The organism is Enemella evansiae (genome assembly GCF_004362375.1).
Lineage (GTDB): Bacteria > Actinomycetota > Actinomycetes > Propionibacteriales > Propionibacteriaceae > Enemella > Enemella evansiae.
In genome coordinates, this window is record NZ_SNXA01000008.1 from 1,539,775 (window position 1) to 1,595,038 (window position 55,264).

Genomic DNA, 55,264 nt, shown 5'->3' on the forward strand with positions numbered 1-55,264 from the left:
GCTTCCGCGCCGAGCGCACCGACACCAGCGCCGCCCATGCCATCAAGGGATCGCTGGCGATGCTGCCGCTGCTGCGCCGGCTGGTCAACGAGCCGCTGCTCGAGCAGACCGCCGAGATGGCCCGGCTGCGGGTCTCGGTCAAGGGCGAGGTGCTCACCCTCGAGCAGCCGACGCTGGCCCGGATCCGCAACGAGGTGCTCCGTCACCACCGCGTGAACTCCGGTCGCGACGCCGCCGAGAAGGGGCTGCTGGAGGCGCTCTGGCAGCGGTTCCCGGCCGAGGAGTTCGACCTGGAGCAGGACTCCTTCACCGAACTGGTCACCGACCAGGCGGCGTACAAGATGTTCCTGCAGGCCTGGTGGCCGCCGCTGAGCGCCACCCAGGTGCTGCGCCGCCTCGGCGACCAGCGGTTGACCGCGCGGCTGGCCGGCGATTCGCTGACCGACGCCCAGATCGACACCCTCGCCGCCAGCTATGCCGAGAACGCCGACTGGTCGGTCGCCGACATGGCGCTGCTCGACGAACTCGTCGCGATCCTCGGGCCGGTCCCGGCCGATGAGGAGGAGACCGATCCGACGCTGTTCCTGGCCGACGGCAGCCAGGTGTCGGAGGTGGTCACCACGATGGACCGCGCCGCCCAGCGCACCGAGATCGATCCGGACGCCGACGCGCACGACACCTTCGCGCACGTGCTGGTCGACGAGGCCCAGGACATCACCCCGATGCAGTGGCGGATGCTGCGCCGCCGCGGGGCGCAGGCGTCGTGGACCGTGGTCGGCGACCCGGCGCAGAGTTCTTGGCCGGACCAGGCCGAGACCGATCGGGCGCTGGCGGACCTGATCGGCACCGCCCCGTCGCGCCGGTTCCGGATGAGCACCAACTACCGCTCGCCGGCCGAGGTATTCGAGCTGGCCGCCAAGGTGGTCGTCGCCGCCTACCCGGAGGCCGATCTGCCGACCGCGATCCGGCGCACCGAGATCGAACCGGAACTGCTCAGCACCACCCCCGCGGAGTTGGCCGAGGTGCTCACCGAGCGGGTACGCCGGCTCGCCGACCAGGTGGAGGGCACCGTCGGTGTGATCTGCCCGCCGTCGCGGATCGGTTCGGTGCAACGGATTCTCGCCGATGCCGGTGTCGATGAGGAGCGGGTCGTGCTGGTCACCCCGTTGGACAGCAAGGGGTTGGAATACGACGCGGTGCTGGTCGTCGGCGCCGACGACATCGTCGCCGAATCCCCCGGCGGGGTACGGGTTCTCTACGTCACCCTGACCCGGCCAACCCAGCGGCTGGTCACCCTGGACGTCACCGCCGACGGTCAGCCCGGCGCCTGGCGTTCGGTGCTGGCGGACTGAGCGCGGGCCCCGCTCAGGCGGGGACCCGCTGCAGCCGGGAATGGATCTCCCGGGAGGCGCGGGAGCGGTTCTGGGTGAAGAAGTGCAGCCCGGGTACGCCGCCGGCGAGCAGTTCGTCGGCCAGCTCGGTCCCGATCCGTACCCCCTCGGCGCGAACCGCATCGGGTCCGTCGGCGGCCAGCAGCCGGTCGGTGACCCCGGTCGGCAGCGCCGCCCCGGAGAGCTCGGCGAAGCGCTCGATCTGACGCAGATTGGTGACCGGCATGATGCCCGGGATGATCGGGATGTCACAGCCCAGCGACCGCACCCGGTCCACCAGTTCGAAATAGCTGCGGGCGGTGAAGAAGAGCTGGGTGATGGCGAAGTCGGCGCCCGCATTCGCCTTGTCCACAAGGATTCTGGCGTCCAGCTCGGGATCGTGGTGCTCCGGGTGCACGTCGGGGAAGGCGGCGACTCCGACGCAGAAGTCACCGAGCGAGGCGATCAGTTCGACGAGTTCGGTGGCGTTCCGCAGGCCGTCGGGATGCGCCTGCCAGGGCGCGGTCGGCCCACCCGGCGGGTCGCCACGCACCGCCAGGATGTGCCGGATGCCCGCGTCGGCGTACGCCCCCACCACCCGGCGGATGTCGTCGCGGCTCTGGCTGACGCAGGTCAGGTGCCCCATCGTGCGCAGCGTGGTCTCGCGGGCGATCTGCCGGGTCACGTTGATCGTCCGGTCCCGGGTGGAGCCGTTGGCACCGTAGGTGACCGAGACGAAGTCCGGCGCCAGCGGTTCGAGCTGGCGGACCGTCTGCCACAGCGTGCGAGCGGCCTCCTCGCTGGCCGGCGGGAAGAACTCGAACGAGAACAACGGCCGGTCGCTGGCGGCCAGCAGCTCGGCGATGCTGGGATCACGGCGGGACATGGCGTCAACCCTAGGCGAGGACCGGTGACCGACCCGCATAGGCTCAGCGTGTGGGCAGCCCTCTCCTCGACAGCAATCGTCTCGACCCGGGCGATCCGGTATCAGCCTCCCTCCGCGAGGGGGTGCAATCGGCGATCACCGACTTCCTGGCCGGCCAGCGGGAGCCACTCGCGGCGATCGGCCCGGAACTGTCCGAGCTGAGCGAGCTCGCCGCCGTCTTCACCGGTGGCGGCAAGCGGTTGCGGCCCGCGTTCTGCCTGTGGGGGTACGCCGCAGCGGCCGGCCTGCCGTCCGCCGAGCAGCTGCCGCCGCTGCTGCGGGCCGCGGCCAGCCTGGACCTGCTGCACGTCTCGGCCCTGGTGCACGACGACGTGATGGACGCCTCCGACACCCGCCGCGGGCTGCCTGCGGTGCACCGGCAGCTGGAGGCCCGGCACCGCGATGCCGGCTGGCAGGGCCCGTCCGACCGGTTCGGGCAGGCCGGGGCGATCCTGCTCGGCGATCTGCTGGTGATGTGGTCGGTGCAGCTGCTGGAGTCGGCCGGCCTGGAGCCCGCCGCGCTGACCCGGGCACTGCCGCTGGCCCAGGCGATGCGGACCGAGGTGACCTGCGGGCAGTATCTGGACGTGCTGATGCAGCACCAGCCGAGCGATGATCCGCAGCGGATGCTGGACCAGGCGCAGCGGGTGGTGGAATACAAGACCGCGCGCTACACGGTGCAGCGGCCGGTCCAACTCGGCGCGGCGCTCGGCGCCGGGGACCCGGCCCTGCTCGACGCACTGGCGGCGTACGGGTCGCCGCTGGGCCGGGCGTTCCAGTTCCGCGACGACCTGCTGGGCGTCTTCGGAGACGCGGAGACGACCGGCAAACCCGCCGGGGACGACCTCCGCGAGGGCAAGCGCACCGTGCTGGTCGCCCAGGCGTACGCCGCCAGCTCCCCCGCCGCGCGTGCCGAACTGGACCGTCTGCTCGGCGACCCCGACCTGGACGAGAGCGGCGTGACCCGGGCCCGGGAGCTGATCGCCGATTCCGGCGCCGCCGAGGTGGTCGAGCAGATGATCGATGCCGAACTGGAGCGAGCGCTGGCCGCGCTGACCGCCCCGATGACCGCCGAGGGCCGGCAGGCGCTGACCCGGCTCGCGGAGCTGGCCGTGCACCGGGTGGCATGACTCAGCGGCCTGCCCGCAGAGCCCGGCGCTCGGCGAGCGCCCGGTGCAGCGCGGGCTCGGCGTCCGGGCCGGGTTGGATGCCCGTCGGTACCCGCAGCAGGAAGACCAGGCCCAGCACCCACCAGGCGACGAACAACGCGTACGAGGCCGGCGCGATCGAGGCGGGCATTCCGGGGATGTAGAGGCTGAGCAGCCCGGCGCACAGCACGACGCCGGCGATGCCGAGCACGATGCCACCACGACCGGGACCACCCGCGACGAAAGGGCGCCCCATCCGCGGCTCGCGGCGGCGCAGCATCACGAACACCAGGCACACCAGCAGATAGGCGATGACGATGCTCGGGGAGCCGGAGTCGACGAGCCAGCCCAGCATGTCGGGGCCGAAGAACGGGGCGATCGCCGAAAGCGCGCCGACGAACAGCAGCGCGTTCACCGGTGTCTGGAACCGCGGGTGCAACCGGCCGAACCAGCGCGGCAGCATGCCCGACTCGCCGAGCGCGTAGAGCAGCCGCGAGGCGCCGATGAGCAGCGCGATCCAGGAGGTGAGGATGCCGGCGATGCCGCCGGCGAGCAGCACCTTCGCCATCACCGGGTTGCCGAACAGTGCCGCCATCGCGTCCGCGGTGGCCAGGTCGGAGGCGGCGAGCCGGTCGGCCGGCATCGACGACGAGGTGGTGAGGATCGTCAGCACATACCACGCGGTGGCGATCAGCACCGAGATCACGATCAGCCGGCCGATCCGGTTCGGCGCCAGCTTGAGCTCCTCGGAGGCCTGCGGGATGACGTCGAAACCGACGTAGAGGAACGGGACGACGATGAGCACGGTGAACAGCCCACCGGCACCGGTGAAGAACGGGGCCATGTTCGCGGCCGAGCCACCGGTACCCGCGCCGACGGCGAGCAGCACGCCGACGATGAGCAGGAACAGCACCACGAACGTCTGCGTCACCCCCGCCGCCTTGATGCCGACGATGTTGATCGCGGTGATCACGACGGCCGCGAGCGAGCCGATCAGCGCCCAGACCAGGAACACCGGGGAGCCGAACATCGTCCAGGACGGGCCCGAGTTGACCTGCGGGAGGATATACGCGATCGTCCGCGGCAGCGCGACGGCCTCGAAGGCGACGATGGTGATGTAGCCGCCGGTGATGCCCCAGGATCCGAGAAAGGCCCAGCGCGGTCCGAGGCCGCGCATCAGGAAGTTGTGCTCACCGCCCGCCTTCGGGATGGCCGCGGTGAGCTCGGCGTACACCAGACCCACGACCGCCATGATCAGGCCGCCGATCACCATCGCGACCACCGCACCGAACGTGCCGGCGTCGCTGATCCAGCCCCCGGTGAGGACGACCCAGCCGAAGCCGATCATCGCGCCGAAGCCGAGGGCGTACGAGTCGACGGTCCCCAGGGCCTTCTTGAAGCGGGGCTGCGTGTCGGCGGGGTCGACCATGGGCCCTCCTCGGCCTCGTTGCCGTGTGCGTGGGCGTCACGTTACGCGACGCGCACGCACCCGGCGCCAAGCAGGGCCGATGAGCCTCAGAGGTCTTCGACGACCCGGCCCTCGTTGACCACCAGCGCCCGGTCGGCCCCGAGGGCGACCTGGAGATCGTCGGTGGCCAGCACCACGGTCACCCCCTGCTCGTCGGCGGCCCGGCGCAGCGAGCCGAGCACGGTGTCGGAGACCGCGCCGCCGACGGTGTCCAGGAACAGCAGCCGCGGTGCGGTGGCCAGTGCGCGGGCGACGGCATCGGCGAGCGCCACCGGGGTGCGCTGCGGGCCGACATATTCGCTGCGGGCCAGTTCCCGGGCCTGGCGACGCTCCCGCTCGTTCAGGCTGCTCAGCTCGCGGCCGGCCAGGAAGACCCGGCCACCGTCGATCCGCTCCACCCCGGCCAGGCAGCGAACCAGTTCCGAGGCGCCCGAGCCGCGCCGTCCGGCGACCGCGGTCCAGCGACCGTGCTCCAGATTGACACTGGTCTGGTCGACCAGCACCCGGCGGTGCAGCCCGGCGCGCGGGCCCAGCCGGGTCAGATTGAACGCCGAGCAGGCGATCGCGGTGTGTGTGCGGTTCTGCAGGGACTGGCTCGTTCGGCTCATGGGGACAACGCTATGCACCGCGCCAGCCCTGCGAATCCGTCTGCGGACCCGAGCTCGGAGACCCGGGTCGGACCGCGGGGGTAGGGGTTCTCCCGAAGTTCCCCTCAGACCAGAAAAACCGTGAAATCCGGGTGCTCGCGGGCCCGCTCGTCGAAGATCTCCAGCAGCGCCGACCAGGCCCGCGGATCGGTGCGTACCAGCTGCTGCCAGCCGGACCAGACGAGCGCCGTCGGCCGGTCCAGATCCCGCAGGCACTCATCCAGCGCGTCCAGATTCCTGCCGTAGTAATCGGGGAAGTGCAGGGTCTCGCCGATCTCGGCGAGCAACTCCCGGCGACCGGTGGCCGGACCGAGGCGGCCGATCAGCCAGCCGTCGCGGCGCAGGGTGCTGATCAGCTCGGTGGGTTCACCGAGCACCCGGTGCACGCCGGGTCGCGGCCGGTCGCGCGGCGACCGGCTCCCCTGGTCCGGGCTGCCCGCGCTCATCGCCGGATCCTGGCGAAGCTGGCGTAGTGGTCGGGGGTCCAGAAGAATTCCTTGTCGTTGTTGCCGGTGACGATCCGGCGCGCGCCGCGGTCACCCTCCCCCGGGGTCTTCACCGTGTACTCCTTGTAGTAGCCGCGCGGCTGCTGGGGCAGGATGCCTTCGAAGTTGCCGAAGGTCGCACCGTCCTTGTCATAGGGATAGGGCCCGCCCCGGTCGATCAGCTGCAGGGTGGTACGCGCCTCGGCGGGCAGCTCGGCGGCGTCGATCCAGCGCAGTCCCGATGCCGGGTCGGTCGCCCCGCCGCCTCGGGCAGCGGTGGTCTTCGCCCCGCCGGTCTTCGTCCCCGTCGCCTTCGCACCCGGCGACTTCGCGGGCTGGGCGGTGCCGGATTTCGTCGCACCGGCGACCGGGGTGGCGCCCGACCCGGTACCGGGCTGCTGCTTGCAGGCGTACAACCCGATCGCCATCGCGATCACCAGCACGAGCAGGACGATGCTGGCGATCCGCCGATTCGGCGTACCGCCGCGCGCGGCTGCGCTCACTCGTCGGTGTCCTCGCCCCAGTGCCGCTCGCCCGGCTCACCGGCCATCTCCTCGCCGATGGTCTCCGGCTGGTCGGCGGTGCCCGATTTGTCCTGCACCGGCACGAAATTTCCGCCCTGGCCGAGCTGGAAGACGCTGCCCAGATAGTCCTGCATCGCCGGATCGTCGTTCCAGGCCTGCCGCAGCCGGCCGCTCAGTTCGGCGGCGGCCGCCTCGGCGTCGGCGGCCCTGGTGATCGCCCGGGCGACGACGACCCGCCGGGCACCGGCGGCGAGCACCTCATCGAGGTTGTCGGCGTTGATGCCGCCGATCGCGAACCACGGCTTGCTGTCCGGGTCACCGGGCGGTGCGATGGTGGCGGCGGCGCGGACCAGCTCGGTACCGACCGGTTCGTAGTCCGGCTTGGTGGAGGTGGCGTACACCGGGCCGACGCAGAAGTAGTTGACCTCGGGGTTCTCCAGCGCGGCACGGGCCTGCTTCTCCGAGTGGGTGGACTGGCCGATCAGCGCCCACTGGTGCAGGAAGGTACGCGCCAGCCGCGGCTGCTCGTCCGCCTGGCCCAGATGCAGCACATCGGCGGAGAACTTGCGCGCCAGGGTCGGCGAATCGTTGACCACGACCAGTCCCTGGTAGTGGTAGGCGATCGTGCGGGCCAGCTCGAGGGCCTCCAGCTCCTGCTCCTCATCGAGACCCTTCTGCCGGACCTGGAGCACGTCGACCCCGCCGGCGAACGCCGCCTCGACGAAGTTGCCGAAATCCTTTGTGTCGCTGCGGATATCGGTCACCAGGTAGAGCCGCGCCGTCTTCAGGCGTACGTCGAGTCCCATCAGTGCAGTCACGAGGGCCAGCGTAATCGCACCCACTGGGAGATTGGTGATCATCGGCGCGCCACCGGGAAATGTTCCCCTCGCCCCCTAGACTCCGATCCGACGGCTTACACACGAGTCAACCTTCCCCAACCCGTGTACGGAGCGCAGATCGTGACGACGACCAATATGAGCGATCCCCTGGTGGGATGTGTGCTCGACGGTCGCTACCAGGTGCTGCAACGTCTCGCCCGCGGCGGGATGGCGACCGTCTATCGCGCCCTCGACACCCGGCTGGATCGGATCGTGGCGGTCAAGGTGATGCACGAGGGCCTCGGTGACGACCGGGATTTCGCCCGCAAGTTCGACCGCGAGGCCCGCGCCGCCGCCCGACTCTGCCACCCGAACGTGGTGTCGGTCTTCGACCAGGGCCACGACCACGACCGGCCCTACATCGTGATGGAGTTCGTGGCCGGCTGCACGATGCGGCGGGTGATCAGCCGCGACGCCCCGCTGCCGCCGCAGCGCTGCCTGGAGCTGATCGATCACGTGTTGTCAGCACTGTCCGCGGCGCACGAGAACAATCTGGTGCACCGCGACATCAAGCCGGAGAACATCCTGCTGTCCGACCGCGGCCAGCTGAAGGTCGCCGACTTCGGGCTGGCCCGCGCCATCACCGCACAGACCGCGACCGCCACCCAGGGGATGCTGATCGGCACGGTCTCCTATCTGCCGCCGGAGCTGGTGCTGCACGGGAAGGCCGACACCCGCTCCGACGTCTACTCCACCGGCGTGGTGCTGTTCGAGATGCTCACCGGCAGCAAGCCGCACACCGGCGAGACGCCGATCCAGGTGGCGTACGCCCACGTGCACAACGAGATCCCGTCCCCCTCGACGCGGGTGCACACCTCCTGGCGCACCTCCCGCGACGGCATCCCGCCCTATGTCGATGCGCTGGTCCGCGCGGCCACCCAGCGGGAGCCGGACCGCCGCCCGCGCGATGCCCGGCAGCTGCAGCAGATGGTGCGCCGGGCGCTGAAGGCGTTGTCGGCCGGGGTGATGAACGATCAGCTGCTGACCGCCGAGTTCTCCCGCAGCTATGCGGATCTGGAGAACACCGAACCGCTCGACTGGGGTACGCCGGTCTCCCCCACCGTGATCGAGCCGGCCGAGCCGCCGGCGCCGAAGGATGCGCTGCACGCCAGCGAGCGGGTACCGGTGGGTCCGGCGACCAGTGGCCGTTCGGGGGTCACCGCGAGTTCGATCAGTGCCGGTGGGGTGAACGTCGACAGCCCCTCGATGCTGGACGCCTACGAGACCTTCGACGTGCCCGACCGGGAGCCGGTGGCCGCGCTGCCGCTGCCCACCGACGAGGACGGCGAGGACGACGGGAGCGGCGAGGACGGCGGGTACGCCGGGAGCGAGCGGGTCGCACAGCGGCCGGTACGCCGCCGTGGTGCGCTCGTCGCGCTGGTGCTGCTGGTGCTGGCCGGCGTCGTCGGCGGGGGTGGCTGGTGGTTGCTCGACGGCCGTTACGTGGCGGCGCCGACGATCGCCGGGCAGCCGCAGGCCGTGGCGGCCCAGGCGGTGTCGGCGGCCGGTCTGCAGCTGACCACCGAGGAGGCGTACAGCGAGACCGTGCCCGCGGGTCAGGTGATGTCCACCGATCCGGTGGCCGGGGCCGACGTGGTCCGCGGTGGTGAGCTCCATGCGGTGATCTCGCGCGGGCCGGAGCGCTTCGACATGCCGAAGGTGACCGGCATGGGCCGGCAGGAGGCGACGAGCGCGCTGACCGCGGCCAATCTGTCGGTCGGCAAGGTCGGTGAGGAGTGGGACGAACAGGCACCCGCCGGTCAGGTCACCTCGGCCTCGGTCGAGCCCGGGACGAAGCTGAAGCGCGGCGACAAGGTCGACCTGGTCATCTCCAAGGGGCCGAAGCCGATCCCGATCACCAACTACTCGCGGCGCTCGGCCAGCGACGCCCAGGACAAGCTGGAGTCGGCCGGGTTCACCGTCGAGGTGCGCACCGAGAACTCGAAGACCGTGCCCGCCGGACAGGTGATCTCCCAGAGCCCCGGCTCCGGTACCGGCCGCAAGGGCGACAAGATCACCCTGGTCCGCTCGCTCGGCCCGGTGATGGTGGCCGTGCCGGAGGTGAAGGCGATGAGCGTCACCGACGCCACCGCCGCCATGCAGAAGGCCGGTTTCACCGTGCAGAGCAAGCCCTCGGACACCTATCTGGGGCTGGGATTCGTGGCCTCCACCGATCCCGGCGCCGGCGCGAAGGCGCCCGAGGGCTCGACGATCACGCTGCTGCTCGTCTGAGCGTCAATGGGAGGCGAGCGTCCGGCAGCGCGCCCCCGCGATACAGGCCCACCAAGGAGAAATCCTCGCGTCGCCGGCGCCCCATCCGCGGACTCCCCGCGCGGATTTCGACGACTGGGCCGAAGAGCGGGGTCATTGCGCGCTGCGCGCGAGCCGACATCAATCAGAGCGTCAGCGGCGTACCGTCGCGCAGGTCGGTCAGCTCGGTCGGGGTCATCTCGCCGAGCCGGTTGGACATCAGTCCCCAACCGCGGTCGCTGATCAGCGCCTCATGGATCAGGAAGCCGCGCGGCGCGGCGACCTGGCGGGCGAAGTCGATGTGCTCCTTGAGCGCCGCCCAGGGGCCCATCGCCGGCAGCGCCAGCACGTCGACCCCGCTCGGTACGGCGGCGAGCGAGTCACCCGGGTGGAACAGGGTCGGTTCGCCCTCGGCGCGGATCAGTACGCCGACGTTGCCGATCATCGGGATGTCACGGTGGATCACCGCGTGCTCACCGCCGACGGTCGCGATCTGCGCGGCACCCACGGTGACCGAGCTGTCGGCCGGGAGCCGTTCGGCGTTCGGCAGGTCGTATTTGTCGGGCACCGAGGGCTCGACGATCAGCCGGGCGTCCGGGTTGGCGGCCAGCAGCTTCGGCAGCTGCTCGGGATCGATGTGGTCGGGGTGCAGGTGGGTGACCACCACCGCATCCAGGTCGGTCAGGTCGTGCCAGGCGTCGGAGAAGTTGCCCGGGTCGATCAGGATGCGCTGGTCGGCCACCTCGACCAGCACCGCGGAATGTCCGAGGTGAGTCAGTTGCATGGGCATCACGCTACTCCGGGTCTCGGTCGGCGAGCAGGGTGCCCAACTGCTCCCCCGCGCTACGGGCCTGGTCGACCGAGATCCCGTTCCAGGTGACCGCGCGGACCATCCGCGGACCGAGCGCGGAGACCCGGATGTCGGCCTCGGCGGCCTTGGCGGCGATCTCGGTGGCCGGTGTTGCGCCGGTGCCGAGGACGACGATGTTGGTCTGCACGGTCGTCAGGTCGACGGCCTGTGGGGCGCGTTCGGCGACGGCTTCGGCGAGTGCCCGGGCGGCGGTGTGGTCGTCGGCCATCCGGGCCAGGTTGTTGCTCAGCGCATGGTCCGCGGCGGCGGCCAGGAGACCGGCCTGCCGCCAGCCGCCGCCCAACCGTTTCCGCATCACCCGGGCGCGGGCGATCGTGTCGGTGTCGGCGAGCAGCATCGAACCGACCGGCGCACCGAGACCCTTGGAGAAGCAGACGCTGACCGTGTCGAACAACCGCCCGTAGTCCGCCAGCGGCGTTCCGGTGGCGATATGGGCGTTCCACAACCGGGCGCCGTCGAGATGCAGGCGTACGCCGGCGTCGCGGCAGAGTTGGTGGACGGCCTGCAGGTGGTCCAGCGGCTGGATGCTGCCGCCGCCGAAGTTGTGGGTGTTCTCCAGTGCGACCGCGGCGGTGGAGACCAGGTAGGGGCCGGCGTCGGGGGCCAGCATCGACTCGATCGTGGGCAGGTCGGTGATGCCGCGCACCGACGGCCAGGTCCGCATCGTCACCCCGGTGTAGGCGCCGTGCGCACCGAGCTCGGCGCGGGCGATGTGCGCGTCCCGGTCACAGAGCACCTCCTGCCCAGGCCGTACCAGCATGGCGACGCCGAGCACATTGGACAACGATCCGGTGGCGCAGAACAGACCGGCCTGGTGGCCGAGCAGCTCGGCGGTCCGCCGCTCCAGCGCCTCGATCGTCGGGTCCTCGGCGTACACGTCGTCCCCGACCGGCGCCGCGGCCATCGCCTGCCGCATCGCCTCGTCCGGAACGGTCAGGGTGTCTGAGCGCAGATCGATCACGCGGTCTGTTCTACCGCACCGCGTCGGTGTCCGGCGCGTCGGCTCAAGTGGCGTGCGTTGGGACATGCAGTAGTGGGAATCGACCGATCGGTAATACCAGTCCCACTGGGTTTGATCATGAACGGTTGCGACCACTGCATGTCCCAGCGTTCGCAGATTTCCTGTGGATAACAGCCCGGTGGCCCTCCCCCGGTGGCAACGGGCGCACCAAGCTGGCCGTATGGATGTCACGGGTTGTCTGGAGTTGTGGGGCGGAGTCGGTCGCTGGTCGGCGCTGGTGCGGGCAACCTCGCGGAGGGAACTCGCGGAGGCGGTCAGTGCCGGTGCCGTGGTCCGTGATTCCCGGGGCCGATACGCCCTCCCGACCGCCGGCGAAGCCCTGCGCCGGGCGCACGCCATGTCGGCGGTGCTCTCGCACCAGAGTGCAGCTGCCCACTGGGGCTGGGAGCAGAAGGACACACCGGCAACGATCACGGTCACCGTCCCGCGGAGCCGCCGACTGCGGACGATCCCGAAGGACGTCTCCGTGCACTGGGCCGATCTCGCTCCCGACGACGTCGACCGTGCCGGCGTGACCAGCCGCAGCCGTACCCTGGTCGACTGCCTGCGCACCCTGCCCTTCGACGCGGGTCTCGCCATCGCCGATTCGGCCCTGCGCAACGGGGACTGCGCCGAGTTCAGCCTTCAGCGGTTGGCCAGGGCGGTCCGCGGCCGGGGTGCCGGGTGGCCTCCTGTGCCACCGCGCTCGCGGCGAATCCGTTCGAGTCCGTGCTCCGCGCTCTCTGCCTGGACGCCGGTCTCGACGTGGAACCCCAGGTGGCGATCTACCGCGAGGACGGCCCCCAGCGGGAGTTCCTCGGCCGACCGGATCTGGTCGATCGCGGCCGGCGGTTGATCTTCGAAGCCGACTCGTACGAGTACCACGGCGGCCAGCATGAGTTCCGCAGGGACTGCCGGCGCTACAACGGTTTCCAGCTGGTGCCGTTCCGCTGTTTCCGGATGCCGTGGCTGGACACCATCCGCGAGCAGCACCGGGTCACCGACGTGCTTGTGCAACTGGTGAATCCGGCCCCGGTCCCGCTCACCTTCCTGGTCGCCGCCTGAAGGCCGTGCGCACGGACCGACCAGGCCAATCCGGACCCAGGATCAGAACTCGACCGGGGTGAACTCCTGTACCGGGTTGATCCGGTTGATCCGGCCGTCGGTGAGCCGCTCGGCGACGGTGAACGCCAGCTCCAGCGACTGGTTGCGGTTCAGCCGCGGGTCGCAGGCGGTCTCGTACCGGTTCTCCAGGTCGGCCTCGGTGAGCTCGTTGACCCCACCCACACACTCGGTGACGTCGTCGCCGGTGAGCTCGATGTGCACCCCACCGGGCCAACTGCCCAGCCGGTCGTGCACGTCGAAGAAGCCGTTGATCTCATCGACGATCTGGCTGAACGCCCGGGTCTTGTAGCCGTTGGCGGCCTCGAAGGTGTTGCCGTGCATCGGGTCGCAGACCCAGACCGGCTTGCGGCCGCTGGCCTCGACCTCCTCGATCACCCGCGGCAGGTTCTCGCGCACCCTGCCCGCACCCATCCGGGTGATGAAGGTGATCCGGCCCGGCTCCCGGTCCGGATCCAGCCGGTCGGCGATCGCCAGCGCGTCCTCGCCGGTCGCGGTCGGGCCGAGCTTGACCCCGATCGGGTTGCGCACGCTGCGCAGCAGCTCGACGTGCGCACCGGTCAACTGCCGGGTCCGCTCACCGATCCAGATGAAGTGCCCGGAGGTGTTGTAGGGCAACTGGGACCGGGAATCGATCCGGGTCATCGCCTGCTCGTAATCGAGCAGCAGCGCCTCGTGGGAGGAGTAGAAGTCGACCGTGCGCATCGACTCGTCCTCGATCCCGCAGGCGACCATGAACGCCATCGCGCGCTCGATCTCCTCGGCCAGCCGCTCGTAGCGCTCCACCACCCCGGCACTGCGCACGAAGGTCGCGTTCCAGGAGTGGATCGAGCGCAGGTCGGCGAAACCGCCGGTGACGAACGCGCGGGTCAGGTTGAGCGTCGCGGCGGAGGCGTTGTAGACGTCCAGCAACCGGGCCGGGTCCGGGACGCGCGCGGCCTCGGTGAAGTCGAAACCGTTCACCGCGTCGCCGCGGAAGCTGGGCAGGGTGACACCGTCGCGGGTCTCGGTGTCCTTGGACCGCGGCTTGGCGTACTGCCCGGCGATCCGGCCGACCTTCACCACCGGCACCTGGCCGGCGTAGGTGAGCACCACCGACATCGCGAGCAGCACCTGCAGCTTGTTCTTCACGTTCTGCGCGGTCACCCCGGCGAAGGTCTCGGCACAGTCGCCGCCCTGCAGCAGGAAGGAGCGCCCCTCGGCGACGTTGGCCAGCTTCCCGCGCAGCTCGTCGCACTCGCCGGCGAACACCAGCGGCGGCCGGGACCGGAGCTGGTCGACGACCCCGTCCACGGCGGCGGCGTCGGGATAGGTCGGCTGCTGCTGAGGGTTGAGGGTGCGCAACTGCTCAAGACTCGGGAATGACACCCCGCAAGAATAGGCGTACGCCACCAGCGGTCGCGACGGCGTTTGCCGGGTGGACGCCGGCAGGGTCAGCGCCACAGATGCGTCACATACCAGCGGAGCGCCTTCAGCGCCTCGGCAGACAGTCCCGGGTAGCGGCGCGCCATCGAATCCCTGACCTGATCGCCGGCCTGGGCGAGTGTGGTGGTCCCGTCGGCCCAGTCGATCGGGGTGGCGGCGGCCTCGCTCACGATCCGCTCGACCTCGCCGAGCACCTGATCGCCGTACTGCTCGCGGACCCCGTCCGGCGACTGCCTGGGTGAGGCGTGGTCGGCCATCCCCAGGTAACTGACGATGGCCGCGCTCACCGCGCCTGCCGACTCAGGCCTCGTGATAGCCCTGCTCCACCGCGTACAGGGCCAGCTCGACGCGGTTGTGCAGCTGCAGTTTGCGGAGCACGTTCTGCACATGGTTCTGCACGGTGCGGTGGGAGACGAACAGTTCGTCGGCGATCTCGCGGTAGGCCATGCCCTTGGCCACGTAGCGCAGCACCTCGACCTCGCGGGCGGTCAGCGAGGGGCCGGTCTCATGGTGCTCCTCGGCGTTGGAGACCATCCGCCGGAACTCGCCCAGCACCATGCCGGCCAGGCTGGGGGTGAACACGGCCTCCCCGAGCGCGGTCTGGCGCACCCCGTCGCGCATCTCGTCGGGGGTGGCGGACTTGAGCAGATAACCGCGGGCACCGGCCTTCACCGCGCGCAGCACGTCGGCGCGTTCACCGGAGGCGGAGACCACCAGCACCTTCACCTGCGGGAACTCCCCCATCAGGATCTCGGTGCAGGTGGCGCCATCGGGCTCGGGGATCTGCAGATCCATCACCACGACCTCGGGCCGGGTGGCGCGGGCCCGGGACAGACATTCCTCGCCGTTGCGGGCGGTGGCGACGATCTCGAAGCCGTCCTCGGTGAGGTCGGCACCCATCGCCTCCAGCCACATCGGGTGGTCGTCGACCAGCATCACTCGGGTGCCGGCGATCTGGCTCTCGCTGCGGTTGTTCAACGCCGAATCCTCGCTTCTCGTGCTGCTCACGGCTCGATCGGGATCCGGAACTCCCACTCCACCCCGCGCCCCGGCGCGGTCCGAAGCGTGGCCTGACCGCCGAGCTCATGGATCCTGCCGTAGATGGAGTCTTTCATGCCCATCCGGCCACTTCGCATGGCTGCGGCGAACTGATTCGGGTCCCCGCCGACGCCGTTATCGCGGACCGAAACCATCGCCGTGTTGCCCTCGACCTCGAGGAAGAGCCAGGCGCGGGCGTTCGGCCCGGCGTGCTTGGCGACGTTGTTCAGCACTTCGCTGATCACCGCGTCCAGCTCCAGCGCCCGCGCCGATTCCAGCAGCAGCGGTTCGGCCGGGGTGGAGACGGTGACGGTCGCCGAGGCGTGCCGGTCCAGGGCGACCGCGAAATTGCGGTGGGTGCGGTCCCGCGGGTTGCGGGAGTCGGGGTCGATATCGCGCTCCTGCAGCAGCGCGCGCAGCTGCACCTCCTGATCGCGGGCGTGCCGGGCCAGCATCATCCCGCGCTGGCCCAGGTGCGGCCCCTCGCGTTCCACCATGGCCAGCACCTGGAGTACGCCGTCGTGCACGATCCGCGCCAGCCGCTGCCGCTCCCCGATCACCGCGGCATTGCCGGAGAGCCGTTGCTGTTCGGCGGCCACCACCCGCATCCGGTCCACCATGTAGCCCAGCCCGCCGCAACCGACGACCAGCGAGGCCATCAACCCGAGCACCTCCGGGCGCAGATCGGGATGCTGCAACTGGATCAGCGCGAACAGCACCAGCGCCGAACAGGTACCGGTCAACCAGCCGTACCCGACGGCCAGCGTGATCGGTGCCGCGGCGGCCCAGAAACCGGTGACCGGCAACCAGTGGCCGCCCACGCCCAGGGCGGTACCCGACAGCGCGGTGAGGATCAGGGTGAGCAGGAAATCGCTGAAGAACAGCCAGGTCCGCCGGCGCTCCGGTTCGGCGTACAACAGCTGCATCACGACCGAACCGATGATCATCACCCCGCTGATCAGCAGCACCAGCACCGGGCTGCGGCTGTCCCCCAGCCGGGTCAGGTTCACCACCAGGGTCAGCGCGAGCAGGGCGTACCGGGTGATCGCCAGCAACCGGAACAGCGGCTGCAGGACCCGGTCCCCCGGACCGCCCGGATCCACGGTCCCCGGGCCCGCCGCACCCGGACCCGGGCTGCCCGGGCCCGCGGCGCTCACGCGGTACCCGCGGCCTCGGACCTGCCGCGTTCCTTCGCCACGGTCGCGTACAGGTCGACATACTCCTGCCCGGAGAGCTCCATGATCGCGTACATCACCTCGTAGGTGATCGAGCGCAGGATGAAGCGATCGTCCTGCATTCCCTGGTACCGCGAGAAATCCAGCGGTTCGCCGAACTTCACGATCGGGGTGACGACCTTGCCGAAATGCTTGTTCACCGGGGCGATGATGTCGGTGTTGATGACCGCGGTCGGGATCACCGGGACCTGCGCCTCCAGCGCGAGCCGCGCCACCCCGGTGCGTCCCTTGTAGAGCTTGCCGTCGTGCGAACGGGTGCCCTCGGGGAAGATCCCGAACAGCTCGCCGCGGCGCAGCACCCGCAGCCCGGCCTTCAGCGCACCCTCGGATGCCTTGCCACCGGAGCGGTCGATCGGCACCTGCCCGGTACCGGCGAAGAACCGGCGCTGCAGCATGCCGCGGAGGCCGGTCCCGGTGAAGTAGTCGGACTTGGCGACATAGGTGATCCGGCGACGGATGGCGAGCGGGGTGAACAGCCAGTCGGCGATCGAGAGGTGGTTGCTGGCGATGATCGCCGGGCCGTGGCTGGGCACGTTCTCCGCACCCTCGACGATCGGCCGGAAGACCCGCTTCAACCCGGGCCCGAGCAGCACGTTCTTGAACAGCCAGTAGAGGCTGCGGCCACCGCCGGCGCCCTCGATGTTCTCGGAGACCGGGTCGACCCGGATCAGTTCCCCGCCGAGATCCTGGTCAGCCATCGGTTGTCTCCTTCGGTACGCCCGGGCGCGGCTCCGGCGCGCTGCCGCCGGTTCCCGGGCGGGGGCGTACCTTCTCCTCGATGTTACGCCCGGCCAGCGCGCCGGACTTGATGCTGGTGGCGTACACATCCACATAGGTCTGTCCGGACAGCTGCTGCACCGCGGCCATGATCTCGTCGGTGACCCAGCGCAGTACGCCGCGGTCGGCGGCCTGGTCGTAGTAGGCGGAGAAGTCCAGCGGCGGGCCGATCCGGATGCCGGGGCGGCGCATGTAGGGGATGCCGAACCAGCCCTTGACGAACTCGGTGCCGACGGTGGCGACCGGCAGCACCCGGACCCGGTGCCCGAGCACCAGCCGGGCGACACCGGTCTTGCCCTTGTAGAGCCGGCCGTCCGGGGAGCGGGTGCCCTCGGGATAGATGCCGACGATCTCCCCGGCCTCCAGGATCGCACCGACCGCATCCACCGAATCGTTGCTGGCCCGCCCGCCGGAGCGGTCCATCGGCAGCATCCCGACCGACTTCAGGAACCAGGCGACGACCTTGCCGCCGAAGGAGCGGCCGGTGAACAGTTCGGCCTTGGCCGGGAAGGTCACCTTGCGCTCGATCATCGCCGGCAGCACCACGGTGTCACCGTAGGAGAGGTGGTTGCTGACCAGGATCGCCGGGCCGGTCGGTGGGACGTTCTCCCGGCCCTCCAGCCAGGGTCGACAGACCAGCTTGATCACGGGCGCGAAGAGGAACCATTTGAACAACCAGTACGGCACGGGCAGAAGGTTACCGGCTGCCGGTGCGTAATACAGTTGGTCCGTGGTGACCGACGAGCAGGCCGCAGACGCGCTGATTGCCGAGCATGCGGCGCCGATCCACGGCGGCTCGGGTGAGGTGGGCGTGCTGCTCTGCCACGGTTTCACCGGTACGCCCTGGTCGATGCGCGAGTGGGCCGAGTATCTGATCGAGGCCGGCTACCGGGTGTCGGTGCCGCTGTGGCCGGGTCACGGCACCACCTGGCAGCAGCTGAACGACACCACCTGGCAGGAGTGGTACGCCGCCGCGGAGACCGCGCTGCGGGAGCTGCGCCAGCAGTGCGACACCGTCTTCGTCGGTGGCCTGTCGATGGGTGGCGGGATGGCACTGCGGCTCGCCGAACGGCAGGGCTCCGACATCCGCGGGCTGGTCCTGGTGAACCCGGCGATCGCCCTGTCGGACAAGCGATTGCTGGTGCTTCCGGTGCTCAGCCGGTTCGTGCCCTCGCTGGCCGCGATCTCCGGTGACATCGCCAAACCCGGTGCCGACGAATACGGCTATCGGCGGACTCCGTTGAAGGCACTGCTGCAGCAGACCCGGATGTGGCTGGACATCCGCACCAACCTGGACCGGGTCGATCAGCCGATCCTGATGTTCCGCTCCGAGCAGGACCATGTGGTCGATCCGACCTCGGCGCGGCTGATCCAGGAGGGTGTGTCCTCGGCGGAGGTGACCGAGCGGGTGCTGACCCGCAGCTACCACGTCGCCACCATGGACTACGAGGCCGAGGACATCTTCGCCGAGTCGGCGGAGTTCTTCGGTCGCCACAGCGCCCGCGCGGCGGAGGCCGAGGATGCCTGAGCGCCGACCCGAGGACTACGACCGGGACTTCGCCGAGCTGGTCTCCGGGCTGGAGCTGGGCGGCGGCCCGGACAGCTCACCCTCCCCGAGCGAACCGCCGGACCTGTCGGGACGGCGTACGCCCCCGCGGGCACCCGAGCCGGACCCGGGCTGGTTCAACCTCGGCGATTCCCTGGAGCGCGCCGAACCCGACGAGCCGGATCCCTCGGAGTGGAAGCCGGAGGCGCAGCCGATGCCGCGCCCGAAGACACCGGCACTGGTCTCGCTGGGCCTGCTCGGCTACTGCGTGGTCATCCTGGTGCTGGTCATCGCCGGGATCCGGTTGCCGATGTGGGTCGCCTGGACCGCGGTGGCCGCCTTCGTCGGCGCCATGCTGATCGGCTGGCGGGCCCTCCCCCGCGACCGCGACCCCGGTGACGGTGACGGCGCGGTCGTCTGATCCCGCGTCGGCTGAGCGAGCGAGGAACGACCTTCCCCCGTCGGCTGAGCGAGCGAGGAACGAGCGAGTCGAAGCCACGCCCGCCGAGGTCGGCCCCCGGGACACGATCGGTCGCCGGCTTGCGGGGCGCTACCGCGCGCCCAGTCCGATGTCGGCGCGCCAGGCGTCGTGGAGTTCGGTCAGCCGCGCGACCTGATCGGGGTGTTCCTCGGCGAGGTTGGTGGTCTCGCCGATGTCGTCGGTCAGCCTGGTCAGCCACAACCCCGAACCCATCGGCGCGTGTTCGTAGGATGCGAGGTGCTGCACCTCCGGTGACTCGCCGTCGGTGAAGCTGAGCTTCCACTCGGCATCGCGGACCGCCCACTGGAAACCGCACTCCCAGTGCAGCGAGTCGTGGCCACCGCTCTCCCCGCGGAGCGCGTCGAGTTGGGGGCGGCCGTCCGCGTGCTGCCAGCTGGCGGGGTCGGCGCCGGCCGCGGCGAGGACGGTCGGATAGACGTCCAGGCTGCTGATCAGCGCACCGGTGGCAGCACCGGCCGGCAACCCGGCCGGCCAGCGGACCAGCATCGGAACCCGGATTCCGCCCTCCCACAGTGAATACTTGGTGCCCCGCAACGGCGTGTTGTCGCCGTAGTTGCAGGTGGAACCGCCGTTGTCGGTCAGATAGACCACGATCGTGTTGTCGGCCTGCCCGGTCTGGTCGAGCAACTCGAGCACCTTGCCGATCTCGGCATCCATCAGTTCGAGTTGGGCGAGATAGTAGTCCCGGCCGTGCTCCAGGTTGGGCTGGATCGAGTCGTCGTACCACTCGCCGTATGGGACCTCACCGGGCTTCCAGTCCTCAAGCGGCGGCAGGCCGCGCTTGGCGAGTTCGTCGGCGGGAAGTTGCCAGCAGAAGTTGTGCACGGCGTTGAACGCGAGCATGCAGAAAAACGGCTGGCCCGCAGCGCCGTCGGCGCGGATGAAGTCGCGGGCCTGCTCGCCGAGGAAGCTGGTCAGGAACCCTTCGTGTTCGACCGGTTCGTCGCCACTGAGCAGCGGTTGTACCGCCAGGTACCGGGTCGCCTCGGGGCCATATTCCTCGCTCGCCGCGCTGGAGTGGCGCAGGTAGTTGAGCCGACCGGTCGACTGCCCGGCCAGGCCGTAGAGGGTGGTCTGGAAGCCGTGGTGCGGTGGGCAGGCGCGATCGCCGACCTCCTCACGGCCGTAGTGCACCTTCCCGAAGTAGCCGGTCCGATATCCCTGTCCGGCAAGGGCTTCCGCGATCGTCGGCAGGTCGTCGGGGGCGAACCGGCTGGAGTCGAACCACAGCGCACCCCAGCGCTGCTGGTAGCGGCCGGAGATCAACGCGGCGCGGGACGGGCTGCAGATCGGGGCGGTCACGTACGCGTCGGTGCAGGTCACCCCTTCGGCCGCCAACCGGTCGAGCGCCGGGGTGTGCACATCGGGGTGGATGCCCGCCGCGGACCGGTCGGCGTACCCGTGATCGTCGGACACGATGAACAGGACGTTCGGCCTCACGTCGGCACCCTACCCAGCCGGAATCGAGGTCCGGGAACAGTCATGTTCAGCGCGGGCAGGTGCACCACTGATCGGCCGGTACCTGGCGCTTCACGTCCTCGACGTGGTCACCGCAGCCGGCCCAGGTCGTCTTGCCACACTTCTCACACGGCACCGGTCGGCACATGTTTTCCCCTTCTGGCTATCCATTTCTCACTGATCGAGCGGACATGGCCGATGTTAGCGCCCGGTTTGCCCGAGTCCCGCATCTCCAACAGACTGGTGAAAACCAGCACACCGCAGGAGGAAGCAATGCCGCAGACCGTCAAGGGTGTCATCGCCCGCACGAAGGGTGCCGAGGTCGAGGTCGTCGACATCAATGTCCCCGATCCCGGACCGGGTGAGGCACTGGTCCAGGTCCAGGCCTGCGGGGTCTGCCACACCGATCTGCACTACCGCGAGGGCGGTATCAACGACGAGTTCCCGTTCCTGCTCGGCCACGAGGCCGCCGGGGTGGTCGAGGCCGTCGGCGAGGGGGTCACCGAGGTCGCCCCCGGTGACTACGTGGTGCTCAACTGGCGCGCGGTCTGCGGCGAATGCCGCGCCTGCAAGAAGGGCAAGCCGTGGTACTGCTTCGCCACCCACAACGCGACCCAGAAGATGACCCTGGCCGAGGGTGACCCGGACGCGGGCGCCGAGCTCTCCCCCGCGCTCGGCATCGGCGCCTTCATCGAGAAGACGCTGGTCGCCGCCGGTCAGTGCACCAAGGTCGACCCCGAGGCGAAGCCGGAGGTCGCCGGGCTGCTCGGTTGCGGCGTGATGGCCGGTATCGGCTCGGCGATCAACACCGGCCAGGTGGGCCGCGGCGACTCGGTCGCGGTGATCGGCTGCGGCGGTGTCGGGATGGCGGCGGTCGTCGGCGCGGTACTGGCCGGGGCGACGACGGTGATCGCGGTCGACACCGATCAGCGCAAACTGGACAAGGCGACCGAACTGGGCGCCACCCACACCATCGACGCCAAGGCCGAATCGGATGTGGTGGAGAAGATCCGCGAGCTCACCGACACCTTCGGCGCCGATGTGGTGATCGACGCGGTGGGCCGGCCGGAGACCTTCGACCAGGCGTTCAAGGCCCGCGACCTGGCCGGCACCGCGGTGCTGGTCGGCGTACCCACCCCGGACATGACATGGGAGACCCCGCTGCTGGAGGTCTTCGGCCACGGTGGCGCGACGAAGTCGTCCTGGTACGGCGATTGCCTGCCCAGCAGGGATTTCCCGATGCTGATCGACCTCTATCTGCAGGGCCGGTTGCCGCTGGACGCCTTCGTCACCGAGAAGATCGGGATCACCGACATCGAGTCCGCCTTCGACAAGATGCATGGCGGCGACGTGCTGCGTTCGGTCGTGATGATCGGGGAGGGGCAGCGATGAGGATCGACCACACCGTCACCTCGGGCACCTTCACCCTCGACGGGGAGACCTTCGACGTCGACAACAACGTCTGGGTGATCGGCGACGACACCGAGTGCGTGATCATCGATGCCCCGCACTCGGTGGCCCAGATCCTGGAGGTGGTCGGCGACCGGCGGGTGCTCGCGGTGCTGTGCACCCACGCCCACGACGACCATGTGCGGGTGGTGCACGAACTGGCCGACAAGGTCGATGCGCCGATCCTGCTGCACCCCGATGACAAGCCGCTGTGGGACCTCACCCACCCCGGTACCGAGTGGGACCGCGATCTGCGCGACGGCGAGAAGCTGATGGTGGCCGGTGAGGAGGTCCGGGTGATCCACACCCCGGGCCACGCGCCGGGCGCGGTCTGCGTCTATCTGCCCGCCGACGGCGTGCTGTTCTCCGGTGACACCCTGTTCCAGGGCGGCCCGGGCGCGACCGGACGCAGCTTTTCCAATGAAGACACGATCAAGGCCTCGATCCGCGAGAAGCTGTTCGTGCTCCCCACCGAGACCGTCGTGCACACCGGCCACGGTGATTCCACCACGATCGGTGCGGAGAAGGAGGCGCTGGGCGCCTAGCCCAGGCTCTCCACCCGCTTCTTCAACCCCTGCAGGGCTCCGTCGATGATCGTCTTCTCGGCCTTGCGCTTCAGCGCGCCCAGCATCGGCAGTTTGATGTCGACCTTGAGCGCGTAGGTGACCCGGGTGCCGTTCGCGATCTCTTCGAGGGTGTAGGAACCGTCCATCGCCTTCAGCACCTTGGCCTCGACGAGCTTCCAGGACACCTGCATATCGCTCCAGGTGTAGGCCAGGGTGTAGTCGTCGGAGATCATCGGGTGCTTGAGCACCATCCGCACCCGGTCCGGGCGGCCATCGGCTTCGGAGAGCACGGTCGCGGAGACCAGGTTGTCCACCCACTGCGGGTAGGCCGGGATGTCCGCGATCACCGCCATCACATCATCCGGGGTTGCGTCGATCTCGATGCTGGCGGTGGTCTGGTCGGCCATCTCGTCCCTCCTGGTGGTCTGGGGCCGCTCACTCTAGCGGCAGGTCGAGTGCGGTTCGGAGGGTACGCCGGGCCGCGGCGGTGCCGAAGTGGTCGCGGACGTGGTCGCTGCCGGCGGCGCCCATCGCGGCGCGGCGGGCCGGATCGGCCAGCAGCGCCGCCAGCGCCGCCGACCAGGCGTACGGATCGTCGGGGAGCACCAGGCCCGATGATCGGGTGACGGTCTCGGGCGCGCCGCCGGAATCCCCGACCAGCACCGGCAGGCCGACGGCCGCCGCCTCCAGCATCGCCAGCCCGAGGCCCTCGGGGTTGAGCCCGCCGAGCCGGGTACGGACCGGGGCGGCGAAGAGCGCGGCCCGGGCCAGTTCGGCGGGCATCGCCGGGTGCGGTACGCCGCCGCCGAACTCGACATCGGCCAGACCCGCGGCCCGCCGGAGCAGCGCCGGGCGCTGCGGCCCGTCACCGAGCAGCCGCAACCGCCCGGGCAGGTCGGGATGGTCGCGGCGCAGCAGCCGCCAGGCCTCGATCAGGGTGTCCAGGCCCTTCTGCCGGATCATTCTCGCCGCGGCGAGCACCACCGGTGGCCCCGGGGCGCGCTCCCCCGCGGTGGCGGTGAAGGCCGGGTCGATCGGCGGCGGCAGCCGGACCAACCGGGCCCGGGCGGGCGCCGACAGGGCGGGCGCGATCCGCGCGGCGGCGTATCCGGAGATGGTGGAGATCGCATCGACCCGGTCCCCGATCCGGCGCAGCAGCCGGCGGCTGCCCGGCAGGCTCGCCCACCAGACCTCGTGGCCGTGGCTGAGCGCGAACTGGCGGGTCGCGGTCGGCCGCAGCCGGTCGCCGAGCAGACCGAGCGGGGCGGCGGCACCGTAGACGATTCGGCTGGCCCGGTACCGGTGCAGCAGGTCCAACCCCCGCTCGGCCAGTGCTCCGGTGGGCAGCAGCGGCCCGGGCAGCCGGTGCACCGGGAAGGACAGTTCGCGATCGTGGGCGGCGGCGTCGGGGTGGTCGCTGGTCAGCACCACCACGTCACCGTCGAGCAGGTCGCAGACGGTGGCGACGAAGTTCTCGATGCCGCCGATCCGGGGCGGGAAGTCATTGCTGATCACCAGCGTGGTGCGGCTCATCGGGCCGCCAGCCGGCTCAGCTCGGCCGCGACCGCGGCATCGAGGGCGCGTTCGTCCCAGCCGGCCGCGGCCAGTGCCTCCGGCCAGCTCCGGCCGGCCCGCAGCCCCTGCAGCACCCGGTCGGCGCTGCGGTCGCCGCGGTCGAGCACCCGGACGGCGGTCCAGGCGCGGGTGTACGCCTCGGCCAGCCGGGGCGCACCGGCGGCGAGTTCGGCATCGGTGGGCGGCCCCGCGGCGGGCCCGTACCGTCGCTGGTCGGCGGCGAGCTGGGCCGTCAGCTGCCCGGCGGCCTCGGGCTGGTCGCCGAGCGCGACCAGGTCGGCGTACCCCTCGTTGAACCAGAGCGGGGCCGGCAGCCGCACGCTGCCGGTGGCCAGGTGGGTGGCCTCGTGGGTGATCAGGATGCTCCGGGCGGCGCCGGTGGTGGCCGCTGCCGCGGCGGGGTTGATCACGATCCGCACGGCGGGCCCCTCGGTCCAGGCCGCGGCGGCGATGTCGCGGCGGCTGTTCGGGGGTACGCCGAGCAGCCGCTCGAAGGTGTCCGGGCCGTCGGGCAGTTCGGCGACCAGCAGCGGCGGGTTCAACCCACGGGCGGCGAGCGGTCCGCGGGCCCGGTCCAGTTCGGCGAGCCAGGGGTCCGGGTCGGTACCGGCGGCGGTGATCACCGCCGCCCCGGGCCGGTTGGCGACGCGGACCGGCTGCCGCCACCAGATCGGTTCCTGCCGGGTGCTGTCGGCGGGCGCATCGCCGAGTCCGGCGAGCCGCAGGGCACCGTCGCGGCGGGCCGCGGTGAGGAAGATCCGGTGCTCGGCGGCGACGGGTTCGCCGGCCACCCGCCAGGCCACGGCGAGTTCGCGGACCTCCAGACCGGTTCCGAGGCGGGCCACGGTGGCCGGGGCCGGGGTCGCGGTCCGGCTGGTGGCGGTGAGGGTGACCTCGAAGCGCCCCAGGTTGCTGCGCAGTTGTTCGGCGGCCTGGGCCAGGCCGGGATCAGCGGCAACCGCCTGGGGGTCGAGCAGGCCGGCGAAGGCCGCCGGATCGCCCAGGGCCCGCTGCAGTGCGGCGACGAAACCGGGCCAGTCGGTCGCCGACGTGGTGGCGGGCGGCGGTGACGGTGGTGGCGCGGGAGCGGGCGGCGCCGACGGCGTACCGCAACCCGCCAGGCTCAGCGCGAGCAGGACCGAGGCGGCGCCCCGGGCCCACCCTCGGCGATCAGCCGACGCGCACCGCCAGGGTGTAACGGCTGGTGAGGGAGGCGTACTGGACGGGGACCGAGGAGTTCGGCGCATGGATGACGGTGCCGTTGCCGATGTAGAGCGCGACATGGGTGAGGCTGCCGTAGAACACCAGGTCACCGGGCTGGATCTGGCTGATCGGGATCTTGTTGCCGCTGGCGTACTGCTGCTGGGAGGTCCGCTGCAGGGACACCCCGGCGGCCTTCCAGGCGGCGCCGGTCAGGCCGGAGCAGTCGTAGGCGTCGGGCCCGGTGCCGCCCCAGCGGTAGGGCTTGCCGACCTGGGCCTTGGCGAAGGCGATCGCAGCCCCGGCGCGCGAGGAACCGGCCGGCACCGGCGGGGTCTCGACGGCGGCCTTGGCATCGCTGGAACGCTCGGCCGCGGGGCTGGCCGAACGGCTCGGCTTCGGGCTGGCGGACGCGCTGGGGGTGCGCGAGGCGCTCGGGGTGGCGGTGCTGCGCCGGCCGGCGGTCTCGGCGGTGCTCTCCTCCTGCTGCGCCGCGGCCTGGGCACGCTGCTCGGCCTCGCGGGCCTCCCGGGCCTGTTCCTCGGCGAGCCGGGCGCGCTCCTCCGCGCTCAGCCGATCGAGGACCTGCTGTGCCTCGGCGAGCTTCTTGGCGGAATCCTCGCGGGACTTCTTGATCGCCTTGGTGGACTTGTCGATGGTGTCCACATCGGCGGCGGCGCCGCGCTTCATGTCGGCCAGGTTGGCCTGCTCGGTCTGGAACGACTGCAGCGTGCTGTTCTGGTTCGCGGTGACCTGCTGGACCGTCGAATATTCGCTGAGGAAGGAATCCTGGTCCGAGCGCAGGATGATCTGGGTGCTGGGGCTGAGCGTCCGGTTCTGGAACTGGGCGAGCGCGACCTGCCCGACCTGGGTGCGCATCCGGTCGACCTTGTTGGCCTGCTGGGCGACGTCACCCTCCCGGGTCGCCAGTCGCTTGGTCGCGGCGTCGAGGTTCTCCTGGGCGCCGAGCGCCTCCTGATCCAGGGCGGCGGCGTCCATCGACAGCTGCTCGACCTTCTCCTTGGCCCGTGCCACCGCGCCCGGATCGGCCTGTGCCCACTGCGGTGCGAGGGTGGCGCCGAGGGCACCGATCGTCACGGCCAGTACGCCGGCGCGCAGCGCCTTGTGCATGCGAGTCCCCTTCAATCACCAGACCGGGTGGGTGGGCAGAGCCACCCCGCCCGCAGTCACCCTAAGGTCACGAAAGGATCACCGCAACCTGAGAGTCCGGTCAGAGTTGGCGCGGGGTCTTTACAGGTTTCCCGCGAACCGCACGGGCAGGCTCTCAGGTTCCTCAGGCGGCACCGGGCGTACCAGCCGGAGCGGCGGAACCAGTCCCTGGTCCGCGAGCACCGCCAGCGCCTCCTGCTCCTCGGTCGCCAGCTCGACCCGGTCGTGGCGATCCTCGGGCACCCCCATCAGCACCGAGATGACGCAGTCGGAGCAGGCCTTCGGCCGCGCGATGCAGGTCCCGCAATCAATCTCAATCGTCTCCATGCCCAGAAGTGTGGAGAAGAGGTCTGACAGTCTGTTGTCGGCTCGCGCGCGGCGCGCCATCACGGGAGGCGAGCGTCCAGCGGCGCGCCCCCGCGATGCAGGCCCACCAAGGAGAAATCCCCGCGTCCCACGACGCGACCAGCAACAGACCGATCGCGAGGGATTTCGACGACTGGGCCGAAGAGCGGGGTGATGGCGCGCCGCGCGCGAGCCGACGAAAGATTGTCAGAGGTGTTGCTTAGCGTGCGGGGCATGTCGACGGCCCACCGCATCGCACCACCCCTGCAACCCAGCCTGACCGATCTGGGTACGCCGCTGCCGGAGACCACCTTCGTGGTCGTCGACCTGGAGACCACCGGCGGGTCCGAGAGCGATGCGATCACCGAGATCGGCGCGGTCAAGGTGCGCGGCGGTGAGGTGATCGGTGAGTTCCAGACGCTGGTCGACCCGAACACCCACATCCCGGCGCTGATCCAGGTGCTCACCGGCATCACCAACCAGCTGGTCGCCGGCGCGCCGAGGCTCGCCGAGGTGCTGCCTGCGTTCCTGGAGTTCGGCCGCGGCGCGGTCTGGGTCGCGCACAATGCCGGCTTCGACATCGGTTTCCTGAAACGGGCCTGCGCCACCCACGAACAGCCCTGGCCGGCCCCGCGCACCCTGGACACCGTCGCCCTCGCCCGGCAGGTGCTGCTCCGCGACGAGGTGCCGAACCACAAGCTCGCCACCCTGGCCAACCACTTCCACGCCGCCACCACCCCGAACCACCGGGCGCTCTCCGACGCGCGGGCCACCGTCGATGTGCTGCACGGCCTGATCGAGCGGATCGGCAACCTCGGCGTACACACCCTGGAGGATCTGCTCGAGTTCACCCGCCGCGTCTCCCCGCAGCGCCGCGCCAAGCGCACCTGGGCCGATGACCTGCCCGCCAAACCCGGGGTCTATCTCTTCCACGACGAGGTGCCGGGGCCCGACGGCCCGCAGCGCCGGGTGCTCTATGTCGGCAAGTCCACGAACATCCGCCGCCGGGTGCGCAGCTACTTCACCGCGGCCGAGACCCGGCGCCGGATGGATGAGATGGTCCGGGTCGCGCACGGCGTGCAGGCGGTGGTCTGCGTGACCCCGTTGCAGGCCGAGGTGACCGAGCTGCGGCTGATCGAGCAACACTCCCCGCGCTACAACCGGCGCTCCAGGTTCCCCCGGAAGCTGCACTGGCTGAAGGTCACCGACGAGCCCTATCCCCGGCTCTCCCTGGTCCGCCAGGTGCGCGCCGACGACGCCAGCTATCTGGGCCCGTTCCGCAACCGGCAGTCCGCCGAGCAGGTGCTGGCCGCCCTGCACGACGCCTTCCCGATCCGGCAGTGCACCGACCGGTTGACGCTGCGCGGCATGGGATCGCCATGCGCGCTGGCCGGGATGGGCCGCTGTCTGTCCCCCTGCGACCACTCCGTTGGCCTCGAGGAGTACGCCGCGGTGGTCGAGCAGTTGCGGGAGTGCCTGGCGGGCGATGTCCGTCCGGTGCTGGCCGCGGCCCGGTCCCGGATGCACCGGTTGATCGAACAGCAGCGGTTCGAGGAGGCCGAGGTGCTGCGGGACCGGCTGACCGCCTGGTCCAGCACCGCCCTGCGCCACCACCGGGTCGCGAGCCTGTCCCGCTGCCCGGAACTGGTCGCCGCCCGGCACACCGACCAGGGCTGGGAGATCCATGTGATCCGCCACGGCCGGTTGGCCGGTGCGGCGCTGGCCCGGCCCGGTGAGGTGCCGCAGGCGGTGGCCCGGGAGGCGGTGACCCTGGCCGAGACCGTGGTCGCTCCGCCGCCGCCACTGCCCGCCGGGACGGTCGAGGAGGCCGAGCGGATCGCCGCCTGGCTGGAATCTCCGGGCGTACGCCTGATCGAGGTGACCGGCGACTGGTCCTGGCCGCTGCACGTCGGGCTCGGCGAGGGCGGCTTGGCCGCGCACACCCTCGGCGAGCGTCGGTGAGCGCCGCGCGAGCCGAACAGAGATTGGATAGGGTGCGAACCATGGTCACTGCCATCGTCTTCGTCAAGGCCGATGTCGCCCGGATTCCCGAGGTGGCTGAACAGATCGCCGCTCTCGATGGGGTGACCGAGGTCTACTCGGTGACCGGCCGGGTGGACCTGATCACGATGGTCCGGGTCCGCGACCACGACGCCGTCGCCGCGGTGGTGGCCGACCGGCTGAACAAGATCCCCGGAGTGAGTGACACCGAGACCCATATCGCGTTCCGGGCCTACTCCAGCCATGACCTCGATGCGGCCTTCTCCCTCGGTGACTGACAAGGCCCCTGGGCCCACCGAGGATCCGCTGCTGGAGCATCGCTCGCGCTCGCGGCGGTTCTGGGTGACGCTGGCGATCCTGACCACCCTGCTGGCGGTGACCGTCGGCGTACTCGCCTGGGCACTGGCCCGGCAGGAGGCGTGGACCCCGATCCCGATCCCGACCGCCAGCCCGGGCTACTGACCGCGGCCGTCAGACGACCGCGCGGCCCAGGCAGACGCCGGCCAGCACGACACCGAGGGTGATCAACGCGATCGTGTCGAACCGGGTCCGGTTCGCGCTCGCCGTCCCGAGCAGCGCACCACTCGCGATCCCGGCGATCACCGCACCGAGCAGGCTCACCGCCCCGGCCATCGACCCGACGACCAGATTGAACACCAGCAGGATCGCGAACAGGATCAGATAGCTGCGGACGTCCTCACCGGCCCGGTAGCCGAGCGCGGCGCGAGCGGCGATCAGCCCGATGATCACGCTGTACGCCAGCCCCCACAGCGGAATCGTCGGATAGAGCAGCGAGAGGGCGGCCGCCGAGCCGAGCCCGGAGATGATCGCGATCCCGACCATCCGGCCGCGACCCAGCGCGGCCTCCACATCGCGGCCGATCAGCCACAGGAAGAGCAGGTTCAGCAGCAGGCTGAGAATCGTGCCGCTGGGCACCAGGATGCCGGTGACCAGCCGCCAGAGCTGACCCTGCGCCAGGCCGGTGCTGGAATAGCCGAGCACCTGGCTGGCGAGTCGGCCGGGGGTGACCAGGTCGATCAGCCCGACCGAGGCCATCAGCACCATCAGCGCCGCGGTGACGGTGACCGGGCCACCGCCGAGCCGGAACCCGGCCAGCGAGGGGCCGCTGAACGGCCGGCGGCCACCGGAACCGCCGCCGCGCCAGTTGCTGCCGCCACCCCGGCCGGAGCCACCCCGCCGGCCACGGCCGCGGCCACCGCGACCGCCGCCGGAGGGATGGTCGGCGAGCTGCTGCTCCGCGACGCAGACCGGGCACTGGAAACCCACCGAGGCGGGTCGCATGCATTCCCCGCAGATAGCGCGGTCGCACCGCTGGCAGGTGATTCCGGTGGAGCGGTCCGGGTGCCGGAAGCAGGGCTTGAAGCGCTCGTCGTCACTGGGCGGCGGCCCGCCACCGGGCCCTGGTGAGGCCGCGAACTCCTCCCAGGTGAAGTCCGGCCTGTCGTCGCGCCCCTCGGTCATGGAATCAGCTCTCGGAGACCTCGACCGACTCGATCACGACCGGCTCCACCGGGCGGTCCGACGAACCGGTACGCACCTTGGCGATGGCGTCCACGACATCGCGACTGGCCTGATCGGCGACCTCACCGAAGATGGTGTGCCGACGGTTCAGGTGCGGGGTCTGGGTGACGGTGATGAAGAACTGCGAACCGTTCGTACCGGGCCCGGCGTTCGCCATCGCGAGCAGGTAGGGACGATCGAACTGCAGCTCGGGGTGGAACTCGTCGCCGAACTTGTACCCGGGACCGCCGGTGCCGTTGCCGACCGGATCGCCGCCCTGGATCATGAAGCCGTCGATGATCCGGTGGAAGCCCAGGCCGTCGTAGAACTTGCCGGTCTTCTTCTCCCCCGTCTCCGGGTCGGCGTACTCCTTGGTGCCGGTGGCCAGGCCGACGAAGTTGTCGACGGTCTTCGGCGCGTGGTTCTCGAACAGGTTGATCACCACGTCGCCGTGGTTGGTGTGCAGGGTCGCGGTCTTCGCCACCGTGGGCACCTTTCTCTGCGGGGGTATGCCGTTGTCCCGCCACCTCGGCGGGTGGCTCCATCTTGGCACGCTCCTCCCAATGAGGGGGACCGGACAGCCCCCGCCCGCAACCGGGTTGCCCGGGACGGATACCGTGGCAGAACTCCCATCCGGGAGGCCCCATACGAACTCGGAGGAAAAGTGAAGGCAAAGAAGAACGCCGCCGCAGAGATCACTCACACGGCCGCGGAGACCGGTGCCGCCTATCTCGCCGACGCCCGCAAGCGGATCGCCCCGCTGGCTGCGAGCGCCAAGGAGAAGGGCAATGCGTACGCCCAGCAGGCCGCTGTGGCAGTGGCCCCGGCCGTCTCTGCCGCCAAGATCAAGGCCCGCGGCAGCTATGAGGACGTGGTGCCGAAGATCTCCGATGCACTGGAGAATCTGGCGAACAACCCGAACGCCCAGGAGGCGCAGTACCGCGGTCTGGCCGCCCTGCAGGCCCTCCGCGGCGACCTGACGCTGTCCCGCGGCGACCGCAAGAAGCTGCAGAAGGCCCAGGCCCAGCAGATCAAGGCGCTGCGCAAGAGCGCCAAGCCGGCCAAGACCAAGAAGAAGGGTGGCGGCTTCGTGGTGCTGCTGCTCCTCGGTGGGCTGGGTGCCGTTGGCTACTTCCTGTGGAAGAAGTTCATGGCGCCCTCCGACTCCGACTGGCAGGCGCACAGCGCCTCGGCGTACCAGCCGAGCAAGCCGACCTCGAGCACCCAGTCCTTCGGCGAGCCGGTGGACGCCCCGGGCCGCGCCGCTGCCGGGACCGCCACCGGGACCGGCCCGGCCAACGAGACCGCCGCTCCCGATGTGGACCGCTCCAAGTACGGCTCCGACGCCTACGTCGGCGCCGAGCCGCCGGCGGGCTTCACCATCAAGGGCAACGAGCGCTCGATGAAGTACCACACCGCCGGCAGCGGTGGCTACGAGCGCACCATCGCCGACGTCTGGTTCACCACCGAGGACGCCGCCGAGAAGGCCGGTTTCTCGAAGGCCCAGCGCTGAGCCACGGCGCCGAGCGTTGACACCGCCGCGGGGCGGGCATCCCACCGGGATGCCCGCCCCGTTCTCATTGCCCGGTGACACGGGTCTCCCACGGCCGACCTCGCGAACGCGAGCGAACCGGGAGAGGAGCGGTTGGTCCGAGTGACGTGTCGGCCCCCCCCCCCGACGACTGACTCCGCCGCGAGCAAGATTTCCTTCCCGCAGCACTGACATCGGCGCTCCCCCGCGGGCCTGTAAGGGGTGAGAGATCACCTCAAGGGGGGAAGACGATGCCGATGATCACCGATGCGCGGCACGACTGGGTCGATGCCCGGCCGTTCCGGATGCACTGCCGCCGGCTGCTGGCCGAGACCGGGTTGGGTGTGACCGAGCTGGCGGTGTACGCGGGGGTGCCGCCCAGGGTGCTGCACCGATTGGTCGGTGTCGGCGGCCGGCCGCTGCGCAAGCTGTTCCCGGTGTCCGCGCACCGGCTGATGCGGATCGAACTGCACCGCTTGCGGGAGGCGCTGGCCACCCCGGTCCGGGCCGAGCCCGCGGTGCTGCTGGTCCGTCGGCTCACCGCCGCCGCCGTGCCGCACGAGCAGTTGCTGGCTGCCCTGGGTGGTGACGAGCTCACCGTCCGCGCGCTCGGTGACGGTGCCGAGGGCACGGTGCTGCTGCGGCAGGAGTTGGCGCTCTCCGCGCTGGCCGTGGCACACGGCGCGGTGACCGTCTGGTGCGACGAACCCGAGGAGCTCGGGGCCGCCGGGGCCGAGCCGCTGGCGGCCTAGAGTGAGCGCCGTGATCGGCCGGCAGCTGGGGGACGCGCCGCTGCTGGCCGCCCTGGGTGGCTGCGTGCTGGCGCTGCTGGCGATCGGCACGGCGCTGACCGGTCGGGTGCTGCTGGCCCGACTCGGCGAACCCGACGACGGCGCCGAACAGGGCAAACTGCCCTATACCGCGCTGGCCACCCCGCGGTTCGCGGTCGCCGTCGGTGGCTGTTCGGCGGCCGCGCTGCTGGTGCTGACCAGCCGGGCGCCGCCGGCGCTCTGGCCGCTGTGGCTGCCGCTGGCGACGCTGGGGGTGTTGCTCGGCTGCATCGATGCGGCGACCACCTGGCTGCCGCTGCGGCTGACCAGGCCGTTGTGGGTGCTGACCGCGGTCGGGGCCGCAGGCACGGTGCTGGCGGCCGGGTGGCGGGTCGGGGTCCGCGCCCTGCTCGGGGCGCTGCTCTGCTTCGCGTTCTGGTGGCTGATCTGGCGGTTCGTCGGCGGTCTCGGCTTCGGCGACGTCCGCCTGGCACCGGTGCTCGGCGCCACCGCGGCGGCCGGTGGCTGGGGGGTGCTGGTCTGGGCGATGCTGCTCGGCACCTTCGCCGGTGCGGCCTTCGGCCTCTACCGGACACTCCGCGGCCGCCGCGGGGCGTTCGCCTACGGGCCGGCGCTGCTGATCGGCCAGTTCGCTGCCCTGATCTGGCCCGGCCTCGGCTGAGCCAGAGGGTCAGTCGTCCTGCGCGGCGGCCGCGTCCCGGGTGGTACGCACCCAGAGGTCCAGCTTGGCGCGGGCACTGCCGTCGTCGAGCACCGTCCGGGCCCGCTCCAGCTGCTCGGCGAACTGCTCGGCCACCGGGCGGTCCAGGTCCGGTCCGGCGAAGGCCAGCAGCGCGGCGGCGGCGTTAAGGGTGACGATGTCGCGGACCGGTCCCGGCTCACCGGCGAACACCGCGCGCGCCACCTCGGCGTTGCGCACCCGGTCGCCACCGACCAGGTCCTCGACGCGGGCGGCAGGGATGCCGAGTTCGCGCGGATCGAGGGTGGTCTCGACGACCCGCCCGTCGTTGATCAGCCAGATCCGCGAGCTCGTGGTGGTGGTCAGCTCATCGAGCCCGTCGTCACCGTGGAAGACCATCCCGCGCACCCCGCGGGCGGCCAGCACCCCGGCGATCAGGGCCGCGGCGCGGGCGTCGGCGATGCCGATCGCCTGGGCCCGGGGACGGGCCGGATTGGCCAGCGGGCCGAGCAGGTTGAAGGTGGTCTGGATGCCCAGGCCGGCGCGCACGCCGGCCGCGTGGCGCAGCGAGGAGTGGTAGTAGGAGGCGAACAGGAAGACGATGCCGGCGGCGTCCATCACCTGCTGCTGCTTGTCCGCGGGCAGCTCCAGCACCACCCCGAGCTCCTCGAGCACGTCGGCGGTGCCGCAGGCCGAGGAGGCCGCCCGGTTGCCGTGCTTGGCCACCCGGGCCCCGGCGGCCGCGGCGGTGATCGCGGCCATCGTGGAGATGTTCACGGTGTTGGCCCGGTCCCCGCCGGTCCCGACGACGTCGACCGCGTCGGGATCGAGATCGAGCGGCCGGGCCTTGTCGAGCATCGCCTCGGCCAGTCCGCGCAGCTCCTCGACCGTCTCCCCCTTGGCACGCAACGCCACCGCGAAGGCCGCCAGCTGGACGTCACTCGCCGACCCGCTGAGCACCTCCTGCATCGCCCAGGCGGTCTGCTCGGCACTCAGATCGCTGCCGGCGACCAGCGTGGTGAGCAGGTCCGGCCAGCGCTGTTGCGACACCATCGGGCCCGCTTCAGGCCTGCGCGGGGATGCCGGCGATCCGCTGGCGGAGCAGCCCGGCGACCTCGTGCGGCAACCGCACCGGGTCGATCGGATGCGCCACCACGGCGTCCGCCCGCGACCAGGTGGCGAGCCACGCGTCGTCCTGCCGGCCGACGACGACCAGCACCGGTGGGCAGTGCGCGATCTCGTCCTTGAGCTGGCGGCAGATCCCCATCCCGCCGGCGGGCACCGCCTCGCCGTCGAGGACCACCACGTCGATGCTGCCCTCCGGGCGGAGGCCGGCCTGCCCCACCGAGTTGTCCATGGTCTGGATGACCGCGCGCGGGGTGGCGCACTCCACCACCCGCACCGCGGGCAGGTCGGGGGCCACCTCGGTGCCGAGAGCCAACCGGATCGCGTCCCGGACCGTGCGGTCGTCGGAGTAGACCAGCACGGTTGCCTGACGCTGGGTGGACGATTCTGCGCTCATCTGTTCCTCACTGGGCCGCTACCGGCCGGACGTTCTGGTGACCCTAAGACCTCGCAGGGAGTGTATCCGTCCTATCGCGCACCGCCAGCACCGCCCAAACCGCGCCTGACCCGCGCCCGCGGGCGCGTGATCCGCAACACATCGGGGCCCCGATTCGGGCCCCAGGAGGCCCCGTTCCGGGCAACGATCCGATTCCAACGCCACCATGGCGGTGATGCCGGGATGACGAGGCCGCAAACTCTGGCAATAATGACCCCGTGGCTACTTCTTCCGAGACGACCCCCCACGCCGGTTCCACAGACCTGCCCACCGGTGCGTTGCAACCGATCGCCCGTTCGCGGCTGACCGGGGTCAAGGGGCGCCCGGACATGGTCGCCGTCGGCACCATGGTCTGGCTCGCCTCGGAGCTGATGTTCTTCGCCGCGCTGTTCGCGGCGTACTTCACCATTCGGTCGGTGACCAACAACACCACTGCCGGCGATCCGAACGGGACCATGTGGCAGCAGGGCTCGGCCATGCTGAACGTGCCGCTCGCACTGGCCAACACGATCATCCTGGTGCTGTCCTCGGTCACCTGTCAGATGGGCGTCTTCGCCGCCGAGCGCGGTGACGTGAAGAAGCTTCGCTTCTGGTACATCCTGACCTTCATCATGGGGTCGGTCTTCATCGGTGGTCAGGTCTATGAGTACGCCCAGCTGTGGAGCGAGGGCATGACGATGCAGTCCAACGTCTACGGCTCGCTGTTCTTCCTGGCGACAGGTTTCCACGGCCTGCACGTGACCGCTGGCCTGATCGCCTTCATCTATGTGCTGGCGCGCACCTACATGGCACGCCAATTCACCCACGAGCAGGCGGTCTCGGCGGTGGCGGTCTCCTATTACTGGCACTTCGTCGACGTGGTGTGGATCGTCCTGTTCTCGGTCATCTACTTCATGAGATGATGCCGCCTTGTTGACCACGTCGAACACCATCGCCAACCTCCAACGAAGGGACATCCCCCAGTGAGATTCCTGTCAGCCAAGCGACGGCACAAGGCCGCTCGGCCGCTGCTGCTGGTCATGGCGCTGTTCCTCATGGGTGTCGTGTACGCGGGGTTCGCCCCCACCGGCAAGTCCAACGCCGACGCGACCATGACGCAGCAGGTCAAGGAGGGCCAGGCGCTGTTCGCCGTCGGCTGTTCCTCCTGCCACGGTCTGCAGGGCGAGGGCGGTTCGCAGGGTCCGTCGCTGGTCGGCGTCGGCGCGGCCGCGGTCGACTTCCAGGTCAGCACCGGCCGGATGCCGTTGTCGAACCCGGGTGAGCAGGCGCCCCGCAAGCCAGCCGTCTACAGTTCCGAGGACACCGCGAAGCTGGCAGCCTACGTCGCCAGCCTGGGACCGGGGCCCGCCATCCCCACCGAAGCGCAGTACAATCCCTCCGGGCTGACCGAGGAGCAGATCGCCAAGGGCGGTGAGCTCTTCCGCACCAACTGCTCGGCCTGTCACAACTTCGCCGGCCTGGGCGGTGCGCTGCCCGACGGTCGGTACGCCCCGGAACTGCGGGGCGTACCCGAGAAGCAGATCTACGAAGCGCTGCGCACCGGCCCCCAGCAGATGCCGATCTTCTCCTCACAGAATCTCACCGACGACGATGTCCGCGCGATCATCGGCTACCTCAAGGCGATGGAGGCACAGCCCAACCGCGGTGGCCTGAACTTCGGCGGCATCGGGCCGGTGGCCGAGGGCTTCTGGGCCTGGGTCGTCGGTATCGGCGGGCTGATCGGTTTCTCCGTCTGGATCGCTTCGAAGGGAGCACGCGCCAAGTGAGCGACAACAACAATCTCCCCGACGGCGCCGGCCGTCCCGAATCGGGCACCGGGGAGCATGAGGGCGTCGTCGCCACCCGCCCCAAGCCGGACGAGAACGGCATCGTCACCGAGTCGATGGTGGATGATCCAGGCATCGAGCCGCATGTCCCGCGCTACACCGACGTCGATGACAAGGCAGCAACCCGCGCCACCCGGCAGATCGTGGCCTGCTTCGCTGCGGCACCGGTGCTCGCGCTGGCGTTCATCGTCTTCTACTTCTGGCCCGGACTGGACCGCTACACCGTCACGTTCGGCCTGCTCAACTCCAACGCCCAGCACGTCCTGCTGGGTCTGAGCCTGGGTCTGGCGGTGCTGCTGATCGGCGTCGGCGCGGTGCAGTGGGCCCGCGAGATCATGGGTGACCATGAGATCTCCGAGGAGCGGCACGTCGCACACTCCTCGTCCGAGGACATCAAGGCCACCATGGCCGAGGTGGACAAGGGCATCGCGCAGACGGGATTGTCCCGCCGCGCGGTGATCGGGCGGTCCCTGCTGGGCGCCATCGGCCTCACCGCGCTGGCTCCGCTGGTCACGCTGGCCGATCTGGGGCCATGGCCACTGCCCTCCCGGCTGAAGGAGACCAACGAGCGCACGCTGTGGGCCGAGGGGACACCAGCCAAGCCCATGCGCCTGGTCAACGATGTCACCTACGCCCCGATCAAAGCCGCCGACATGGAGATCGGCCAGCTGATCAACGCTCAGCCGGAGAACATGCAGAAGCAGAAGGGCCCCGAGAAGCAGGTCGCCCGCGCCAAGGCCGCCATCATCATCGTCCGGATGGATCCGAACTCCATCAAGGTCCCGGCGAGCCGCACCGACTGGCACGTCGGCGGGATCCTGGCGTACTCGAAGATCTGCACCCACGTCGGGTGCCCGATCTCGCTGTGGGAGCAGCAGACCCACCACCTGCTCTGCCCCTGTCACCAGTCGACCTTCGACCTGGGTGACGGCGGCAAGGTGGTGTTCGGGCCGGCGGCCCGGGCGCTCCCCCAGCTCAGGATCACCGTTGACGAACAGGGATACCTGGTCGCCCCCGGTGACTTCACCGTGCCGGTCGGGCCGAGCTACCCGGAACGGCAGCTGACCGCTGAGGACAAGGGTGAGTGATCGCTGATGGCCAAGCCCGCACAGGTCTCCGAGACCCCAACTGACGTCACCACCGCGCAGTCCCCCGACAAGAAGCACCCGCTGCAGCCGCTCGCCGGCCCGGCCAAGTGGGCCGATGACCGGCTCGGCCTGGCCGCTCTCGGCAAGAAGAACCTGCGCAAGGTCTTCCCCGACCACTGGTCGTTCCTGCTCGGCGAGATTGCGCTCTACTCGTTCGTCATCCTGCTGATCACCGGTGTCTTTCTGACGATCTGGTTCAAGCCGTCGATGGCTGAGGTCGAATACGAGGGCTCCTACCAGCTGCTCAAGGGTGTCGAGATGTCGGAGGCCTTCGCCTCCACGCTCACCCTCTCCTTCGACATCCGTGGCGGACTGCTGATCCGCCAGATGCACCACTGGGCGGCGATGCTGTTCATCGGTGCGATGTTCGTGCACTCGCTGCGGGTGTTCTTCACCGGCGCGTTCCGCAAGCCGCGGGAGTTGAACTGGCTGCTCGGAGTCGGCCTGCTGTCGATGGGCATGGTCGAGGGTTTCGCCGGCTACTCGCTGCCCGATGATCTGCTGTCCGGTACCGGCCTGCGGTTCGCCGACGGGATGATCCGCTCCATCCCGATCATCGGCAGCTGGGCCGAGTTCTTCGTCTTCGGCGGTGAATACCCCGGCAGCCTGATCGTTCCCCGGCTCTACATGGTGCACATCCTGCTGCTGCCCGGGCTGATCCTCGGCCTGATCGCCGCACACCTGGCACTGGTGGTCTACCACAAGCACACGCAGTACCCGGGCCCCGGCCGCAAGGAGTCGAACGTCGTCGGCTACCCGCTGTTCCCGGTCTACATGGCCAAGGCAGGCGGCTTCTTCTTCATCGTCTCCGGCGTGCTGGTGCTGATGGGCGCGTTCTTCCAGATCAACCCGGTCTGGTCCTATGGGCCCTACAATCCGGCCGAGGTGACCGCCGGTTCCCAGCCCGACTGGTACATGGGCCCGGCCGAGGGCGCGGTCCGGATCATGCCGAACTGGGAGTGGAACTTCCCGAACGCCTCGGTGTTCTCCACCTGGTCCTGGAATGTGTTCATCCCCGGTGTGGGCATGCTCGGCCTGCTGTTCACCTCGATGGCGATCTATCCATTCATCGAGCGGTGGATCACCAAGGACGAGCGGGAGCACCACGTCCTGGAATACCCGTACCAGAACCCGAATCGGACCGCCTTCGGCGTCGCCGCGATCACCTGCTATCTGGTCTTCCTGTTCGGCGGCGGTAACGACATCCTGGCGGTGAAGTTCAATCTGTCGCTGAATGCGGTGACCTACTTCCTGCGGGTCGCGGTCTTCCTCGGACCGGTGATCGCGTTCATCGTCACCAAGCGGATCTGCCTGGGTATCCAGCGGCAGAAGCGGGAGCGGATCCTGCACGGCTCCGAGTCGGGCCAGATGGAGCGCGCGGCCGACGGCGGCTACTCCGAGGGCCACGTGCCGATCTCGACCGATGAGGCGTACACCCTCACCTATCGCAGCGATGTGCTGCCGATCGAGCCGGGCGAGACCACCGACGACGCGGGCGTCCGCGTCAAGGGCGGGGCGAGCAAGGCGCGGGCCCGGATGCACCGCTGGTTCTTCCGCGACAACATCCGCAAGCCCAGCCGCGAGGAGTATCAGGAGGCCGTGGAGCACACCCTGCACGAGTCGAACGGTGACGGCTCGCACGAGGTGGAGTCCAGCGACCCCAAGGAGCTGGACCGCAGCGGCCAGCAGTGAGGTCGATCAGTCAGCAGTAACGCGACAGGGCCCCGGACCGATCGGTCCGGGGCCCTGTTCGTTGCCGTGGGGCGCTGCTCCGGGGTCAGGAGGCGGCGACCTGCCGGTGGTGCTGCGCCTCCTCGGCGGAGATCTGGTATTCCTCGCGGCAGAAGTTGCAGACCAGCGACCAGCGCGTGGAGACGGTGAACAGCGGGATGAAGAACAGCGTGAACTTCGACCCGTGCTTGACCAGGGTGAGCGGTTGGTTCCCGCAGCGCCGGCAGGAATACATCAGCGTGGCGACGATCTCCGCGAAACCCTTGGTACCGAACAGAATCAGCATGGGGCCCAGTTTACCGATGGGCGAAGCGGCGATGCTGGCCCGGCGTACCTAGAATGGTCCGGTGCGCTTCCTGAACAACAACACTCCGACCCACGACCTGACCTACAGCGACGTGTTCATGGTCCCGTCGCGTTCGTCGGTGGCCTCCCGCCTCGATGTGGATCTCAGCTCCACCGACGGGCTGGGCACTCCCCTGCCGCTGGTGGTGGCGAACATGACCGCGATCTCCGGGCGTCGGATGGCCGAGACCATCGCCCGCCGCGGCGGCATCGCGATCATCCCCCAGGACATCCCGACCGACATCGTCGGTGAGGCGATCGGCAAGGTGAAGCGTTCGCACACGGTCTTCGACACCCCGATCACCGTCACCCCGTCCACCACCCTCGGTGAGGCGATGAGCCTGATGCCGAAGCGGGCGCACGGGGTGGCCCTGGTCGCCGAGGGTGACCGGCACGCCGGGACGGCCTGCCCGCGCGGCATCGTCTCCCCCGCCGATGCGGTGGATGAGGACCGCTTCGCCCAGGTGCACGAGGTGATGACCGACTTCCTCAAGGTGTCCCCCGACGCCACCCCGCGGGAGATCTTCGACCTGCTGACCGCGAACCACCAGGAGGTCGCGGTGGCGGTCGACGGTGATCGACTGGTCGGCGTGATGACCCGCAAGGGTGCGCTGCGTTCGGCGCTCTACCAGCCCGCGGTCGATGCCGAGGGCCGGCTGAAGATCGGTGCCGCGGTCGGGATCAACGGCGACGTGGCCGGCAAGACCGAGGCACTGCTCGGTCACGGCGCCGATGTGCTGGTGGTGGACACCGCGCACGGTCACCAGGAGAAGATGATCGAGGCGTTGGCGATCGTGAAGAAGGTACGGGACCGGGTCGCGCCGGACGTGCGGATCGTCGCCGGCAACGTGGTGACCGCCGACGGGGTACGCGATCTGGCCGAGGCCGGTGCCGATGTGCTGAAGGTCGGTGTCGGCCCGGGCGCGATGTGCACCACCCGGATGCAGACCGGCGTCGGACGGCCGCAGTTCTCCGCGGTGCTGGAGTGCGCCGAGACGGCGGCCGGGCTGGGCCGTTCGATCTGGGCCGACGGCGGTGTCCGCCACCCCCGCGATGTGGCGCTCGCGCTGGCCGCCGGCGCCGGCTCGGTGATGATCGGGTCCTGGTTCGCCGGTACCCATGAGTCCACCGGCGACCTGCGCACCGACGCCCAGGGCCGGCGCTACAAGGAGTCCTTCGGGATGGCCTCGGCGCGCGCGGTGAAGATGCGCACCCGCGACCAGTCCGGTTTCGACCGGGCGCGGGCCGGGCTCTTCGAGGAGGGCATCTCCTCCTCCCGGATGTATCTCGACCCGGATCGACCCGGGGTGGAGGATCTGGTCGACTTCATCGTCTCCGGGGTGCGGTCCTCCTGCACCTACGCCGGCGCGCGCTCGCTGCCGGAGTTCAACGAGCTGGCCACCGTCGGCATCCAGTCGGTGTCGGGTTACGAGGAGGGCCGCCCGGTCAGCGCCAGCTGGAGCTGATTCGAGCGAACGGGCCCACGGCGCGCTGTCGCGGTCCTATAGTTCGCCTCATGAGCAACCCCGGCCCGCAGCAGCAGGCCATGCCACCGCAGCCGCCGTACCGCCCAGCGCCCCCGCAGGCGAACCACAAGCCGGCCCTCCGGGTGGCGAACGCCATCGCGGTGATCAAGTGGATCCTGATCGGCCTGGAGGTCATCGCCGTGCTCCTGGCGGTGGTCATCGGGGTGCTCACCCAGCTCGACGACCCTGACGACGACGGCTGGGTCCCGTTCGCCTTGAGTGCACTGGGCGGGATCATCATGACCGGCCTGACCTGGGTGCTGTTCGGCTGGTTCGAACAGGTGCTGCGCACGCTCGTCGGGATCGCGGAGAACACCCGCCGCCCCTGAAGAACCCCGCCGCGAATGATCATGGAATATTCGCACTTATATTTGAATACTTCAGTTTGATGGCCGAATATTCCATGATCATTCGTTGCGGGTGTCGATGCCGGCCTGCGGGTGGTCGATGTCGGCCCCGTCGCCGAGATCGGCGCAGGGAATGAGGCGTGCGCCGTCGCCGGTGAGCAGTTCGCGGGCACCCCGGTCACCGGTCGCGACCCGCGCGGCCTCGGCCCAGTGGGCGCGGCCGAGCAGCACCGGATGCGCCGGGCCGGTGCCGTAATCGGCGCGCAGCAGCACCGTCTCGTCCTCCCCGGCCACCTCCCGCAGCCGGTGCACGATCGCCGGGTTCACCCCGGGGGTGTCCACCAGCGAGATCAGTACCGCGGTCGCGGGAATCCCTGCGAGCGCGGACAATCCGGCCCGCAGCGAGGCACCCATCCCCTCGGCCCAGTCGGGCGCGATGACGGCTGCCACCCGGTCCGGCAGCTCGGCCTGGGCCTCCTCGGCCGCGGCACCGAGCACCGCCAGCACCGGCTGGCACCCGCCGTCGAGCAGCACCTGCGCGGACCGGCGCACCCAGGGCACGCCGTCCTCGCCGCGGACCAGCGCCTTGGGTTGCCCCATCCGGCGTCCGGCCCCCGCGGCGAGCAGCAACCCGGCGATCACCGCCGGAACAGGCCCCGCAGCACCAGGAACCCGAGGAGCGCGATCAACCCCTCCCGCCAGTAATTCTTGATCAGTACCGGCAGCACCGTCGCACCGAGATCGAGAGCCTCGGAATCCTTGTCCTGGCTGGATTCCTGCTGCTTGGGGGTCTCCTGCTTGGGAGTCTCCTGCCCCTTCGACTCGGTCATACCTCCCTCGCTCAGGGAACGGGAGGGAGACTCGGTCGTTCCTCCCTCGCTCAGGGAACCGGAATCGGTGGGTGACGGGGGTGGTGAAGGCGCAGGGGACGGTGTGGACGGTGCGGGCTCTGGCTGCTCCTCCTCCGCCCCGGAGAGCTTCTTCTCCAGGCAGGCGACGAACTGGCCTAGCAGCTTGTCCGAGACGTCCTGCATCACCCCGCGGCCGAACTGGGCCGGTTTGCCGGTGACGTTCAGGTCGGTCTTCACCTGGACCCTGGTCTGCTCCTCGCCGGCCGCGGTCAGCGCGACCTTGACGGTCGCACCCGCCGTACCGTTGCCGCGCTTGTCCTTGCCCTTGGCATTGACGGTCATGGTGTGCGCGGATTCGTCGCGGTCGGCGTACTCCCCCGTCCCGGTGTAGACGAGCGCGATCGGGCCGAGCTTGATCTTCGCCGTGCCGGTGAAGGAATCGCCGTCGACGCCGGTCACCTGCGCCCCCGGGAAGCACTCCGACAGCGCCTGCGGGTCGTTGAAATGCTGCCAGGTCTCATCGATACCGGTCGGGACACTGAACTCGTGGGTCAACTCCATCAGGCGGCTCCCTTCTCCTGCTTCGTGCCATCATCGAGGCCGGCGGCCTCGAGGAGTGCCCGCCGGGTCAGCACCTTGGCCAGGTGCCGGCGATAATCCGAATCCCCGTTGAGATCCGAGGGCGGGTTGGTGCCGTCGGCTGCCTGATCGGCGGCCCGGCGTACGCTCTCGGCGGTCAGCTCACCACCGAGCGCCTCCTCGACCGCGCTGGCCCGCAGCGGCGTCGAACCCATATTGGTCAGCCCGACCGCGGCCTGCGACTTGTCCGGTGACACGGTCGCCGCGACCGCGACGATCGGCCACTGGTGCGCGATCCGGACGAACTTGAGGTATGCCGCTCCCCAGCCGGTGTGCTTCGGGATCCGGATCGCGGTGAGCAACTCGTCATCGCCGACCGCGGTCTCGAACAGGTCGGTGAAGAACTCCGCCGCCGGCACCCGCCGTTCGCCACCGGTGCCGGTGATCACCAGCTCGGCATCGAGGGCCAGGATCGGCGCGCCCAGGTCACCGGCCGGGTCGGCGTGCGCGAGCGCCCCGCCGAGGGTGCCGCGATGCCGGATCTGCGCATCGGCGACCTCCACGGCGGCCTTGTGCAGCACCAGCGCATGCTCCTTGACCAGCGGATCGGCGATCACCTCGTGGTGGGTGGTGAGCGCCCCGATGAAGATCGCGTCGCCGTCGTCGCGGATCCCGCGCAGCTCGTCGATGTGGCCGATGTCGACGACCACCTCCGGGGCGTTCAGCCGCATCCGCAGCACCGGCAGCAGGCTCTGCCCGCCGGCCAGCACCTTGGCGTCGTCACCGTGTTCGGCGAGCGCGGCCAGCGCCTCGGCGACCGAGGTCGGGGCCAGGTAGTCGAAACTCGCTGGAATCATGCCTGTGCTCCATCCTGATCGCCTGCTCCGTCATCATTGGCCCCGGCGGTCCGGTCCGCCGTGCCCTGGTCGCCGGTCGCCTCGTCGAAGTGCGGTGCGGCCGCCCCCTCGGTCTGATCGGCCCCGCCGGCGTCGACGTCGTTGATCGCCTTCCAGACCCGTTCCGGCGTACACGGCATCTGGATGTCCTTCACACCGAGGTGGCGTACCGCATCCAGCACCGCGTTCACCACCGCCGGGGTGGACGCGATCGTGCCGGCCTCACCGACGCCCTTGGCACCCATCGAGTTGGTGGTCGCCGGGGTGGTGGTGTGCTCGACGGTGAAGGAGATCGTGTCGGCCGCGGTGGGCAGCAGGTAGTCGACGAAGGACGCCGAGACCAGGGTGCCGGATTCGTCGTGCACCGCTTCCTCCCAGAGCGCCTGCGCGATCCCCTGCACCAGCCCGCCGTGCACCTGACCCTCGGCGATCATCGGGTTGATGATCACCCCGATGTCGTCGCAGCACACGTAATCCCGCATTCTCACCTGCCCGGTCTCGGTGTCCACCTCGACCGCGCACAGGTGCGTACCGTGCGGGTAGTTGAAGTTCACCGGGTCGAAGGTGGCATCCGAGTCGATGCTCGGCTCCACCCCGTCGGGCAGGTTGTGCGCGGCGAAGGTGGCCAGCGCCACCTCCGGCATCGACATCCCCTTGTCGGTGCCCTTGACGGTGAACTTCCCGCCGCTGAACTCCAGGTCGTCGGCGTTCGCCTCGAGCAGGTGCGCCGCGATCGGGCGGGCCTTCTCGATCACCTTGTCCGAGGCCCGGACCAGCGCCTCACCGCCGACCACCAGCGACCGGGAACCGTAGGTGTCCAGGCCCTTGTGGGCGATCGCGGTGTCACCGTGCAGGATCTCGACGTCTTCGAAGGGTACGCCGAGCCGGTCGGCGACGATCTGGGAGAACGCCGTCTCATGCCCCTGGCCGTGCGCGCTCGCACCGGTGGTGACCTCGACCTTGCCGGTCGGCAGCATCCGCACCGAGGCGTACTCCCAACCACCCGCGCCGTAGTCGAGCGAACCGAGCACCCGCGAGGGCGCCAGTCCGCACATCTCGGTGAAGGTGGACACCCCGATGCCGAGCTGCACCGGATCGCCGGAATCCCTGCGCTGCTTCTGTTCGGCGCGCAGTGCGTCGTAGTCGAAGGACTCCTTCGCCTTGGCGGTGGCGGCCTCGTAGTTGCCGGAGTCGTATTCCAGTCCGGCGACGGTGGTGAACGGGAATTCGGAGTGGGTGATCCAGTTGCGTTCCCGGACCGCCAGCGGATCCTCACCGAGTTCGGCGGCCAGCTCGTCCATCATCCGTTCGATGCCGAAGGTGGCCTCGGGCCGGCCGGCACCCCGGTAGGCGTCGGTCCAGGTCTTGTTGGTGAGCACGGTCTGGCAGTTGAACTGGTAGGCCGGGAATTTGTAGATGGCGTTGAACATGAACGCACCCAGCACCGGTACGCCGCCACCGACCAGCGAGACATAGGCGCCGAGGTCGGCGAGCAGTTCGACCTTGAGGCCGGTGACCTTTCCCTCCTTGGTGGCCGCCAGGGTCAGCTTCTGCCACTGGTCGCGGCCGTGGTGGGCGGCCATCAGCGATTCGGAGCGGGTCTCGGTGTACTTGATCGGCTTGTTCAGCCGCCGAGCCAGCACCATCGCGATGAACTCCTCCGGCGTGGTCTGCAGCTTGCCGCCGAAGCCGCCGCCGACGTCGGGCGCGATCACCCGCACCTTCGATTCCGGTACGCCGAGCACCGCGGCGAGCAGGAAGCGCAGGATGTGCGGGATCTGGGTGGCCGACCACATGGTGATCTGCTCACCGGTCGGGTCGACGAGCACCGACCGGGGCTCCATGAACGCCGGGATCAGCCGCTGCTGGCGGAACTCGCGCTCCAGCACGATGCCGTCGGCCCGGGCCTTCTCGATGGCCTCGTCGACGTTCCCGCCGGTACCGGCCTCGGCCGAGTCGAACTTCCAGAACGCGCTCTTGTTGGTGCCCAGGTCCGGGTGCGCCAACACCGTGTCCTCGGCGGATTCCTTGAGGTCGAGGGCGGCCGGCAGTTCCTCGTAGTCGACATCGACGAGTTCGGCCGCATCCCGCGCGTCGGCGGGCGTACGCGCCACGACGACGGCCACGATCTCGCCGGCGAAGGCGACCCGGTCGACGGCCACCGGCGGGTGATCCGGCGTCACCTGGTCGGGGGTGATCGGCCAGGCGTTGGGCAGCGCACCCTGCTCCTCGGCGACGTCGGAGCCGGTGATCACGGTGACCACATTGGGCGCCGCTTTCGCTTCCTCGGTGTTGATGTTGGTGATCTTCGCGTGCGCGAACGGGCTGCGCACCATCGCCAGATGCAGCATCCCCGGTACCGACAGGTTGTCGGTCCAGCGGGTCCGCCCGGTGATCAGCCGCGCGTCCTCCTTGCGGCGCCGCTCCCGGCCGATCTCCGGCTTCTGCTCGGTGTTCTCCTGTGCGCCCTCGGGGGCCTGGGGGTCGGTGTCGACGCTCATCGTGCTCCCTCCCGCTGCCCGCTGGCGTACTGCACCGAACGGACGATGTTGTGGTAGCCGGTGCACCGGCAGAGGTTGCCCTCCATGCCCAGGCGGATCTCTTCCTCGCTGGGGCTGGGGTTCTCGTTCAGCAGGTCGACCGCCTGCATGATCATCCCCGGCGTACAGAATCCGCACTGCAGGCCGTGGCATTCACGGAACGCCTCCTGGACCGGATGCAGCTCGCCGTCCGCGGTGGCCGCCAGGCCCTCGATGGTGGTCACCTCGCCGCCGTCGGCCTGCACCGCGAGGACGTTGCAGGACTTCACCGAGCGGCCGTTCAGGTGCACGGTGCAGGCGCCGCAGTTGGAGGTGTCGCAGCCGATCACCGTCCCGGTGCGACCGAGCTTCTCGCGCAGATACTGCACCAGCAGCATGCGTGGTTCGACATCGTCGGAGACCTTCGCCCCATCGACGGTGAGGGTGATCCTGGTCATGCAACCTCCTGGGCACCTTTGCCGGGCACGTGATCCCGGTCACGTATGCACCGACCCTAGTCAGCGCGGGGAGGCCGGGGCAAGCGCTGTCGCCAGCCCGTGGGCGAGACCCCGTGCCGGAGCCGGAACCGGGTGCTGAAATACAGCGGATCGGCGTACCCCACCTGTGCCGCGATCACGCCGACCGGCAGCTCGGTGCTCTGCAGCAGCAATCGGGCCCGTTCCATCCGGCGGGACTCGACGTGCGCCATCACCGTGCCGCCGAGCTGGTCGGCGAACAGATGCTGCAGGCGCGAGGGTGAGAGCCCGGCGACCGCGGCGAGTTCGGGTACGCCGAGTGGCTCGGCCAGGTGGGTGTGCAGGTGTTCCAGCACCTGCCAGAGCCGGGGGTCGACCTGCTCGGCCCGCGGGTTGCGGGTGTCACACCACAGCAGCGCTCGCTCCAGCGCGTTCCGAGCCAGGGCTCCGGAGTGCCGGCCCGGGGAGGGCAGCAGCATGCTCGCCTCCTCCAGCGCGGCGGCGACCCGGTCGGCGATCCGCCGGTCCAGCACCAATCGGCTCACCCCGGACTGTTCGGCGGGCCAGTCGAGCAGCGCGTCGAGGGTGTCGCCGGCGGGCAGGTGGGCGTACCAGAATCCCCAGCGGCCGGCCGCGGGATCGGTGCCGTAGTCCTGCGGGTGGGCCCGGTCGAGGTGGACGATCGCGCCGGGTGGCACGGGTACGGCGCCGGCGGCGGTACGGATCAGGCCGGCGCCGTCGCGGGTGAGCAGCAGCAGGTGGTCGTCGCGTCCGGCGAGCCGGCGGACCCGGTAGCCGGTGGCCTGGGACATCCAGCCGACGAGGGTCCCGGCGGCCGGTTCGAATTCGGTGACGAGGGCGCTCACAGCAGGATCTTCCATGCAGACAGCTCTTGAATCAATGGTGAGCATGGATTCTGCGAACCAGGCTTGGAGCATGTCACATGCACTGCGGGAGCAACTGGTGTCGGAGTTCGACCGGGAGGGGGTGGTCCAGGTCGCGGGCCTGCTGACCCCGGCCGAGGCGGTGGAGATCGGTACGCGGTTCACCGATCGGATCGAGGCCGACACCGCGCTGGGGCACGACGACCACGTGTCCGCCGACGATGTGCTGCACCGATATCCGCGGATCGTCCATCCGCATCGCGAGGATTCGTCCGACGGCGCCCGGGTCCGGGACCTGATGCTCGACGAGCGGGTGCAGTCGGTGGTCACCGGACTGATCGGGCCGGCCTGGGGTGCGCAGTCGATGTTCTACTTCAAGCCGCCGGGTGCGCGCGGGCAGGCGCTGCACCAGGACAACCACTTCCTGCGCGCCCATCCGGAGACCTGCCTGGCCGTCTGGATCGCGATCGATGACTGCGCGGCCGAGAACGGTTCGCTGCGGGTGGTGCCCGGGTCCCATCGCCAGCCGCTGCTCTGCCCCGAGCCCGCCGACACCGAGGCGTCGTTCACCAACGACCAGGTGCCGGTGCCCGCCGGCGTGCCGATCCGGACCACCTCGATGGCGGCCGGTGACGCGCTGGTCTTCCACGGCAGCCTGGTGCACGGGTCGCTGCCCAACCGCACCGCCGACCGGTTCCGGCGCGCGCTGATCTTCCACTTCGTGCCGCAGGCCTCGGTGCAGGTGGCGTCGTTCTATCAACCCCTGCTCGCCCCGGACGGCTCGGCGGTGCGGATCGGCGAGTCCGCGATGGGCGGCCCCTGCGGTACGGGGTGGGTCTAGTGATGGATGCGGCCGGCGAGCTCACTGAGCGGGTCGCCGCTCCCGCCCCACTGCCGGGCGATGATCTCGGCGGCGATGGAGACGGCGGTCTCCTCCGGCGTACGCGCCCCGAGGTCCAGTCCGATCGGTGAGGAGAGCCGCTCGAGTTCGGCATCGGTGAGCCCGGCCTCGCGGAGCCGGGCCAGCCGGTCGTCGTGGGTACGCCGCGAGCCCATCGCGCCGACGTAGGCGACCTGGGGCAGCCGCAGCGCGACCTCGAGCAGCGGTACGTCGAACTTGGGGTCGTGGGTGAGCACGCAGATCACCGTGCGGGCGTCGATCCTGCCGGCCTCCAGTTCGCCGCGCAGGTAGCGGTGCGGCCACTTCACCACCACCTCGTCGGCGTGCGGGAAGCGGCTGGCGGTGGCGAAGATCGGCCGGGCGTCGCAGACGGTGACCTTGTAGCCCAGGAAGGAACCGACCCGGGCGACCGCGGCGGCGAAGTCGATGGCGCCGAAGACCAGCATCCGCGGCGGCGGCGCGAAGGCCCAGACGAAGACCCGCATCCCCTCGCCGCGGCGCTCCCCGTCGGGCCCGTATTCGAGGGTGGCGTGGTGCCCGGCGGCGAGCAGCCCGGCCGCGTCGTCGCGGATCGCGTCGGTGGCCCGCTGACTGACCAGCACCTCCGTCGGCGCGGGACGATCCGGCCGGATCACCATCCGCCGCCCCAGCCACTGCGGGTCCGGGTGCGCCACCACCGTGGCCACCGCGATCGGCGTACCCTCCTCGATCGCCGCCGCGACCTCACCGAGCTCGGGGAAGGTCTCGGTGTTCACCTGCTCGACCCACACGTCGAGGATGCCGCCGCAGGTCAGCCCGACGCCCATCGCGACATCGTCGGAGACGCCGTAACGCTCCAGCTGGGGCGTACCGGTGCCGCGGATCTCCTCGCCGAGGGTGTGCACGGCCCCCTCGACACAGCCGCCGGAGACCGAGCCGACGGCCTCCCCGGCGGGGCCGACGATCATCGAGGCGCCGGGCGGGCGGGGCGCGGAGCGGAAGGTCGCGACCACGGTGCCGAGGGCGACGGTCTCGCCGGATTCCCACCACTGCAGCAATTCTGGGAGCACCTCACGCATCGGCGATCACCTCCGCCAGTTCGGTGTACGCCGCCAGCGAGTGCCCGGCGACGAACGCATCCAGGTGTGGCAGCACCGCCACGATCCCCGACTGTACGGGCTGGTACCCAACCCGGCCACGATGCGGATTGGCCCAGATCAACCGATGCGCGAGCCGGTGCAGCTGCTCGACCTGTTCGCCGAGCAGTGCCGGATCGCCGCGTTCCCAGCCATCGGAGACGATCACCACGACCGCCCCGCGAGCCAGGCCGCGGCGACCCCAGCGCTCGGTGAACGCGCGCAGCGTCTCCCCGAGCCGGGTGCCGCCGGAGAAGTCGGGGACGGTGCGGGCGGCCGCGCGCAGCGCCTCGTCGGCGTCACGATGCCCCAGTGCGCGGGTCAGCCGGGTGAGCCGGGTGCCGAGGGTGAACACCTCGACCGGGTGGCGGCCGTGGGTGCTGTCGGCGACCTGCAGATAGCGGTGCGCGAGCCGGAGCAGCACCTCGGCGTAGGGCTCCATCGACCCGGAGATGTCGAGCAGCAGCACCACCGGGCGGGGCCGGTGACCGCGGCGGCGGTGCGCGATCCGAGCGGGTTCACCCCAGTGCCGCAACGAGGCCCGGAGGGTACGCCGGGCATCGACCCGGCCGCGATGGGCCGGGGTGGCGCGGCTGGCGCGGCGGGTCGGTAGGCGGAGCGGCAGCGCGGCGAGCAGGCGTTCCAGGATCTGGCGCTCGGCGGGGGTGAGTTCGCCGACATCGCGCTGGCGGAGCAGTTCGAGTTCGCTGGCGGCGGCGCGGACCACGTCGTCGGTGTCCTGCTCAATGCCCTGGCCGTCGGCGCGGTCGTCGGTGGGTGGCAGGGTACGCAGGGTGGCCGGCTGGGGCGGGGCGCCCGGGCCGGGTTGCTGGTCGTGGCCAGCGCCGAACCAGGCGTCGAAGACCTGATCGTGGCGGTGCAGGTCGTCGGGATGGCCGCACAGGGTGGCGCGGCCGGCCGCGCGGACCCGTTCCGGTTCGGCCAGGTCGACCAGGCTGGTGGCGCGCAGGAAGTTCTCGGTCCGGTCCGGTCCGGCGGGTACGCCGGCGGCGCGGATCGCGGTGACGAAGCCGAGCAGGATCTCCTCGGGTGGGTGGGCGGTCATGGCGTCAGCAGCCGGTCCAGGGCCTGGCGGACCCGCTGGGAATCCTCGCGATACTTGACGATCGCGCCGAGGCTGGCGGCGGCGCGGGGCAGGTCGAGTTCGGTCGCGCCGAGGCGGTGCAGGGCGCGCGCCCAGTCCAGCGATTCGGCGACCCCTGGCGGTTTGACCAGGCCCTCGGTGGCGCGCAGTTGCTGCACCACGGTGACCACCTGTTCGGCGAGCAGGGGTGGGACGTCGGGGAGCCTGGTACGCAGGATTTCCAGCTCTGCCTGGAAATCCGGGTGATCGACCCAGTGATAGAGGCAGCGTCGTTTGAGGGCGTCGTGCAGCTCGCGGGTGCGGTTGGAGGTGAGCACGGTCAGCGGTGGCGTCTCGGTGCCGATGGTGCCGACCTCGGGGATGCTGACCCGCCACTCGGAGAGCACCTCCAGCAGGAAGGCCTCGAACTCGTCGTCGGCGCGGTCGATCTCGTCGATCAGCAGCACCGACGGGCGGCGGAGGGCGGCCAGGATCGGGCGTTCCAGCAGGAATCGGTCGGCATAGAGGGAGTCCTCGGCGGCGTCGGCGTCGACCGCGCCGGCGGCTTCGAGGGCGCGCAGGTGCAGGATCTGCCGCGGGAAGTCCCAGTCGAAGAGCGCCTGCGCGGCATCGATGCCCTCGTAGCACTGCAACCGGACCAATGGGAGCCCGACGCTGTCGGCGAGCGCTTGCGCGAGCGCAGTCTTTCCGGTGCCCGGTTCACCCTCCAGCAGCAGTGGCCGCTGCATCCCGGCGGCGAGGAAGACCGTGGTGGCCAGCGCATCACCGGCCAGATAACCGGTACCGGCGAGGGTCTCGCGGACCCTGTCGGGCGTACCGAGGGTGTCGGCGTACGCCGAGACGTCGTCGTCCATGCCCGCCACCCTAGGAGATACCCCACGCTCATCGAGCAATCGGCCATGCGCGGCACCCCCCCCACGTCCATCGAGCAGGCCGCGCAGCGAGGCCTCCACCCGTTCATCGAGTAGGTCGCGCAGCGACCGTGTCGAGATGAACCCCGTACGCCCCTGCGCCCTCACGTTCATCGAGTAGGTCGCGCGGCGACCGTGTCGAGATGAACCCCGTACGCCCCTGCGCCCTCACGTTCATCGAGTAGGTCGCGCAGCGACCGTGTCGAGATGAACCCGAAAAAATCTCCCCAAACCTCTTGAGTTATTCGAACACTATGACTAATGTTGGGCGTAGCAGTTGAGGAGGTGACCAAAGATGACCACCAACCCACGAGCCGAAGTGTTCGCAGCGATCCGCGCCGAAAGCGACACCATCGCCCAGGCCGAAGCACACCGGCTGGTTGCGATCGCCGCCGCCTGCGACACCTACTCCGGGTTGAACACCCACACCGACGAGTTGACCGCCCGCGTGCTCCACGGGGAGCAGCTCGTGTTCCCCGGTGCGGACGGTACGCCCGGCATCACCGAGTTCTTCCACCTCGAGTTGGCGATGTCATTGGGGTGTTCGCCCGAGACCGCGCAGGTCTGGACCGCCGACGTGCTGAATCTGCGGCATCGGCATCCGATCCTGTGGCAGGCCACCTTGGACTGCGACATCCCCGTCTGGGTCGCCCGCGACATCACCCGCGCCGCCTTGCACCTGAACTTCACCCAGGCCCGCGAGTTCGACTCCCTGTGGTCACTCCGGCTGGTCAACCTCACGCCGAAACGAGCGGTGGCGACGACCGAGGCCCAGGTCGCGTTGATTCTCAACGACGACATAGAAGCCGAACGCCAGGCCGCCAAGAAGCAACGCCGCGTCGAGTTCCAGTCGTCCTCGATAGCAGGGATCACGAACCTGTTCGCATCGATGGACGCTTGTGATGCGCACCAGCTCAACGGCACCCTCGACCGCCTGGCCGATGTCTTGAAAGCCGGCGGCTCCACCGCCGGCCGTGACGAACTCCGCGCCGAAGCCCTGGGGCATCTGGCGCATCCCGACCGGGCGCGGCAACTGCTGCAGCCCTCCCTGTTCGACGGCGCGATCGTCACCCCGCAAGGGGATGTGGTCAACAACAACGGCGAAGTCGTCACAACGACAAGCGAGAGGTGCCGGCACGGTGCCGAGCTGATCCTTCACATGACCTCCCGCGACCTCGCGAATGGCCGTGGTGGTGAAGGCGACACCCTCGGACCGGTCACCCTCCAGCACTTGAAGGAACTGCTGGAACACTGTTCTGGCACCGTGCGGGTGCGGCCGGTGATCGACCTGGCCGCCCCGGTCATGGTGAACACCTACCGACCCAGCGACGAATTGGCGCAGCGGGTGAAGCTCCGCGACCGGTATGTGATGTTCCCCCGCTCGAATCGCAGTGCGTTCGGCCGCGGGATCGACCTGGACCACACCATTCCCGCCCCCGAGGGGCCGACCAGTTCGGACAACCTGGGGCCGTTGAGCCGGGCCTCGCATCGGGCACGAACCCACGCCGGATTCCGGGTCGAGCAACCCTCCCCGGGGGTGTTCCACTGGAAAACACCGGCAGGGCAGGAAGCCTGGGTCAGCCGCCACGGGACCTGGGACCATCCACCGCCCGATCACCTGATCAACGACCCGGCCGCCTCCCTGTCCCGGACCGAACAGCTGCTTCGCGACACTCTGTGCAACGGTCAATCCCAGTTGGAGAAGGAACAGGCCGAAGCCGAACAAGCCGCCGACGAAGCTCGCGAACGCGAGCGACTCCGCCGTGCCCGCAAGAACCAACGCCTCCGAGACCTACGCCAAGCTGCCCGCGACCAGGCCGACGCGGCGACACAGAAGAGGGCGAAGAAGGAGACGAAGAAGCCGGCTCCGCCGGAGTCCCAGCCTGCCCTGATTCCCAACCCGGGCTAGGTTTCTGCACGCTCATCGAGTAGCTCGGCATGCGCAGCGAAGCGGAGCAGTGCCGAGCGACGGTCCTATAGATCGTCAAGTGGTCATGAGGTCGGTTTTGAGGTTTCGGTAGATGGTGCGGGCGAGGTGGCGTTTGAGGCATCGGATGGTTTCGGCGCGGGTCTTGTGTTCGCTGGTGCGTCGGTGGAAGTAGGCCTGGGTGTCGGGGTCGCGGCGCAGCCGGCCGATGATGACCATGTAGAGCGCGGAGTTGGCCTGGCGGTCCCCGCCACGGTTCAGCCGGACCCGTCCGCTGCTGGTGTGGCCCGAGGAGGCCGGGATCGGGCTGACCCCGCACAAGGCGGCGAACGCCGCCTCGGAGTGCATGCGCTCGATGTTCTGCCCGGCGGTGATCACCAGCTGAGCGGTGGTCTGCACCCCGACCTGGGGCATCGCCATCACCGACGGAGCGGCCTGCCGGGTCAACACCCGCAGAGTCTTGTCGGCGGCGGTGATCTCGGCATCCAGGGCCTGGATCCGGCGGGCGATCATCCGCAGGGCGTGTTTGGTGGCCTGGACCGGGTCGGCCAGCCGGGCACCGTCGGGCCGGTAACCGGCGGCCCGGGCAACCCGTTGCCGTGCGGTGCAGCCGATCAGCTCGTCATGGATCACCGCGGGGGCGGTGGTGATCAGATCACGCAACTGGCCATAGGCCGCGGTGCGGTCCTTGACCGCCCGATCCCGGGGGACCTTGATCACCCGGATCGCTTCGACCACACCGGTCTTGACCTTCGGCCGGGCGGTCGCGGTGCCGTTCAGCACCGCCCGGGCCGCGGACTCGGCATCGATCACATCGGACTTGCCCCGCCGCGCCCGGGTGGTCTTATCGGGCCGGTTGACCTCGATCACCTCGATCCCGGCCGCCAGCAGATGCACCGTCAACCCGGCCCCATACGAACCGGTCGACTCGACCCCGATCGCGGTGATCGGTCCGTGGCCGGCGACCCAGTCCACCAACGCGGCATAACCCGCGCGGGAGACCGGGAACTCCCGATCAGCCAACAACACCCCGGTCTCGGTGAGCACGACCGCGTGATGGGTGCGTTGATGAGTATCGACCCCGGCCACCACCGGGGTCGGGTCTTGAGGCGTGGCATG

General features: G+C 70.1%; 56 protein-coding genes and 1 pseudogene (1 of these 57 cut by a window edge). 22 read left to right on the forward strand and 35 right to left on the reverse strand.

The window, feature by feature from the left end; genetic code table 11:
* Nucleotides 1-1,352: the 3' portion of a HelD family protein gene (locus C8D81_RS07895; protein WP_133625814.1), read on the forward strand. 883 nt of this gene lie to the left of the window's left edge; the window shows 1,352 of its 2,235 coding nt (coding positions 884-2,235); its start codon lies beyond the left edge, outside the window; the stop codon is at nt 1,350-1,352.
* A 13-nt stretch (nt 1,353-1,365) separates the two neighbouring features.
* Here the strand turns inward: C8D81_RS07895 and metF are convergent, their stop codons facing one another.
* Entirely contained in the window at nt 1,366-2,256 is an 891-nt protein-coding gene (gene metF, locus C8D81_RS07900) for a methylenetetrahydrofolate reductase [NAD(P)H] (protein WP_094430117.1), read from the reverse strand.
* A gap of 50 nt (nt 2,257-2,306) precedes the next feature.
* Between metF and C8D81_RS07905 the strand changes: the two genes are divergently transcribed.
* Nucleotides 2,307-3,425 carry a polyprenyl synthetase family protein gene (locus tag C8D81_RS07905; protein ID WP_094430116.1) on the forward strand — a complete coding sequence of 373 codons (1,119 nt, stop codon included), beginning with the start codon at nt 2,307-2,309 and terminating at the stop codon, nt 3,423-3,425.
* 1 nt (nt 3,426) lies between these two features.
* Here the strand turns inward: C8D81_RS07905 and C8D81_RS07910 are convergent, their stop codons facing one another.
* The 5 genes from C8D81_RS07910 to thiE all read right to left on the reverse strand — a co-directional run bounded on the left by C8D81_RS07910 (nt 3,427) and on the right by thiE (nt 7,385).
* Nucleotides 3,427-4,872 (reverse strand): APC family permease, encoded by a 1,446-nt coding sequence (locus tag C8D81_RS07910; protein ID WP_094430115.1) that lies wholly within the window; start codon nt 4,870-4,872, stop codon nt 3,427-3,429.
* Between the two features lie 86 nt (nt 4,873-4,958).
* Nucleotides 4,959-5,519 carry an ATP-binding cassette domain-containing protein gene (locus tag C8D81_RS07915; protein WP_094361119.1) on the reverse strand — a complete coding sequence of 187 codons (561 nt, stop codon included), beginning with the start codon at nt 5,517-5,519 and terminating at the stop codon, nt 4,959-4,961.
* A gap of 104 nt (nt 5,520-5,623) precedes the next feature.
* On the reverse strand, nt 5,624-6,004 hold the full coding sequence (locus tag C8D81_RS07920; RefSeq protein WP_094430114.1) for a barstar family protein: 381 nt from the start codon (nt 6,002-6,004) through the stop codon (nt 5,624-5,626).
* The gene (locus C8D81_RS07925) at nt 6,001-6,546 is read right to left on the reverse strand and encodes a ribonuclease domain-containing protein (RefSeq protein WP_229119492.1); all 546 of its coding nucleotides are present in this window, start codon (nt 6,544-6,546) and stop codon (nt 6,001-6,003) included. The genes C8D81_RS07920 and C8D81_RS07925 overlap by 4 nt, the downstream gene beginning before the upstream one ends.
* Complete coding sequence (thiE, locus tag C8D81_RS07930; RefSeq protein ID WP_208109143.1) at nt 6,543-7,385, reverse strand: thiamine phosphate synthase; 843 nt, start codon at nt 7,383-7,385, stop codon at nt 6,543-6,545. The genes C8D81_RS07925 and thiE overlap by 4 nt, the downstream gene beginning before the upstream one ends.
* Before the next feature lie 141 nt (nt 7,386-7,526).
* Between thiE and C8D81_RS07935 the strand changes: the two genes are divergently transcribed.
* The gene (locus tag C8D81_RS07935) at nt 7,527-9,677 is read left to right on the forward strand and encodes a Stk1 family PASTA domain-containing Ser/Thr kinase (RefSeq protein ID WP_133625815.1); all 2,151 of its coding nucleotides are present in this window, start codon (nt 7,527-7,529) and stop codon (nt 9,675-9,677) included.
* Nucleotides 9,678-9,840: 163 nt separating this feature from the next.
* On the opposite strand, the gene C8D81_RS07940 is transcribed toward C8D81_RS07935, so the two are convergent.
* Nucleotides 9,841-10,479, reverse strand: coding sequence for an MBL fold metallo-hydrolase (locus tag C8D81_RS07940; protein ID WP_094430144.1), 639 nt, complete (start codon nt 10,477-10,479; stop codon nt 9,841-9,843).
* Between the two features lie 10 nt (nt 10,480-10,489).
* On the reverse strand, nt 10,490-11,527 hold the full coding sequence (locus C8D81_RS07945) for a threonine aldolase family protein (RefSeq protein ID WP_094430112.1): 1,038 nt from the start codon (nt 11,525-11,527) through the stop codon (nt 10,490-10,492).
* Between the two features lie 723 nt (nt 11,528-12,250).
* On the opposite strand from C8D81_RS07945, the gene C8D81_RS07950 reads away from it, so the two are divergent.
* A complete protein-coding gene (locus C8D81_RS07950) occupies nt 12,251-12,631 on the forward strand; it encodes a hypothetical protein (RefSeq protein WP_094430111.1) in 381 nt (126 codons plus the stop codon).
* Between the two features lie 42 nt (nt 12,632-12,673).
* Here the strand turns inward: C8D81_RS07950 and C8D81_RS07955 are convergent, their stop codons facing one another.
* From C8D81_RS07955 to C8D81_RS07980, 6 genes are all read right to left on the reverse strand, one after another.
* On the reverse strand, nt 12,674-14,056 hold the full coding sequence (locus C8D81_RS07955; RefSeq protein ID WP_229119082.1) for a class II 3-deoxy-7-phosphoheptulonate synthase: 1,383 nt from the start codon (nt 14,054-14,056) through the stop codon (nt 12,674-12,676).
* Between the two features lie 65 nt (nt 14,057-14,121).
* Nucleotides 14,122-14,400 (reverse strand): hypothetical protein, encoded by a 279-nt coding sequence (locus C8D81_RS07960; RefSeq protein WP_094430110.1) that lies wholly within the window; start codon nt 14,398-14,400, stop codon nt 14,122-14,124.
* Between the two features lie 13 nt (nt 14,401-14,413).
* Nucleotides 14,414-15,049: a response regulator transcription factor gene (locus C8D81_RS07965; RefSeq protein WP_094361219.1), complete on the reverse strand. Its 636-nt coding sequence runs from the start codon at nt 15,047-15,049 to the stop codon at nt 14,414-14,416.
* Between the two features lie 68 nt (nt 15,050-15,117).
* Nucleotides 15,118-16,308, reverse strand: a complete 1,191-nt coding sequence (locus tag C8D81_RS07970) for a sensor histidine kinase (protein ID WP_094430109.1) — start codon at nt 16,306-16,308, stop codon at nt 15,118-15,120.
* Entirely contained in the window at nt 16,305-17,084 is a 780-nt protein-coding gene (locus tag C8D81_RS07975; RefSeq protein ID WP_133625816.1) for a lysophospholipid acyltransferase family protein, read from the reverse strand. Before C8D81_RS07975 ends, C8D81_RS07970 begins: the two co-directional genes overlap by 4 nt.
* Nucleotides 17,077-17,850, reverse strand: a complete 774-nt coding sequence (locus C8D81_RS07980; protein WP_094361135.1) for a lysophospholipid acyltransferase family protein — start codon at nt 17,848-17,850, stop codon at nt 17,077-17,079. The genes C8D81_RS07975 and C8D81_RS07980 overlap by 8 nt, the downstream gene beginning before the upstream one ends.
* A gap of 43 nt (nt 17,851-17,893) precedes the next feature.
* Between C8D81_RS07980 and C8D81_RS07985 the strand changes: the two genes are divergently transcribed.
* The gene (locus tag C8D81_RS07985) at nt 17,894-18,691 is read left to right on the forward strand and encodes an alpha/beta hydrolase (protein ID WP_229237933.1); all 798 of its coding nucleotides are present in this window, start codon (nt 17,894-17,896) and stop codon (nt 18,689-18,691) included.
* Nucleotides 18,684-19,130, forward strand: coding sequence for a hypothetical protein (locus tag C8D81_RS07990; RefSeq protein WP_094361137.1), 447 nt, complete (start codon nt 18,684-18,686; stop codon nt 19,128-19,130). The genes C8D81_RS07985 and C8D81_RS07990 overlap by 8 nt, the downstream gene beginning before the upstream one ends.
* A 129-nt stretch (nt 19,131-19,259) precedes the next feature.
* On the opposite strand, the gene C8D81_RS07995 is transcribed toward C8D81_RS07990, so the two are convergent.
* Nucleotides 19,260-20,651: a sulfatase family protein gene (locus C8D81_RS07995; RefSeq protein ID WP_133625817.1), complete on the reverse strand. Its 1,392-nt coding sequence runs from the start codon at nt 20,649-20,651 to the stop codon at nt 19,260-19,262.
* Nucleotides 20,652-20,942: 291 nt separating this feature from the next.
* On the opposite strand from C8D81_RS07995, the gene C8D81_RS08000 reads away from it, so the two are divergent.
* Entirely contained in the window at nt 20,943-22,061 is a 1,119-nt protein-coding gene (locus C8D81_RS08000) for an S-(hydroxymethyl)mycothiol dehydrogenase (RefSeq protein ID WP_094403434.1), read from the forward strand.
* On the forward strand, nt 22,058-22,663 hold the full coding sequence (locus C8D81_RS08005; RefSeq protein ID WP_094361143.1) for an MBL fold metallo-hydrolase: 606 nt from the start codon (nt 22,058-22,060) through the stop codon (nt 22,661-22,663). The genes C8D81_RS08000 and C8D81_RS08005 overlap by 4 nt, the downstream gene beginning before the upstream one ends.
* On the opposite strand, the gene C8D81_RS08010 is transcribed toward C8D81_RS08005, so the two are convergent.
* From C8D81_RS08010 to C8D81_RS08030, 5 genes are all read right to left on the reverse strand, one after another.
* Nucleotides 22,660-23,091, reverse strand: a complete 432-nt coding sequence (locus C8D81_RS08010) for an SRPBCC family protein (RefSeq protein ID WP_094361145.1) — start codon at nt 23,089-23,091, stop codon at nt 22,660-22,662. The two genes, C8D81_RS08005 and C8D81_RS08010, sit on opposite strands and share 4 nt — an antisense overlap.
* A gap of 28 nt (nt 23,092-23,119) precedes the next feature.
* On the reverse strand, nt 23,120-24,217 hold the full coding sequence (locus C8D81_RS08015) for a glycosyltransferase family 4 protein (RefSeq protein WP_094430107.1): 1,098 nt from the start codon (nt 24,215-24,217) through the stop codon (nt 23,120-23,122).
* Nucleotides 24,214-25,506: a hypothetical protein gene (locus C8D81_RS08020; protein ID WP_133625818.1), complete on the reverse strand. Its 1,293-nt coding sequence runs from the start codon at nt 25,504-25,506 to the stop codon at nt 24,214-24,216. Before C8D81_RS08020 ends, C8D81_RS08015 begins: the two co-directional genes overlap by 4 nt.
* On the reverse strand, nt 25,430-26,590 hold the full coding sequence (locus C8D81_RS08025; protein WP_094430104.1) for a C40 family peptidase: 1,161 nt from the start codon (nt 26,588-26,590) through the stop codon (nt 25,430-25,432). Before C8D81_RS08025 ends, C8D81_RS08020 begins: the two co-directional genes overlap by 77 nt.
* Before the next feature lie 120 nt (nt 26,591-26,710).
* Nucleotides 26,711-26,956 (reverse strand): hypothetical protein, encoded by a 246-nt coding sequence (locus C8D81_RS08030; protein WP_094356521.1) that lies wholly within the window; start codon nt 26,954-26,956, stop codon nt 26,711-26,713.
* 252 nt (nt 26,957-27,208) lie between these two features.
* Here C8D81_RS08030 and C8D81_RS08035 point away from each other — a divergent pair, with 252 nt between their 5' ends.
* From C8D81_RS08035 to C8D81_RS08045, 3 genes are read left to right on the forward strand one after another with little or no spacing between them, the layout of a single operon-like run.
* Entirely contained in the window at nt 27,209-28,936 is a 1,728-nt protein-coding gene (locus tag C8D81_RS08035) for a DEDD exonuclease domain-containing protein (protein ID WP_094430103.1), read from the forward strand.
* A gap of 41 nt (nt 28,937-28,977) precedes the next feature.
* Nucleotides 28,978-29,253 carry an Lrp/AsnC family transcriptional regulator gene (locus tag C8D81_RS08040; RefSeq protein ID WP_094356519.1) on the forward strand — a complete coding sequence of 92 codons (276 nt, stop codon included), beginning with the start codon at nt 28,978-28,980 and terminating at the stop codon, nt 29,251-29,253.
* Nucleotides 29,246-29,437 carry a hypothetical protein gene (locus tag C8D81_RS08045; RefSeq protein WP_094356518.1) on the forward strand — a complete coding sequence of 64 codons (192 nt, stop codon included), beginning with the start codon at nt 29,246-29,248 and terminating at the stop codon, nt 29,435-29,437. Before C8D81_RS08040 ends, C8D81_RS08045 begins: the two co-directional genes overlap by 8 nt.
* Before the next feature lie 9 nt (nt 29,438-29,446).
* Here C8D81_RS08045 and C8D81_RS08050 read toward each other — a convergent pair whose 3' ends face one another.
* Nucleotides 29,447-30,457 (reverse strand): rhomboid family intramembrane serine protease, encoded by a 1,011-nt coding sequence (locus C8D81_RS08050; protein ID WP_094430102.1) that lies wholly within the window; start codon nt 30,455-30,457, stop codon nt 29,447-29,449.
* A gap of 4 nt (nt 30,458-30,461) precedes the next feature.
* Nucleotides 30,462-30,980: a peptidylprolyl isomerase gene (locus C8D81_RS08055; protein WP_094356516.1), complete on the reverse strand. Its 519-nt coding sequence runs from the start codon at nt 30,978-30,980 to the stop codon at nt 30,462-30,464.
* Nucleotides 30,981-31,841: 861 nt separating this feature from the next.
* Between C8D81_RS08055 and C8D81_RS22000 the strand changes: the two are divergent.
* The 3 genes and pseudogenes from C8D81_RS22000 to C8D81_RS08070 form a co-directional block, all read left to right on the forward strand.
* Nucleotides 31,842-32,009: pseudogene (locus C8D81_RS22000) on the forward strand (sunset domain-containing protein); the annotation flags it as partial.
* Nucleotides 32,010-32,278: 269 nt separating this feature from the next.
* A complete protein-coding gene (locus C8D81_RS08065; RefSeq protein WP_133625819.1) occupies nt 32,279-32,779 on the forward strand; it encodes a hypothetical protein in 501 nt (166 codons plus the stop codon).
* Nucleotides 32,780-32,789: 10 nt separating this feature from the next.
* Entirely contained in the window at nt 32,790-33,479 is a 690-nt protein-coding gene (locus tag C8D81_RS08070) for a prepilin peptidase (protein ID WP_166646712.1), read from the forward strand.
* Between the two features lie 9 nt (nt 33,480-33,488).
* Here the strand turns inward: C8D81_RS08070 and trpD are convergent, their stop codons facing one another.
* Together trpD and C8D81_RS08080 are read right to left on the reverse strand one after the other, a co-directional pair.
* Nucleotides 33,489-34,550: an anthranilate phosphoribosyltransferase gene (gene trpD, locus C8D81_RS08075; protein ID WP_094403427.1), complete on the reverse strand. Its 1,062-nt coding sequence runs from the start codon at nt 34,548-34,550 to the stop codon at nt 33,489-33,491.
* A gap of 10 nt (nt 34,551-34,560) precedes the next feature.
* A complete protein-coding gene (locus C8D81_RS08080; RefSeq protein ID WP_094356511.1) occupies nt 34,561-35,019 on the reverse strand; it encodes a response regulator in 459 nt (152 codons plus the stop codon).
* Between the two features lie 257 nt (nt 35,020-35,276).
* On the opposite strand from C8D81_RS08080, the gene ctaE reads away from it, so the two are divergent.
* The 4 genes from ctaE to qcrB all read left to right on the forward strand — a co-directional run bounded on the left by ctaE (nt 35,277) and on the right by qcrB (nt 39,724).
* On the forward strand, nt 35,277-35,960 hold the full coding sequence (ctaE, locus tag C8D81_RS08085) for a cytochrome c oxidase subunit 3 (protein ID WP_456151927.1): 684 nt from the start codon (nt 35,277-35,279) through the stop codon (nt 35,958-35,960).
* Between the two features lie 60 nt (nt 35,961-36,020).
* Nucleotides 36,021-36,824, forward strand: a complete 804-nt coding sequence (qcrC, locus tag C8D81_RS08090; RefSeq protein ID WP_133625820.1) for a cytochrome bc1 complex diheme cytochrome c subunit — start codon at nt 36,021-36,023, stop codon at nt 36,822-36,824.
* A gap of 116 nt (nt 36,825-36,940) precedes the next feature.
* Nucleotides 36,941-37,972, forward strand: a complete 1,032-nt coding sequence (gene qcrA, locus C8D81_RS08095; protein ID WP_133625888.1) for a cytochrome bc1 complex Rieske iron-sulfur subunit — start codon at nt 36,941-36,943, stop codon at nt 37,970-37,972.
* Nucleotides 37,973-37,978: 6 nt separating this feature from the next.
* Nucleotides 37,979-39,724: a cytochrome bc1 complex cytochrome b subunit gene (gene qcrB, locus C8D81_RS08100; protein ID WP_133625821.1), complete on the forward strand. Its 1,746-nt coding sequence runs from the start codon at nt 37,979-37,981 to the stop codon at nt 39,722-39,724.
* A gap of 85 nt (nt 39,725-39,809) precedes the next feature.
* Here qcrB and C8D81_RS08105 read toward each other — a convergent pair whose 3' ends face one another.
* Nucleotides 39,810-40,049 carry a zinc-ribbon domain-containing protein gene (locus C8D81_RS08105; protein ID WP_094356508.1) on the reverse strand — a complete coding sequence of 80 codons (240 nt, stop codon included), beginning with the start codon at nt 40,047-40,049 and terminating at the stop codon, nt 39,810-39,812.
* A gap of 61 nt (nt 40,050-40,110) precedes the next feature.
* Between C8D81_RS08105 and C8D81_RS08110 the strand changes: the two genes are divergently transcribed.
* A complete protein-coding gene (locus C8D81_RS08110; RefSeq protein ID WP_094405432.1) occupies nt 40,111-41,574 on the forward strand; it encodes a GuaB1 family IMP dehydrogenase-related protein in 1,464 nt (487 codons plus the stop codon).
* 50 nt (nt 41,575-41,624) lie between these two features.
* The gene (locus C8D81_RS08115) at nt 41,625-41,963 is read left to right on the forward strand and encodes a hypothetical protein (RefSeq protein ID WP_094403425.1); all 339 of its coding nucleotides are present in this window, start codon (nt 41,625-41,627) and stop codon (nt 41,961-41,963) included.
* Between the two features lie 78 nt (nt 41,964-42,041).
* Here C8D81_RS08115 and C8D81_RS08120 read toward each other — a convergent pair whose 3' ends face one another.
* The 6 genes from C8D81_RS08120 to C8D81_RS08145 are packed head-to-tail and all read right to left on the reverse strand — an operon-like array spanning nt 42,042 to nt 48,168.
* Entirely contained in the window at nt 42,042-42,623 is a 582-nt protein-coding gene (locus tag C8D81_RS08120) for a nucleotidyltransferase family protein (protein WP_133625822.1), read from the reverse strand.
* Complete coding sequence (locus C8D81_RS08125; RefSeq protein WP_094430096.1) at nt 42,620-43,393, reverse strand: SRPBCC family protein; 774 nt, start codon at nt 43,391-43,393, stop codon at nt 42,620-42,622. The genes C8D81_RS08120 and C8D81_RS08125 overlap by 4 nt, the downstream gene beginning before the upstream one ends.
* Complete coding sequence (locus C8D81_RS08130) at nt 43,393-44,268, reverse strand: FAD binding domain-containing protein (protein WP_094430095.1); 876 nt, start codon at nt 44,266-44,268, stop codon at nt 43,393-43,395. The genes C8D81_RS08125 and C8D81_RS08130 overlap by 1 nt, the downstream gene beginning before the upstream one ends.
* The gene (locus C8D81_RS08135; RefSeq protein ID WP_094430094.1) at nt 44,265-46,808 is read right to left on the reverse strand and encodes a xanthine dehydrogenase family protein molybdopterin-binding subunit; all 2,544 of its coding nucleotides are present in this window, start codon (nt 46,806-46,808) and stop codon (nt 44,265-44,267) included. Before C8D81_RS08135 ends, C8D81_RS08130 begins: the two co-directional genes overlap by 4 nt.
* The gene (locus C8D81_RS08140) at nt 46,805-47,284 is read right to left on the reverse strand and encodes a (2Fe-2S)-binding protein (RefSeq protein WP_094403422.1); all 480 of its coding nucleotides are present in this window, start codon (nt 47,282-47,284) and stop codon (nt 46,805-46,807) included. Before C8D81_RS08140 ends, C8D81_RS08135 begins: the two co-directional genes overlap by 4 nt.
* A 56-nt stretch (nt 47,285-47,340) precedes the next feature.
* Nucleotides 47,341-48,168, reverse strand: coding sequence for a helix-turn-helix domain-containing protein (locus C8D81_RS08145; RefSeq protein ID WP_094430093.1), 828 nt, complete (start codon nt 48,166-48,168; stop codon nt 47,341-47,343).
* A gap of 70 nt (nt 48,169-48,238) precedes the next feature.
* Between C8D81_RS08145 and C8D81_RS08150 the strand changes: the two genes are divergently transcribed.
* Complete coding sequence (locus C8D81_RS08150; protein WP_208109144.1) at nt 48,239-49,027, forward strand: phytanoyl-CoA dioxygenase family protein; 789 nt, start codon at nt 48,239-48,241, stop codon at nt 49,025-49,027.
* On the opposite strand, the gene C8D81_RS08155 is transcribed toward C8D81_RS08150, so the two are convergent.
* The 3 genes from C8D81_RS08155 to C8D81_RS08165 are packed head-to-tail and all read right to left on the reverse strand — an operon-like array spanning nt 49,024 to nt 52,161.
* Entirely contained in the window at nt 49,024-50,145 is a 1,122-nt protein-coding gene (locus C8D81_RS08155; RefSeq protein WP_094430091.1) for an XdhC family protein, read from the reverse strand. The two genes, C8D81_RS08150 and C8D81_RS08155, sit on opposite strands and share 4 nt — an antisense overlap.
* Nucleotides 50,138-51,268, reverse strand: coding sequence for a vWA domain-containing protein (locus C8D81_RS08160; RefSeq protein WP_094430090.1), 1,131 nt, complete (start codon nt 51,266-51,268; stop codon nt 50,138-50,140). Before C8D81_RS08160 ends, C8D81_RS08155 begins: the two co-directional genes overlap by 8 nt.
* Nucleotides 51,265-52,161: an AAA family ATPase gene (locus C8D81_RS08165; protein WP_133625823.1), complete on the reverse strand. Its 897-nt coding sequence runs from the start codon at nt 52,159-52,161 to the stop codon at nt 51,265-51,267. The genes C8D81_RS08160 and C8D81_RS08165 overlap by 4 nt, the downstream gene beginning before the upstream one ends.
* 352 nt (nt 52,162-52,513) lie before the next feature.
* On the opposite strand from C8D81_RS08165, the gene C8D81_RS08170 reads away from it, so the two are divergent.
* Nucleotides 52,514-54,127: a hypothetical protein gene (locus C8D81_RS08170; protein ID WP_094430088.1), complete on the forward strand. Its 1,614-nt coding sequence runs from the start codon at nt 52,514-52,516 to the stop codon at nt 54,125-54,127.
* 75 nt (nt 54,128-54,202) lie between these two features.
* Here the strand turns inward: C8D81_RS08170 and C8D81_RS08175 are convergent.
* The coding region (locus tag C8D81_RS08175) for an IS110 family RNA-guided transposase (protein ID WP_208109145.1) at nt 54,203-55,264 on the reverse strand (1,062 nt) is incomplete at its 5' end.

Bases quoted from the DNA above. Each gene is read 5' to 3' on its own strand.
- metF (WP_094430117.1), bottom strand. From the start codon at position 2,256: ATGTCCCGCCGTGATCCCAGCATCGCCGAGCTGCTGGCCGCCAGCGAC.
- C8D81_RS07910 (WP_094430115.1), bottom strand. From the start codon at position 4,872: ATGGTCGACCCCGCCGACACGCAGCCCCGCTTCAAGAAGGCCCTGGGG.
- C8D81_RS07915 (WP_094361119.1), bottom strand. From the start codon at position 5,519: ATGAGCCGAACGAGCCAGTCCCTGCAGAACCGCACACACACCGCGATC.
- C8D81_RS07920 (WP_094430114.1), bottom strand. From the start codon at position 6,004: ATGAGCGCGGGCAGCCCGGACCAGGGGAGCCGGTCGCCGCGCGACCGG.
- C8D81_RS07940 (WP_094430144.1), bottom strand. From the start codon at position 10,479: ATGCAACTGACTCACCTCGGACATTCCGCGGTGCTGGTCGAGGTGGCC.
- C8D81_RS07965 (WP_094361219.1), bottom strand. From the start codon at position 15,049: ATGCTGGTCGACGACCACCCGATGTGGCTGGAGGCGATGGGTGCCGAC.
- C8D81_RS07975 (WP_133625816.1), bottom strand. From the start codon at position 17,084: ATGGCTGACCAGGATCTCGGCGGGGAACTGATCCGGGTCGACCCGGTC.
- C8D81_RS07990 (WP_094361137.1), top strand. From the start codon at position 18,684: ATGCCTGAGCGCCGACCCGAGGACTACGACCGGGACTTCGCCGAGCTG.
- C8D81_RS08000 (WP_094403434.1), top strand. From the start codon at position 20,943: ATGCCGCAGACCGTCAAGGGTGTCATCGCCCGCACGAAGGGTGCCGAG.
- C8D81_RS08005 (WP_094361143.1), top strand. From the start codon at position 22,058: ATGAGGATCGACCACACCGTCACCTCGGGCACCTTCACCCTCGACGGG.
- C8D81_RS08010 (WP_094361145.1), bottom strand. From the start codon at position 23,091: ATGGCCGACCAGACCACCGCCAGCATCGAGATCGACGCAACCCCGGAT.
- C8D81_RS08015 (WP_094430107.1), bottom strand. From the start codon at position 24,217: ATGAGCCGCACCACGCTGGTGATCAGCAATGACTTCCCGCCCCGGATC.
- C8D81_RS08020 (WP_133625818.1), bottom strand. From the start codon at position 25,506: ATGCGCCGAACTCCTCGGTCCCCGTCCAGTACGCCTCCCTCACCAGCC.
- C8D81_RS08025 (WP_094430104.1), bottom strand. From the start codon at position 26,590: ATGCACAAGGCGCTGCGCGCCGGCGTACTGGCCGTGACGATCGGTGCC.
- C8D81_RS08030 (WP_094356521.1), bottom strand. From the start codon at position 26,956: ATGGAGACGATTGAGATTGATTGCGGGACCTGCATCGCGCGGCCGAAG.
- C8D81_RS08035 (WP_094430103.1), top strand. From the start codon at position 27,209: ATGTCGACGGCCCACCGCATCGCACCACCCCTGCAACCCAGCCTGACC.
- C8D81_RS08040 (WP_094356519.1), top strand. From the start codon at position 28,978: ATGGTCACTGCCATCGTCTTCGTCAAGGCCGATGTCGCCCGGATTCCC.
- C8D81_RS08050 (WP_094430102.1), bottom strand. From the start codon at position 30,457: ATGACCGAGGGGCGCGACGACAGGCCGGACTTCACCTGGGAGGAGTTC.
- C8D81_RS08065 (WP_133625819.1), top strand. From the start codon at position 32,279: ATGCCGATGATCACCGATGCGCGGCACGACTGGGTCGATGCCCGGCCG.
- trpD (WP_094403427.1), bottom strand. From the start codon at position 34,550: ATGGTGTCGCAACAGCGCTGGCCGGACCTGCTCACCACGCTGGTCGCC.
- C8D81_RS08080 (WP_094356511.1), bottom strand. From the start codon at position 35,019: ATGAGCGCAGAATCGTCCACCCAGCGTCAGGCAACCGTGCTGGTCTAC.
- qcrA (WP_133625888.1), top strand. From the start codon at position 36,941: ATGGTGGATGATCCAGGCATCGAGCCGCATGTCCCGCGCTACACCGAC.
- qcrB (WP_133625821.1), top strand. From the start codon at position 37,979: ATGGCCAAGCCCGCACAGGTCTCCGAGACCCCAACTGACGTCACCACC.
- C8D81_RS08105 (WP_094356508.1), bottom strand. From the start codon at position 40,049: ATGCTGATTCTGTTCGGTACCAAGGGTTTCGCGGAGATCGTCGCCACG.
- C8D81_RS08115 (WP_094403425.1), top strand. From the start codon at position 41,625: ATGAGCAACCCCGGCCCGCAGCAGCAGGCCATGCCACCGCAGCCGCCG.
- C8D81_RS08125 (WP_094430096.1), bottom strand. From the start codon at position 43,393: ATGGAGTTGACCCACGAGTTCAGTGTCCCGACCGGTATCGATGAGACC.
- C8D81_RS08130 (WP_094430095.1), bottom strand. From the start codon at position 44,268: ATGATTCCAGCGAGTTTCGACTACCTGGCCCCGACCTCGGTCGCCGAG.
- C8D81_RS08135 (WP_094430094.1), bottom strand. From the start codon at position 46,808: ATGAGCGTCGACACCGACCCCCAGGCCCCCGAGGGCGCACAGGAGAAC.
- C8D81_RS08140 (WP_094403422.1), bottom strand. From the start codon at position 47,284: ATGACCAGGATCACCCTCACCGTCGATGGGGCGAAGGTCTCCGACGAT.
- C8D81_RS08150 (WP_208109144.1), top strand. From the start codon at position 48,239: ATGTCACATGCACTGCGGGAGCAACTGGTGTCGGAGTTCGACCGGGAG.
- C8D81_RS08155 (WP_094430091.1), bottom strand. From the start codon at position 50,145: ATGCGTGAGGTGCTCCCAGAATTGCTGCAGTGGTGGGAATCCGGCGAG.
- C8D81_RS08160 (WP_094430090.1), bottom strand. From the start codon at position 51,268: ATGACCGCCCACCCACCCGAGGAGATCCTGCTCGGCTTCGTCACCGCG.
- C8D81_RS08165 (WP_133625823.1), bottom strand. From the start codon at position 52,161: ATGGACGACGACGTCTCGGCGTACGCCGACACCCTCGGTACGCCCGAC.
- C8D81_RS08170 (WP_094430088.1), top strand. From the start codon at position 52,514: ATGACCACCAACCCACGAGCCGAAGTGTTCGCAGCGATCCGCGCCGAA.